At 76.9% G+C, this 57061-nt stretch carries 50 protein-coding genes and 1 riboswitch (2 of these 51 running past the window's edge); of the genes, 21 read left to right on the forward strand and 29 right to left on the reverse strand.

The window, feature by feature from the left end; translation table 11 throughout:
* Nucleotides 1-1066, forward strand: the 3' portion of a protein-coding gene (locus ACI8AA_RS12930; protein ID WP_457044814.1) for a 4-hydroxybenzoate 3-monooxygenase. The gene continues 68 nt to the left of window position 1, outside the view; only the last 1066 of its 1134 coding nucleotides appear in the window; its start codon lies beyond the left edge, outside the window; it ends in the stop codon at nt 1064-1066.
* An 85-nt stretch (nt 1067-1151) separates the two neighbouring features.
* Here the strand turns inward: ACI8AA_RS12930 and ACI8AA_RS12935 are convergent, their stop codons facing one another.
* Genes ACI8AA_RS12935 through ACI8AA_RS12950 form a run of 4 tightly spaced genes read right to left on the reverse strand, consistent with a single transcriptional unit; the run spans nt 1152 to nt 4885 of the window.
* Entirely contained in the window at nt 1152-2036 is an 885-nt protein-coding gene (locus tag ACI8AA_RS12935; protein WP_457044815.1) for a hypothetical protein, read from the reverse strand.
* A gap of 9 nt (nt 2037-2045) precedes the next feature.
* Nucleotides 2046-3527 (reverse strand): mannitol dehydrogenase family protein, encoded by a 1482-nt coding sequence (locus tag ACI8AA_RS12940; protein WP_457044816.1) that lies wholly within the window; start codon nt 3525-3527, stop codon nt 2046-2048.
* Nucleotides 3528-3561: 34 nt separating this feature from the next.
* The gene (locus tag ACI8AA_RS12945) at nt 3562-4479 is read right to left on the reverse strand and encodes a ribonuclease Z (protein ID WP_457044817.1); all 918 of its coding nucleotides are present in this window, start codon (nt 4477-4479) and stop codon (nt 3562-3564) included.
* Nucleotides 4480-4501: 22 nt separating this feature from the next.
* Nucleotides 4502-4885: a TFIIB-type zinc ribbon-containing protein gene (locus ACI8AA_RS12950; RefSeq protein ID WP_456934882.1), complete on the reverse strand. Its 384-nt coding sequence runs from the start codon at nt 4883-4885 to the stop codon at nt 4502-4504.
* A 63-nt stretch (nt 4886-4948) separates the two neighbouring features.
* Between ACI8AA_RS12950 and ACI8AA_RS12955 the strand changes: the two genes are divergently transcribed.
* Entirely contained in the window at nt 4949-6019 is a 1071-nt protein-coding gene (locus ACI8AA_RS12955) for a DUF3616 domain-containing protein (RefSeq protein WP_457044818.1), read from the forward strand.
* Nucleotides 6020-6023: 4 nt separating this feature from the next.
* Here the strand turns inward: ACI8AA_RS12955 and ACI8AA_RS12960 are convergent, their stop codons facing one another.
* A complete protein-coding gene (locus tag ACI8AA_RS12960) occupies nt 6024-7199 on the reverse strand; it encodes an MFS transporter (protein WP_457044819.1) in 1176 nt (391 codons plus the stop codon).
* A 137-nt stretch (nt 7200-7336) separates the two neighbouring features.
* Between ACI8AA_RS12960 and ACI8AA_RS12965 the strand changes: the two genes are divergently transcribed.
* The 4 genes from ACI8AA_RS12965 (at nt 7337) to ACI8AA_RS12980 (ending at nt 12863) form a co-directional block, all read left to right on the forward strand.
* Entirely contained in the window at nt 7337-8989 is a 1653-nt protein-coding gene (locus ACI8AA_RS12965; RefSeq protein WP_457044820.1) for a carboxylesterase/lipase family protein, read from the forward strand.
* A 198-nt stretch (nt 8990-9187) separates the two neighbouring features.
* Nucleotides 9188-10363, forward strand: a complete 1176-nt coding sequence (locus ACI8AA_RS12970; RefSeq protein ID WP_457044821.1) for an acyl-CoA dehydrogenase family protein — start codon at nt 9188-9190, stop codon at nt 10361-10363.
* Between the two features lie 7 nt (nt 10364-10370).
* Nucleotides 10371-11525: an acyl-CoA dehydrogenase family protein gene (locus tag ACI8AA_RS12975; protein WP_457044822.1), complete on the forward strand. Its 1155-nt coding sequence runs from the start codon at nt 10371-10373 to the stop codon at nt 11523-11525.
* Between the two features lie 90 nt (nt 11526-11615).
* The gene (locus ACI8AA_RS12980; protein WP_457044823.1) at nt 11616-12863 is read left to right on the forward strand and encodes a serine hydrolase domain-containing protein; all 1248 of its coding nucleotides are present in this window, start codon (nt 11616-11618) and stop codon (nt 12861-12863) included.
* On the opposite strand, the gene ACI8AA_RS12985 is transcribed toward ACI8AA_RS12980, so the two are convergent.
* Complete coding sequence (locus ACI8AA_RS12985; protein WP_457044886.1) at nt 12860-13672, reverse strand: HDOD domain-containing protein; 813 nt, start codon at nt 13670-13672, stop codon at nt 12860-12862. The two genes, ACI8AA_RS12980 and ACI8AA_RS12985, sit on opposite strands and share 4 nt — an antisense overlap.
* A 5-nt stretch (nt 13673-13677) precedes the next feature.
* Complete coding sequence (locus tag ACI8AA_RS12990) at nt 13678-15741, reverse strand: putative bifunctional diguanylate cyclase/phosphodiesterase (protein WP_457044824.1); 2064 nt, start codon at nt 15739-15741, stop codon at nt 13678-13680.
* Between the two features lie 299 nt (nt 15742-16040).
* Between ACI8AA_RS12990 and ACI8AA_RS12995 the strand changes: the two genes are divergently transcribed.
* From ACI8AA_RS12995 to ACI8AA_RS13010, 4 genes are read left to right on the forward strand one after another with little or no spacing between them, the layout of a single operon-like run.
* Nucleotides 16041-17570 (forward strand): Re/Si-specific NAD(P)(+) transhydrogenase subunit alpha, encoded by a 1530-nt coding sequence (locus tag ACI8AA_RS12995; protein WP_457044825.1) that lies wholly within the window; start codon nt 16041-16043, stop codon nt 17568-17570.
* Nucleotides 17571-17584: 14 nt separating this feature from the next.
* Complete coding sequence (gene pntB, locus ACI8AA_RS13000) at nt 17585-18994, forward strand: Re/Si-specific NAD(P)(+) transhydrogenase subunit beta (RefSeq protein WP_457044826.1); 1410 nt, start codon at nt 17585-17587, stop codon at nt 18992-18994.
* Entirely contained in the window at nt 18991-19389 is a 399-nt protein-coding gene (locus tag ACI8AA_RS13005; RefSeq protein ID WP_457044827.1) for a hypothetical protein, read from the forward strand. Before pntB ends, ACI8AA_RS13005 begins: the two co-directional genes overlap by 4 nt.
* A 38-nt stretch (nt 19390-19427) precedes the next feature.
* The gene (locus tag ACI8AA_RS13010; RefSeq protein WP_457044828.1) at nt 19428-19874 is read left to right on the forward strand and encodes a hypothetical protein; all 447 of its coding nucleotides are present in this window, start codon (nt 19428-19430) and stop codon (nt 19872-19874) included.
* Here ACI8AA_RS13010 and ACI8AA_RS13015 read toward each other — a convergent pair.
* A complete protein-coding gene (locus ACI8AA_RS13015) occupies nt 19807-20700 on the reverse strand; it encodes a pentapeptide repeat-containing protein (protein WP_457044829.1) in 894 nt (297 codons plus the stop codon). The genes ACI8AA_RS13010 and ACI8AA_RS13015 overlap by 68 nt on opposite strands.
* A gap of 22 nt (nt 20701-20722) precedes the next feature.
* Between ACI8AA_RS13015 and ACI8AA_RS13020 the strand changes: the two genes are divergently transcribed.
* Nucleotides 20723-21115 carry a VOC family protein gene (locus ACI8AA_RS13020; RefSeq protein ID WP_457044830.1) on the forward strand — a complete coding sequence of 131 codons (393 nt, stop codon included), beginning with the start codon at nt 20723-20725 and terminating at the stop codon, nt 21113-21115.
* A 76-nt stretch (nt 21116-21191) separates the two neighbouring features.
* Here ACI8AA_RS13020 and argG read toward each other — a convergent pair whose 3' ends face one another.
* Complete coding sequence (gene argG / locus ACI8AA_RS13025) at nt 21192-22640, reverse strand: argininosuccinate synthase (RefSeq protein ID WP_457044831.1); 1449 nt, start codon at nt 22638-22640, stop codon at nt 21192-21194.
* Nucleotides 22641-22721: 81 nt separating this feature from the next.
* Here argG and ACI8AA_RS13030 point away from each other — a divergent pair, with 81 nt between their 5' ends.
* The gene (locus tag ACI8AA_RS13030) at nt 22722-23993 is read left to right on the forward strand and encodes a M18 family aminopeptidase (protein ID WP_457044832.1); all 1272 of its coding nucleotides are present in this window, start codon (nt 22722-22724) and stop codon (nt 23991-23993) included.
* Here the strand turns inward: ACI8AA_RS13030 and ACI8AA_RS13035 are convergent.
* From ACI8AA_RS13035 to ACI8AA_RS13060, 6 genes are all read right to left on the reverse strand, one after another.
* Nucleotides 23981-24394 carry a hypothetical protein gene (locus ACI8AA_RS13035; RefSeq protein ID WP_457044833.1) on the reverse strand — a complete coding sequence of 138 codons (414 nt, stop codon included), beginning with the start codon at nt 24392-24394 and terminating at the stop codon, nt 23981-23983. The genes ACI8AA_RS13030 and ACI8AA_RS13035 overlap by 13 nt on opposite strands.
* Nucleotides 24395-24458: 64 nt before the next feature.
* Nucleotides 24459-25187 (reverse strand): DUF72 domain-containing protein, encoded by a 729-nt coding sequence (locus tag ACI8AA_RS13040; RefSeq protein ID WP_457044834.1) that lies wholly within the window; start codon nt 25185-25187, stop codon nt 24459-24461.
* Nucleotides 25188-25201: 14 nt separating this feature from the next.
* Nucleotides 25202-26041 (reverse strand): SDR family NAD(P)-dependent oxidoreductase, encoded by an 840-nt coding sequence (locus ACI8AA_RS13045; protein WP_457044835.1) that lies wholly within the window; start codon nt 26039-26041, stop codon nt 25202-25204.
* A gap of 23 nt (nt 26042-26064) precedes the next feature.
* A complete protein-coding gene (locus ACI8AA_RS13050) occupies nt 26065-26724 on the reverse strand; it encodes a class I SAM-dependent methyltransferase (RefSeq protein ID WP_457044836.1) in 660 nt (219 codons plus the stop codon).
* Nucleotides 26725-26731: 7 nt separating this feature from the next.
* Nucleotides 26732-27619, reverse strand: coding sequence for an aggregation-promoting factor C-terminal-like domain-containing protein (locus tag ACI8AA_RS13055; protein WP_457044837.1), 888 nt, complete (start codon nt 27617-27619; stop codon nt 26732-26734).
* 279 nt (nt 27620-27898) lie between these two features.
* Nucleotides 27899-28059, reverse strand: a riboswitch (cyclic di-AMP (ydaO/yuaA leader).
* Nucleotides 28060-28210: 151 nt separating this feature from the next.
* Complete coding sequence (locus tag ACI8AA_RS13060) at nt 28211-29107, reverse strand: hypothetical protein (protein ID WP_457044838.1); 897 nt, start codon at nt 29105-29107, stop codon at nt 28211-28213.
* Nucleotides 29108-29377: 270 nt separating this feature from the next.
* On the opposite strand from ACI8AA_RS13060, the gene ACI8AA_RS13065 reads away from it, so the two are divergent.
* Together ACI8AA_RS13065 and ACI8AA_RS13070 are read left to right on the forward strand one after the other, a co-directional pair.
* Entirely contained in the window at nt 29378-30538 is a 1161-nt protein-coding gene (locus ACI8AA_RS13065) for an LLM class flavin-dependent oxidoreductase (protein WP_457044839.1), read from the forward strand.
* Nucleotides 30535-31158: an FMN reductase gene (locus tag ACI8AA_RS13070; protein WP_457044840.1), complete on the forward strand. Its 624-nt coding sequence runs from the start codon at nt 30535-30537 to the stop codon at nt 31156-31158. The genes ACI8AA_RS13065 and ACI8AA_RS13070 overlap by 4 nt, the downstream gene beginning before the upstream one ends.
* Here ACI8AA_RS13070 and ACI8AA_RS13075 read toward each other — a convergent pair.
* The gene (locus ACI8AA_RS13075) at nt 31155-31910 is read right to left on the reverse strand and encodes an AmiS/UreI family transporter (RefSeq protein ID WP_457044841.1); all 756 of its coding nucleotides are present in this window, start codon (nt 31908-31910) and stop codon (nt 31155-31157) included. The two genes, ACI8AA_RS13070 and ACI8AA_RS13075, sit on opposite strands and share 4 nt — an antisense overlap.
* Nucleotides 31911-31974: 64 nt before the next feature.
* A complete protein-coding gene (locus ACI8AA_RS13080; RefSeq protein ID WP_457044842.1) occupies nt 31975-32238 on the reverse strand; it encodes a hypothetical protein in 264 nt (87 codons plus the stop codon).
* A 134-nt stretch (nt 32239-32372) separates the two neighbouring features.
* On the opposite strand from ACI8AA_RS13080, the gene ACI8AA_RS13085 reads away from it, so the two are divergent.
* Nucleotides 32373-32555: a hypothetical protein gene (locus tag ACI8AA_RS13085; protein WP_457044843.1), complete on the forward strand. Its 183-nt coding sequence runs from the start codon at nt 32373-32375 to the stop codon at nt 32553-32555.
* Nucleotides 32556-32612: 57 nt separating this feature from the next.
* On the opposite strand, the gene fmdA is transcribed toward ACI8AA_RS13085, so the two are convergent.
* From fmdA to ACI8AA_RS13120, 7 genes are all read right to left on the reverse strand, one after another.
* Nucleotides 32613-33866 carry a formamidase gene (gene fmdA, locus ACI8AA_RS13090; protein ID WP_457044844.1) on the reverse strand — a complete coding sequence of 418 codons (1254 nt, stop codon included), beginning with the start codon at nt 33864-33866 and terminating at the stop codon, nt 32613-32615.
* A gap of 125 nt (nt 33867-33991) precedes the next feature.
* Nucleotides 33992-34270, reverse strand: coding sequence for an FmdB family zinc ribbon protein (locus ACI8AA_RS13095; protein WP_457044845.1), 279 nt, complete (start codon nt 34268-34270; stop codon nt 33992-33994).
* 137 nt (nt 34271-34407) lie between these two features.
* The gene (locus ACI8AA_RS13100; RefSeq protein WP_457044846.1) at nt 34408-35982 is read right to left on the reverse strand and encodes an FMN-binding glutamate synthase family protein; all 1575 of its coding nucleotides are present in this window, start codon (nt 35980-35982) and stop codon (nt 34408-34410) included.
* 77 nt (nt 35983-36059) lie between these two features.
* The gene (locus ACI8AA_RS13105) at nt 36060-37526 is read right to left on the reverse strand and encodes a GntP family permease (protein WP_457044847.1); all 1467 of its coding nucleotides are present in this window, start codon (nt 37524-37526) and stop codon (nt 36060-36062) included.
* A 16-nt stretch (nt 37527-37542) separates the two neighbouring features.
* A complete protein-coding gene (locus ACI8AA_RS13110; protein WP_457044848.1) occupies nt 37543-39072 on the reverse strand; it encodes a gluconokinase in 1530 nt (509 codons plus the stop codon).
* A gap of 38 nt (nt 39073-39110) precedes the next feature.
* The gene (locus ACI8AA_RS13115) at nt 39111-39620 is read right to left on the reverse strand and encodes a hypothetical protein (RefSeq protein ID WP_457044849.1); all 510 of its coding nucleotides are present in this window, start codon (nt 39618-39620) and stop codon (nt 39111-39113) included.
* A gap of 52 nt (nt 39621-39672) precedes the next feature.
* Entirely contained in the window at nt 39673-41004 is a 1332-nt protein-coding gene (locus ACI8AA_RS13120) for an MFS transporter (RefSeq protein ID WP_457044850.1), read from the reverse strand.
* Between the two features lie 113 nt (nt 41005-41117).
* Here ACI8AA_RS13120 and ACI8AA_RS13125 point away from each other — a divergent pair, with 113 nt between their 5' ends.
* The 3 genes from ACI8AA_RS13125 (at nt 41118) to ACI8AA_RS13135 (ending at nt 44877) form a co-directional block, all read left to right on the forward strand.
* Nucleotides 41118-41747, forward strand: a complete 630-nt coding sequence (locus tag ACI8AA_RS13125) for a TetR/AcrR family transcriptional regulator (protein ID WP_457044851.1) — start codon at nt 41118-41120, stop codon at nt 41745-41747.
* A gap of 92 nt (nt 41748-41839) precedes the next feature.
* Nucleotides 41840-43699 carry a hypothetical protein gene (locus ACI8AA_RS13130; RefSeq protein ID WP_457044852.1) on the forward strand — a complete coding sequence of 620 codons (1860 nt, stop codon included), beginning with the start codon at nt 41840-41842 and terminating at the stop codon, nt 43697-43699.
* Between the two features lie 5 nt (nt 43700-43704).
* Entirely contained in the window at nt 43705-44877 is a 1173-nt protein-coding gene (locus tag ACI8AA_RS13135) for an acyltransferase family protein (protein WP_457044853.1), read from the forward strand.
* Nucleotides 44878-44884: 7 nt separating this feature from the next.
* Here the strand turns inward: ACI8AA_RS13135 and ACI8AA_RS13140 are convergent, their stop codons facing one another.
* The 3 genes from ACI8AA_RS13140 to ACI8AA_RS13150 form a co-directional block, all read right to left on the reverse strand.
* Nucleotides 44885-49111, reverse strand: a complete 4227-nt coding sequence (locus ACI8AA_RS13140) for an alpha-(1->3)-arabinofuranosyltransferase domain-containing protein (RefSeq protein WP_457044854.1) — start codon at nt 49109-49111, stop codon at nt 44885-44887.
* Between the two features lie 34 nt (nt 49112-49145).
* Entirely contained in the window at nt 49146-50108 is a 963-nt protein-coding gene (locus ACI8AA_RS13145) for a porin PorA family protein (protein WP_457044855.1), read from the reverse strand.
* A 165-nt stretch (nt 50109-50273) separates the two neighbouring features.
* On the reverse strand, nt 50274-51005 hold the full coding sequence (locus tag ACI8AA_RS13150; protein ID WP_457044856.1) for a methyltransferase domain-containing protein: 732 nt from the start codon (nt 51003-51005) through the stop codon (nt 50274-50276).
* Nucleotides 51006-51087: 82 nt separating this feature from the next.
* On the opposite strand from ACI8AA_RS13150, the gene ACI8AA_RS13155 reads away from it, so the two are divergent.
* The gene (locus ACI8AA_RS13155) at nt 51088-52506 is read left to right on the forward strand and encodes a glycosyltransferase family 4 protein (RefSeq protein ID WP_457044857.1); all 1419 of its coding nucleotides are present in this window, start codon (nt 51088-51090) and stop codon (nt 52504-52506) included.
* Here ACI8AA_RS13155 and ACI8AA_RS13160 read toward each other — a convergent pair.
* A complete protein-coding gene (locus ACI8AA_RS13160) occupies nt 52398-54155 on the reverse strand; it encodes a hypothetical protein (protein WP_457044858.1) in 1758 nt (585 codons plus the stop codon). The genes ACI8AA_RS13155 and ACI8AA_RS13160 overlap by 109 nt on opposite strands.
* A 59-nt stretch (nt 54156-54214) precedes the next feature.
* On the opposite strand from ACI8AA_RS13160, the gene ACI8AA_RS13165 reads away from it, so the two are divergent.
* Nucleotides 54215-55516, forward strand: coding sequence for a hypothetical protein (locus tag ACI8AA_RS13165; protein WP_457044859.1), 1302 nt, complete (start codon nt 54215-54217; stop codon nt 55514-55516).
* Here ACI8AA_RS13165 and ACI8AA_RS13170 read toward each other — a convergent pair.
* Nucleotides 55464-56876 (reverse strand): MFS transporter, encoded by a 1413-nt coding sequence (locus tag ACI8AA_RS13170; RefSeq protein WP_457044860.1) that lies wholly within the window; start codon nt 56874-56876, stop codon nt 55464-55466. The two genes, ACI8AA_RS13165 and ACI8AA_RS13170, sit on opposite strands and share 53 nt — an antisense overlap.
* A 177-nt stretch (nt 56877-57053) precedes the next feature.
* Between ACI8AA_RS13170 and ACI8AA_RS13175 the strand changes: the two genes are divergently transcribed.
* On the forward strand, nt 57054-57061 hold the 5' portion of the coding sequence (locus ACI8AA_RS13175; protein ID WP_457044861.1) for a cupin domain-containing protein. The gene runs 397 nt beyond the window's last position; 8 of the gene's 405 nt are visible here — the first part of the coding sequence; the start codon lies at nt 57054-57056; its stop codon lies off the right edge, out of view.

A 57061-nucleotide genomic window follows, 5' to 3' on the forward strand; every position in this document is an offset into this window, starting at 1 on the left:
GCAGGGCATCGACTCGGTGGTGCTGGAGAACCGCTCGCGCGAGTACGTCGAGGCGCGCATCCGCGCCGGCATCCTCGAGCAGAACACCGTCGACGTCCTCACCGAGGCCGGCATGGGTGACCGGCTGCACCGCGAGGGCCTCGAGCACCGCGGCATCCACCTGCAGTACCCGGGGACGCGGCACACGCTGGACTTCCCCGAGCTGTGCGGGCGGCGGGTGTGGGTCTACGGCCAGACCGAGGTGGTCAAGGACCTGGTCGCCGCCCAGCTCGCCGGCGGCCCGCCGCTGCACTTCGAGGTCTCCGACGTCGCGGTCGAGGACGTCGACACCGACAGCCCGCGCGTCCGGTTCACCGACGCGGACGGCACGGCGCAGGTGCTCGAGTGCGACGTCGTCGCCGGCACCGACGGCTTCCACGGCCCGTCGCGCGCCGTCGTCGCCGAGGGCACGCAGCAGCGGCTGTGGGAGCGCACCTACCCCTACGCGTGGCTGGGCATCCTGGCCGACGCCGCCCCGGCCACCGACGAGCTGATCTACGCCTGGCACCCCGAGGGGTTCGCGCTGTACTCGATGCGCTCGCCGTCGGTGTCGCGGCTGTACCTGCAGGTCGACCCGTCCGAGGAGATCGAGGACTGGTCCGACGACCGGATCTGGGAGGGGCTGGCCACCCGGTTCGCGCACGAGGGCTGGGAGATCAGCACCGGCCCGGTGCTGGAGAAGTCGATCCTGCCGATGCGCAGCTTCGTCAGCGCGCCGATGCGCCGCGGCCGGCTGTTCCTCGCCGGCGACGCCGCGCACATCGTGCCGCCCACCGGCGCCAAGGGCCTCAACCTCGCCGTCGCCGACGTCGTCCTGCTGTCCCGCGCGCTGGTGCGGCTGCTGCAGGAGAAGGAGACCGACCTCGCCGACGCCTACTCCGACACCGCGCTGCGGCGGGTCTGGCGGGCCACCCACTTCTCCTGGTGGATGACCTCGATGCTGCACACCACCGGCGACCCGTTCGACGCCGAGCTGCAGCTGTCGCAGCTGCGCCGCGTGTGGTCGTCGGAGGCCGCCGCCCGCTAGATGGCCGATAACTACACCGGCCTCCCCACCGCGCGGCCCGACGCTCCTCGACCGCCGCCCGCGCGCGGGAGGCGGACGAGGAGCGTCACCCGTCGGCGTGGAGGAGAGCCGCGACGGCGTCGGCGGTGCCGGGCGCCAGCGGCAGGTGCGGCAGCACGCCGGTCACCTCCTCGGGCTCCAGTCCCTGCTCGGCCAGGGCGGCCACCAGCCGGCCGGCGTCGGCCGGGGGCACCGGGGCGGGCAGGCCCGCCTCCCGGACGGCGGCCAGCGCGAGGAACAGCGCGCCCGAGAGCCCCTCGTCCGGCTCGGGCTCCCGACCGCCGCCCGTCCGGCCCGGCGCGGCCGCGGCGCGGGTGGCGGCCTCGGCGGCGCGGACCAGCGACAGCGGCAGCCCCTCCGACTCGACCTCCAGCAGCGGCGTGCGGCCCAGCGCGGCGAGCACGAGGTGCTCGGCCTCGGTGCGCAGCGGCTCCTCCCACTCCATCGCGCGCACGACCTCGCCCAGGTCGGCGCCGTCCTCGCCGAGCTCGTCGAGCAGCTCGGCCCACTGCGCCGGCCGGGTGCGGCGGGCGCGGTCGGCGGCGAGCACGCAGGTCTCGCGCACGAACGGCTCGACCACCTCGCGGTCGAACCGGTCGGCGAACACCGTGCCGTCGGCGTCGACGGCGTTGAGCGCGTCCTGGAAGCTGCCCGGGCGGGCGTCGCCGAGCTCGATCCGGCCGTCCTCCTCACCGGACAGCGGCTGCCCGGTGGCGGCGCGGTCGCCGATGGTGGAGCCGGTGGCCACCAGCCGGCCGCGCCGCCGCAGGTGGTGCGGCCGGTCGGACAGGCCCACCGCCCAGGCGCAGGCCTCCGCGATCAGCGCCGCGCGGCGCTCCCGGAGCACCTCGCGGCCGAGCAGGCCGAACCAGCCGACGTCGAAGGAGGAGCCGTCGGAGAAGCCGTCGAAGGAGGTGACGCTGTCGAACACCCCTCCTTACTACCCCTCCGGGAGCGGTCCGCGGAGCAGCGCCTGCACGGTGGCCGCGGCCCCGCGGGTGCGCAGCGCGCCCAGCGCCGCCCGGTAGGCGGCGGTGAAGCGGGACCGGTCGCCGAGGTCGCCGAACAGCTCGCGGTCAGCCAGCGGGGCGAGCGGGTCCTCGCGGGACCGGCGCGCGGCGGCGACCAGGCGGTCGCGGCGGGCGTCGACCAGGCCGGCGGGGTCCCCGCGCCGCTCGAGCGCGTGCACCCACGCCGCGACCACCGCCGCCGAGCGCCGCACCTCGCCGCCCCGGTCCAGGTTCGCGCGCAGCACCGGGAAGAGGAACTGCGGCAGCCGGTCGGAGGCGTGCTCGACGATCCGGGCGAGGGTGTCGCCCACGTGCGGGTTGCCGAAGCGGGTGAGCAGCTCGGCGCGGTAGCCGCGCAGGTCGGTGCCCGGGACCGGTGGCAGCGTCGGCGTCCCCTCCTCCTCCAGGTAGCCGACGAGCAGCTCGCGCAGCAGCGGGTCGCGGACCGCCTCGTGCACGTACCGGTGGCCGAGCAGCGGGCCGAGGTGGCCGAGCACCTGGTGGCCGGCGTTGAGCAGCCGCAGCTTCATCAGCTCGTACGGCGCGACGTCGCCGACCACCTGCACGCCGACGTCCTCCAGCGGCGGCCGCCCGGCCGGGAACGCGTCCTCGAGCACCCACTGCGTCCACGGCTCGCACACCACCGGCCAGAGGTCCTCGACGCCGGAGGTCGCGGCGAGCCGGGCGCGGTCGTCGTCGGTGGTGACCGGGGTGATCCGGTCGACCATCGACGACGGGAACGGCACCTCCCGGGCCACCCACTCGCCGAGGGCCTCGTCGCGCAGCCCCGCGAACGCGGCGAAGCTCCGCCGGGCCAGGTCCCCGTTGCCGGGCACGTTGTCGCAGGAGGCGACGGCGAACGGCGGGAGCCCGCGGGCGCGGCGGCGCACCAGCGCCTCGGTGACCAGGCCGAAGACCGTCGCCGGCGCCGTGCCCGGCCGCAGGTCGGCGACCACGGCGGGCGCCGTCGCGTCGAACTCGCCGGTGGCCGCGGAGGCGTTGTAGCCGCCCTCGGTCACGGTCAGCGTGACGATCCGCGTGGCCGGCGCCGCCATCGCCTCGACCACCGCGCCGGGGTCGTCCGGCGCGAGCCGGTAGCCCACCAGCGAGCCGACCACCCGGGCGGTGAGGTGCCCGTCCGGGTGCTTCTCGACCAGCGTGTACAGACGGTCCTGCGCGGCCATGACCTCGGCCATCCGGCGGTCCGCGGGCAGCACGCCGACCCCGCAGACCCCCCAGTCCTGCCCCGCGCCGGCCTCCAGCAGCCGGTCCAGGTACACCGCCTGGTGCGCACGGTGGAACCCGCCGACGCCGAGGTGGACCACCCCCGCCCGCACCGCGGCGCGGTCGTAGCGCGGCGTCGACACCGACGCGGACAGCTCGGCCAGCGTCGCGGCGCTCAGCCGGGTCATCGGCGCTCCTCGGGGTCCGGGACGGGACCTCCTCCTACCCCGCCCGGGCGGGCACCGGCACGCGCTGCAGGTCCGCGGCGACGACGAGGTCGCCGTCGAACTCCTCCCGCGCCTCGTCGGCGAAGGCGCGCGGGTCGGCGTAGCGCTGGGAGAAGTGGGTGAGCACCAGCGTGCGGACCCCCGCCTGCGCGGCGACCCGGGCGGCCTGGCGGGCGGTGAGGTGGCCGTACCGCTCGGCCAGCGCCGCGTCGGCCGCGAGGAAGGTCGCCTCGACGACGAGCAGGTCCGCGCGGTCGGCGAGGGCGGGGACGGCGTCGCACATGCGGGTGTCCATGACGAAGGCGAACCGCTGCCCGGGCCGCGGCACGCTGACGTCGGACAGCCGCACCGTCCGCTCCCCCACCCGGAGGACGCCCTCGCGCTGCAGCCGTCCGACGTCGGGACCGGTGACGCCCGCCGCGGCCAGCCGGTCCGGCAGCATCCGGACGCCGTCGGGCTCGGTCAGCCGGTAGCCGAAGGACTCGACCGGGTGGCTGAGCCGGCAGGCCTCCAGGACGCCGGCGGGGTCCTCGGCCAGCCGCCCGTCCCCCGACACCGGCTCCTCCCGGATCTCGGCGACGTCGGCGAACGGGGTGGCGTGCCGCAGCCGGTCGAAGAAGACCTGCCCCGACGCCGGGTAGTGCGCGACCACCGGGTGCGCGACGCCGTCCAGCGACATCCGCTGCACGACGCCGGGCAGGCCCAGGCAGTGGTCGCCGTGGAAGTGGCTGAGCAGGATCCGGTGCACCGCGCTGCTCGGCACCCCGGCCAGCAGCATCTGCCGCTGGGTGCCCTCACCGGGGTCGAACAGGAAGCCGCGGCCGTCCCAGCGCAGCAGGTAGCCGTTGTGGTGGCGGGTGCGGGTGGGCGCCTGGCTGGCGGTGCCGAGCACGACCAGCTCCCGCGCCGCCACCCCAGCGACGCTACCGCCGGCCTCAGCCGAACAAGTCGCTGAGGAAGGACTCCTTGCGCTTCTTGCCGTGCGAGCCGTAGGAGCCGTGCGACGACGAGTGCGAGGAGCCGCGCACCGCGCCGAGCACCTCGTTCACGACGGCACCGAGCCCCGCGCCGCCGGCGGCCGGGTACTGGCCCCCGTGCTGCTGCGGTGCGCCGTGCTGCTGTGGCGGCTGCTGGGCACCGTGGCCGCCGGAGTGCGCGGCGGCCGGCGCGGCGTGCCAGGAGTTCTCGGCGTCGATCAGCCGCTCGAGCTCCCCGCGGTCGAGGAAGATGCCCCGGCACTCGGTGCACTGGTCGACGTGGACGCCGTTGCGCTCGTAGGTGCGCATCGTGCCGTGGCACTTGGGACAGACGAGATCCATGCCGCACGGTACGACGCACGCGGGACCCCCGGAGACCGGGACCGCGTGCCAGGGTGCGCGCCCGTGAGCACAGAGCGCACGGTGACCCTCCGGTTCGGCACGGCCTCCCGGCGGAGCGCCACCCACACCAACCTCTCCGCCGTCCGCAGCGACGGGCCGGTCCTCTGGGTGGCCGGCGACGAGACCGCCACGATCGAGCGGCTGGTCGCCGACGACCCCGCCGAGCCCACCTCCTACGGGGACCAGACCACCTTCTCCCTCGCCGATCTCGTGCCGCTGCCCGGCGGCACCGGCCCCGGCGTCGAGGAGGAGGCCGACGTCGAGGGCCTCGCGCGCACCGGCGACGCGCTGTGGGCGGTCGGCTCGCACAGCCTGCGCCGCCGCCGCATCCGCGACGAGCACGACGGCGAACAGGCGCTGCGCCGCCTGGCGCGGGTCACCGGCCAGCCGCGCCGGCAGGTGCTGGTGCGCATCCCGGTGGTCGACGTCGACGGGCTGCCCACCCTGGTCAAGGACGACGGCACCCGCAGCGCCGCCGTCTTCGGCACCCGCGGGAAGGACCTGCGCGACCTGCTCGCCGACGACGAGCACCTCGCGCCGTTCCTCCCCATCCCGGGCAAGGACAACGGTCTCGACGTCGAGGGCGTCGCGGTCTCCGGCGAGCGGGTCTACCTCGGCCTGCGCGGCCCGGTGCTGCGCGGCTGGGCGGTGGTGCTCGAGCTGCGGCCCGAGGTCGACCGGCGCGACCCCGCCCGGCTGCGCCTGCGCCGGTTCCCCGACGGCCGCCGCTACCGCAAGCACGTGCTGCGGCTGGCCGGCCTGGGCGTGCGCGACCTGTGCCCGCAGGGCGAGGACCTGCTGGTGCTCGCCGGCCCGACCATGGACCTCGACGGCCCGGTGTACGTCTACCGCTGGCACGGCGCCCTCGCGGCGGAGGAGCCGACCGTCGTCCGCGGCGACCTGCTCACCCGCGAGCTGGCGCTGCCCTTCGGCGACGGCGACGACCACGCCGAGGGCATCGGCCTGCTCGGCCCGGCCGGGGACGGCCGGCTGCTGGTCGTCTACGACAGCCCGGCGCCCGCGCGGCTCACCGCCGACGGCGGCGTGCTGGCCGACGTCGTCCGGCTGCCCTGACCGCTCACCCCACCCGCACCGGCCGGGCGGCGACCAGACCGGCCGCCGCCAGGCCGAGGCCGACGGCGAGCAGGAGCAGCAGCGGCACGGTCCACCCGCCGGTCGCCTCCGACAGCGCGCCGACGACGACCGGCCCGAGCGCGCCGACGCCGTAGCCGACCAGCTGGCTCATCCCCGACAGGCGGGCCGCGGCGTCGGCGTCGGCCGCGCGCAGCACCCCGAGGGTGACCGCCAGCGCGATGCCCGCGCCCTGCGCCAGCCCGCCGACCGCCGCCCACGCGGGCCACGCCCCGGGTGCGGCGAGCAGCCCGGCCACCGGCACCACCCACAGCGCGGCGACCCCGAGCGCGAGCCCCGCCTGCCCGGACGTGCGGGCGAGCACGGCCGGCACCAGCAGGCTGCCCGCGATGCCGAGCACCTGGTAGACCGACGCGGCCACCGAGCCGGTGGCGGGGTCGGTGCCGGCGCGGTCGGCCAGCAGCGTCGGCAGCCACGCGGTGAGCGAGAAGTACAGCGTGGAGTGCAGTGCCTGCACCGCGGCCACCGCCCACGCGACCGGCGAGCGCCACAGCGGCCGCGTGCCGGCGTCCCTCCGGGCGGCCGGGGCGGGGCCGGCGGTGTCGGCGTGCCGCGCGGCCACCGCCCACACGACCGCCGCGACGACGGCGAGCACCCCCTCCGCGGCGAGCGCGCCCCGCCAGCCGAGCACCGCCGCCAGCGGCGCGGTGAACGCGGCACCCGCGGCGGCGCCGGCCACCAGGGCCGCGGTGTACAGGCCGGTCACCGTGCCCGCGCGCCGGCCGAACCCCGCCTTGACCACGGCCGGGAGCAGCACGTTGCCCACCGTCATCGCCGCGCCCGTGAGGAACGTGCCGGCCAGCAGGACCGGGGCGCCGTCGAGGACCCGCAGCCCCTGCGCGACCGCCAGCAGCACCAGCGAGCCGAGGACCGCCGCGCCCGCGCCGACCCGGCGGCCGACGGCGGCCGCGGCCGGCGCCAGCAGCGCGAAGCACAGCACCGGCAGCGTGGTCAGCAGACCGGCGGCGGCCGCGGAGAGGCCGAGGTCGGCGCGGACGTCGTCGAGGACGGGGCCGACGGCGGCGATCGCGCCCCGCAGGTTGAGCGCCGTCAGCAGGACGGCGGCCAGCAGCAGCCGGCCGCCGGGCGACGCGGCCGGCACCGGCCCATCCTGCGCCGCCGCCCGCGGACCCGCCGGTTCCGGGCCCCGTGCGGATCGTGAAACACGAGTCGCTAGTGTCCCAGCAGCCCGTGGTCCAGCTCACACAGCGGTGAGCTCGCGGGCGACCAGGAGGTCCCGTGCGCATCCCCGTCCCACGATCCTCTCGCAGGTCCGTCCTCGCCCTCGCCACCGGCACCGCGCTCGTCACCGGCGCCGTCGTCACCGCCGGCCCGGCTGCCGCGGTGCCCGGCAACGGCAACGGCGGCGGGGTCGGCAACGCCGCCCCGACGCTGGTCCAGACCGACGAGGGCAAGCTCCGCGGCACCCGGCTCGACGGGTACCGCACCTTCGAGGGCATCCGGTACGCCGAGTCGCCGGTCGGCGACCTCCGGTTCCGCCCGCCGGTGCCGGTCGCGCCGTTCCGCGGGATCGCCGACGCCACCGCCCCGCACGAGCCGTGCGCGCAGCTGGCCAACGGCACGACCAACGCGTTCCAGACCTCCAACGAGGACTGCCTGTTCCTCAACGTCACCACCCCGGCGGGCCTGGACGCGGCCCGCTCGGACCTGCCGGTCATGGTGTGGATCCACGGCGGCTCCTGGGTCTACGGCAACGGCGCCAACTACGACGCCGCGGAGCTGGCCGTCGAGGGCGACGCCGTCGTGGTGACGATCAACTACCGCCTCGGCCCGATGGGCTTCATGGCCCAGCGCGACCTGTCCGCCGCCAACGGCACGGTGGGCTCCGGCAGCGCCGGCCTGCTCGACCAGCAGGAGGCGCTGCGCTGGGTACAGCGCAACATCGACGCCTTCGGCGGCGACCCGGACAACGTGACGGTCTTCGGCGAGTCGGCCGGCGCCTCGTCGGTCTGCGCGCAGCTGGCCTCCCCCACCGCCGCCGGCCTGTTCCACAAGGCGATCGCGCAGAGCTACAGCTGCACCGCCACCTACGACACGCTGGCCACCGAGGAGGCGACCGGTCAGACCGTCGCCACCACGGTCGGCTGCGCCGGCGCCGCCGACGTCGCCGCCTGCCTGCGCGCGGTGCCCGCCGAGGCGCTGCTGCGCGCCTGGCCCGGCGGCTCGTTCGTCGTCGGCGGGTCGTCGCTGCCCGAGCAGCCGGGGACGGCGATCGCGGCCGGCCGGTGGAACCGGGTGCCGGTGGTGCACGGCAACCTGCAGGACGAGAACACGCTGTTCACCCCGCTGTCGCTGGCCGAGCCCCAGCGTCAGGCGCTGCTGTCGGCCGACCCGGCCGTCCACACCGCCACCCTGCAGCAGCGGTTCGGCACCCGGGCCGCGGCGGTCGCCGAGCGCTACCCGCTGGCGGAGTACGGCTCGACGCTGCGGGTGCTGGCGGCCGTGGCCAGCGACGTCGGCAGCGCGCTGTCCACGTGCACCCACGTGGGCGCCTACGACCTGCTCCGCGCGCAGCAGCCGGCCGTCTTCGCCTACTCGTTCCGCGACCAGGACGCGCCGGCGCTGCTGGACTTCCCGTACGACCCGGCGCGGTACGACGAGGGCGCCCAGCACGCGGGCGAGCTGCCCTACCTGTTCCCGGGCCTGTTCGGCGGCCCGCTGACCGCCGAGCAGCAGGCGCTGTCGACGACGATGGTCCGCTACTGGACCAACTTCGCGGCCACCGGGGACCCGAACGGCCGCGGCGTCCCGGCGTGGCACGCCTACCGCACCCCCGCCGACGTCCAGGGCCTGGACGTGGCCGCGCAGGGCGGCGTCGGGCCGGTCGACGTCGCCGCGGACGCGCACTGCGCGTTCTGGTCCGGCCGCTGAGCACCTGAACAGCAGACACCCGAGCACCACCCCGGGCCCCGGGGGCGGCACGTCCGGTGACCGCCACCCGGGGCCCGGGGCACGTCCCGCCCCACCCGTCCCACGCCCCGAGAGCCGGATCTACTGATCGGTAACAGATGTGGGATCGTCGGGGAACACGTCGAGACGGCGTCACACCGCCGTCAGGAGAGAGGTCCCATGCGGTTGCAGCTTTCCCCGGAGATGGAGGCCTTCCGGGATGAGATGCGCACCTTCTTCACCACCCAGGTGCCGCAGGAGATCCGCGACACCGTCGCGGCCCACCGCCACCTGACCCGCGACCAGTACGTCGAGGCCCAGCGCGTCCTCAACGCGGCCGGCCTGGCCGTGCCGCACTGGCCGGTCGAGTGGGGCGGCCGGGACTGGACGCCGCTGCAGCGCCACATCTGGCGCGAGGAGATGCAGCTCGCCAACGTCCCCGAGCCGCTCGCGTTCAACGCCAGCATGATCGGCCCGGTCATCGCGGCCTTCGGCAACCAGGAGCAGAAGGAGCGCTTCCTGGCCAGGACCGCGAACCTCGACATCTGGTGGTGCCAGGGCTTCTCGGAGCCCGACGCCGGCTCCGACCTCGCCTCGCTGCGCACCACCGCCGTCCGCGACGGCGACGACTGGGTGGTCAACGGCCAGAAGACCTGGACCACCCTCGGCCAGTACGCCGACTGGATCTTCTGCCTGGTCCGCACCGACCCGACCGCCGAGAAGAAGCAGCGCGGGATCTCGATGCTGGTCTTCCCGATGGACACCCCGGGCGTCACGCTGCGCCCGATCCAGCTGATCGACGGCGGCCACGAGGTCAACGAGGTCTTCTTCGAGGACGTCCGCGTGCCCGCCGAGAACCTGATCGGCGAGGAGAACCGCGGCTGGGACTACGCCAAGTTCCTCCTCGGCAACGAGCGCGTGGGCATCGCCCGCGTCGGCGCCACCAAGAAGCTGATCGCGCAGGCCAAGGAGCACGCCCGCGAGGTCGTCGTCGCCGGCCGGCCGCTGTCGCAGGACCCGCGGCTGACCGCGCGGATCGCCGAGCTCGAGAACGAGCTGCTGGCCCTGGAGCTGACCGCGCTGCGCGTGGTCGCCAACTCCGCCGACGGCAAGCCGCACCCGGCCTCCTCGGTGCTCAAGCTGCGCGGCTCGGAGCTGCAGCAGGCCGCCACCGAGCTGCTGGTCGACATCGCTGGCCCGCTGTCGGTCGCGTCCTTCGCCGACGGCGGCTCGCAGGTGCCCCAGTGGGCCCGGGTGGCCACGCCGGAGTACCTGAACTACCGCAAGGTCTCCATCTACGGGGGCTCCAACGAGGTCCAGCGGACCATCATCGCCGGCACGATCCTGGGGCTGTGAGCTAGCAGTGGACTTCCAGTACGACAGCGAGCAGAACGACCTCCGCGAGGCCGTCGCGGGCCTGCTGGGCCGCGCCTACGGCGACAACGAGCGGCGCCGCCAGGTGGTCGCCACCGACCCCGGCTTCGACGAGAAGACCTGGGCGCAGCTGGCCGAGATGGGCGTCCTCGGGCTGCCCTTCGCCGAGGAGGACGGCGGCATGGGCGCCGGCCCGATCGAGGTGGCCCTCGTCGCCGAGGAGATCGGCCGGGTGCTCGCGCCCGAGCCGTTCGTCGAGGCCGTGGTCCTGGCCGGTGGCCTCGTCGCCGCCGTGGGCACCGCGCAGCAGCGGGCGGCGGTCCTCGGGCCGCTGTCCGAGGGCGCCGGCGTGCTCGCGTTCGCGCACGCCGAGCCCGGCACCCGGTGGAGCCCCGCGGCGGCGGCCGTCACCGCCACGCAGGACGGCGGCACCTGGCGGCTGACCGGCGTCAAGGAGCCGGTGCCGAACGGCGCCCGCGCCGACGTCCTCGTGGTCAGCGCGGTGACCGAGGGCGGCACCGCCCTCTTCCTCGTCCAGGGCGACGCCGAGGGCCTGACCCGCACCGGCTACCGCACCCACGACGGCACCCGCGCGGCCAACGTCACCCTCGACGGCACCCCCGCCGAGCTGCTCGGCGAGGGCACCGCGGACCGCACCGCCGACGTCGAGCGCGCGCAGGCCCTGGCCCGGATCGCCTACAGCGCCGAGGCCGTCGGGGCGATGGACACCGCGCTGAAGACGACCGCGGAGTACCTGAGGACCCGCAAGCAGTTCGGCGTCACGCTCAACCGCTTCCAGGCGCTGACCTTCCGCGCGGCGGACATGTACGTGTCCCTGGAGCTGGCCCGCAGCACCGCGCTGTGGGCGAGCATGGTGGCCGACACCGGCGGCGACGTCGTCACCGCCGCCGACCGCGCCCGGCTGCAGACCAGCCGCGCCGGCCGGCACGTCGGCAAGGAGGCCATCCAGCTGCACGGCGGCATCGGCGTCACCGCGGAGTACTCGGTCGGCCACTACACCAGCCGGCTGACCGCGATCGACCACCTGCTCGGCGACGGCGACTGGGCCGCCGACCGGCTGGCCGCGGCGGTCGACTCGTACCCGACCGTCGACCCGCTCGGCGCGCCCTACACCGGCGCCTGAGCGACCGCACCACGGCGACGGCCGGCGTCCCCTCTGCCGGGGGCGCCGGCCGTCGCCGTTCCCGGCGGCCGACCACCTAGGGTCCGGCGGGTGCTCGCCTGGCTCCTGCTCCCCGCCGTGCTCGCCACGGTCCTCGCCTGGGCCGCGGCGCGGCTGGTCCGCCGGCGCACCCGGGGTCGCCGCGCCGGCCGGGTCGCCGCCGTCCTGGTCGCCGTCCTCGTCTGGCTGGCCGTCGCCGCGGGCGGGCTGCAGGTGTGGGCGCGGGCGTCCCTGGGCTCCTCCGGCATCGCCCGCGCGCTCGTGTGGATGGACGCCGACGTCGACGACCGGCTCCGCTTCCCCGAGCTGCCGGTCCCGGCCGGGGACACCCCGCTGCCGCTGACCGCCGGCTCCCTGCCCGGCGGCGTGCTCGACGAGGTGACCGTCCCCGGCGGCGGCACCGAGGACCTCGCCGCGCTGCTGGACCGCACGCGGACGACGGGCTTCGTCGTGCTGCGCGGCGACGAGGTGCTGCTCGAGCGGTACGGCGCCGGCGGCTCCCGGGAGACGCCGATGACGTCGTTCTCGGTGGCCAAGTCGGTGCTGTCCACGCTGGTCGGCCTGGCGATCGACCGCGGCGCGATCGGCGGCCTGGACGACCCGGTCACCGACTACGTCCCCGAGCTGCTCGACCGCGACCCGCGCTTCGGCGCCATCACGCTGCGGCACCTGGTGACCATGTCGTCGGGCCTGTCCTACGAGGAGCAGGGCCTGCCCTGGAGCGACGACGCGCTCACCTACTACGACGTCGACCTGCGGCGGCTGGCCCTGTCGGCCGAGGTCGCGCAGGAGCCGGGGCGGGAGTGGCTGTACTGCAACTACAACCCGCTGCTGGTGGGCCTGGTGCTGGAGCGGGCCGTCGGCCGGCCGGTCGAGGAGTTCGCCGCGGAGGCGCTGTGGGGCCCGATGGGCGCCGAGGCCGACGCGAGCTGGAGCGCCGACAGCGCGGCCAGCGGGTTCCCGAAACTGGAGAGCGGGTTCAACGCCCTCGCGCGGGACTGGGCCCGGTTCGGCCTGCTGTTCGCCCGGGAGGGCCGCGCCGGCGACCGGCAGGTGGTCCCCGCCGCGTGGGTCGCCGAGGCCACCGCCCGGGACACCTCCGCCGACCCGGCCGAGCACTACCAGTACTGGTGGTGGGTCGACACCGAGCGCGAGGGACGGTTCTACGCCCGCGGCAACAAGGGCCAGTACGTCTACGTCGACCCGGCCACCGACGTCGTCGTGGTCCGGCTCGGCCGCGAGGAGGGCGTCGAGGACTGGCCGGCGGTGCTCCGCGACGTCGCGGACCGGGTGGGTTAGTCGCCGACGACGGCGCGGCGCAGGTCGTCGGCGTCGACGCGCACCTGGTCGAGCACCGCGGCGACGCCGTCCTCGCGCAGCAGCCCGCCGCTGAGCCGCTCGACCGGCACCGGCACGTGCTCCGGGTCGGCGTAGCGGGCGCCGAGCTCGAACGCGATCCGCAGCAGGGTGCCCTCGGCGGAGGCGGGGTCGTCGACGGCGGCCAGCGGGGCGGCCATCGCCGGCGGGAAGCCCCACTGCTCCAGCGCCACCGCGGACAGCCGGAGCGCGGAGATGCCGTACCGGCACACCTCCGCGGTCCGCCGGGCGGCGAACGGGCGCTGCGCGGCGGCCAGCTCCCGGTAGCCCTCGGGGTCGTCGGCGTGCAGCAGCGCCACGCCGACCTGGGCGAGCAGCCCGAGGCACAGCGCGTCCTGCGGCCGGCTCCCGAAGCGCGGCGCCAGCGCGGAGGCGGCCAGCGCGATGCCGGTGCTGGTCTCCCAGAACCGCTCGGGCAGCTGCGACTCGTCGTCCAGGCAGGTCAGCGCGACCGTCGCCATGGTGCGCACCGCGGTGAAGCCGACGACGGTGACGGCGAACTGCAGCGTCGTCGCCCGCCCGCTCATGCCGAAGTAGGCCGAGTTGGCCAGCTTCATCACCCGGCCGGCCAGGGCGACGTCGGCGGCGAGGACGTCGGCGAGGGTGCGGGCGCTGGCGTCCTCGGTGTTGGCGACGGCCACCACCTGCGCGGCGACCGGGCGCTGCGCGGCCATGGTGTCGATGCCGGCGAGCAGCCGGTCCAGGTCCACCGCCGAGCGGGACAGGGGCATCGCGGTCACCGGGCACCCACCCAGGCGGCGACCGCCGCGCCGTCCATCGGCTCGGCCAGGGAGAAGCCCTGCAGGTAGGTGGCCCCGAGCTGGCGCAGCGCCACGGCCTGGGCGGGGGTGGCCACGCCCTCGGCGACGGTGGACAGCCCCAGGCTGCGGGCCAGCGCGATGACCGCGCTGGCGATCTCCACGTGCCCGTCGGCGAGCTCGGCGACGAAGGACCGGTCCACCTTGAGGCAGTCGACCGGCAGGTGGCGCAGGTAGGCCAGCGACGAGTAGCCGGTGCCGAAGTCGTCGATCGCCAGCGCCACCCCGAGGTCGCGCAGCTGCTGCAGCAGCGCGCGGGCGGCGACGGGGTCGGTCATGAGCGCGGACTCGGTGATCTCGATCGACAGCCGGGCCGGGGCGACGCCGTGCCGGTCCAGGGCGGCGACCACCTCGCCGGGCAGGCCGGCGTCGAGCTGCAGCGCCGAGACGTTGACGTTGACCTGGGGCGGCGCGGCCGCGCCGAGCGCGCGGTCCCACTCGGCCACCTGGCGGCAGGCCTCGTCGAGCACCAGCAGCCCGAGCGCGCCCACCAGCCCGCTCTCCTCAGCCAGCGGCACGAACGTCGCCGGGCTGATCGGGCCGCGCTCGGGGTGCACCCAGCGGGCCAGCGCCTCGACGGCCTCCAGCGCGCCGTCGGTGGCGGAGACGATGGGCTGGTAGTGCAGGCCGATCCGCCGCCGCTCGATCGCGTCGCGCAGGTCGGCGACCAGCCGCAGCTTGTCGCGCGCCTCGGCGCGGCCGGCGCGGTCCAGCACCCGCACCCGGCCCTTGCCGCCGGCCTTCGCCTGGTACATGGCGATGTCGCAGTCGCGGACCAGGTCCGCGGCGTCCGCGTGCTCGGGGGCCTGAACGGTGACGCCGACGCTGCAGTGCGGCCGGAACCGCACGCCGGCCAGGTGCACCGGCACCGCGAGCGCGGCGACGATGCGCTCGGCCAGCGCGGCGGCGTCGGCCTCGTCGACGTCCTCGCAGACGACGACGAACTCGTCCCCGCCGAAGCGGGCGACCAGGTCGCCGGGGCGGACCGTGGCGCGCAGCCGCCCGGCCACCTCCACCAGCAGCTCGTCGCCGGCCTCGTGGCCGAGGGAGTCGTTGACCACCTTGAAGTCGTCGAGGTCCAGGAACAGGCAGGCCAGCCCGCGGCCCCCGGCGGTGAACCGGCCGGCCAGGTGCTGGTCGAGCAGCGTGCGGTTGGGCAGGCCGGTCAGCGGGTCGTGCTGGGCCTGGTGGGCCAGCCGCGCCTCGAAGGCCATCCGGTCGGTGACGTCCTCGACGGTGCCGAGGAAGCCCGCGCCCGCGCCCGGGGTGAAGACGTGGCCGAAGCGCAGCACGGTGGCCCGCTCGGTGCCGTCCGGGCGCACCACGCGCGCCCGCACCTCGCCGTCGCCGCCCTCGAGGACGCCGGCGACGACCTCGACGACGGCGCCCAGGTCGTCCCCGTGCACGCAGCCGGTCCAGCCGGTGCCCAGCAGGTCCTCCGCGGGCCGCCCGGTCAGCCGGCAGAACGCGTCGTTGACGTGCGCCAGGCGCATCCCCTGCTCGGACAGCAGGGTGGGGACCGGCGACCGCTCGCTCAGGGTGGCGAAGCGGCGCTCGGCGGCGTCGGCGGTGGCCCGCGACACCCGGTCGGCGTCCCCGGCGCCGGGCGTGATCGCCAGCGTCCAGGCGTCCCCGGCCGGCGCGGGGGTCGCGCGCACGACGGCGTCGGTCAGGCCGCCGTCCGCGGTGCGGACCTGCAGGGCCAGCCGGGAGGTGTGCTCGCGGCGCAGCAGCAGCGGGAGCTCGCCGGCGGCGAGCGTGGGGACCAGGTCCGCGACCGGCCGCCCGGCCAGGTCCTCCGGGGCGGGGCCGAGCAGCCGGACGGCGCCCTCGCTCGCCCAGGTGACCCGCGGCGTCCCGCCGACGGTCTCGGCCACGAGCAGGGCGGTCCCCTGGCCGCCGGCCGCGGCGGAGAAGACCGCGGCCACCACCTCGGGGGTCACGGCACCGGCCGGACCCGTCACGGGCGGGCTGGCGGGCACGGGCGTCCTCCTGGCTGCGGCGGCCTGCGTGGTCGGCGTCCCCGCACGGGGACGCCCCCGCTGCCTCGGCACCCGCGGGGCCGGACTCCAGCCGGGGCCGCCGTCCCCTCACCCGGAGGGGTGGGGCCGGGGCGCCTGCGATCCGCGTCACGATCGGGTCCCGGGGGGTTAGGGATGCCGGGTGTGCCTGTCACGATGCAGCCCCGGGGTGGCAGAGCCCGCCTCCCCCGCAGCACCACCCAGGCCCGCCGGCAACGACGCCGGCCCGAGCTGTCGTTGGAGTGCGCGTGCTCATCGGTGTGCCCGCAGAGACCCGGCGGAACGAGACGCGGGTGGCCGCGACGCCCGTGAGCGTCGGCCGGCTGTGCGCCCTCGGCCACGAGGTCCTCGTCCAGGCCGGCGCCGGGGAGGCCGCGAGCTCCCCCGACGAGGCCTACGTCGCCGCCGGCGCGCGGATCGGGTCGGCGGCCGAGGCGTGGGGTGCCGACGTCGTCCTGCACGTCAACGCCCCGACGCTCGACGAGGTCGCCCGGCTGCGCCCGGACGCGGTGCTGGTCAGCCTGCTGTCCCCCGCGCTGGCGCCCGAGCTGCTCGCCGCGCTCACCGCCCGCGGGGTCACCGCCCTGGCCGTGGACGCCGTCCCCCGCATCTCCCGCGCGCAGTCGCTGGACGTGCTGTCCTCGATGGCCAACATCGCCGGCTACCGGGCCGTCGTCGAGGCCGCGCACGCCTTCGGCCGGTTCTTCACCGGGCAGGTCACCGCGGCGGGCAAGGTGCCGCCGGCGAAGGTCTTCGTGGCCGGTGCCGGCGTCGCGGGACTGGCCGCCGTCGGCGCGGCGAGCAGCCTGGGCGCGATCGTGCGGGCCACCGACGTCCGGCCCGAGGTCGCCGAGCAGGTGCGCTCGCTGGGCGGCGAGTACGTCGGCGTCCCGGCCGACGAGACCGAGGCCCAGGCCAGCGGCACCGGCTACGCCACGGTCACGTCCGAGGACTTCGACGCCCGCGCCGCGGTCATGTACGCCGAGCAGGCCCGCGACGTCGACGTCGTCATCACCACCGCGCTCATCCCCGGCCGCCCGGCCCCCCGGCTGCTCACCGAGGACATGGTGGCGAGCATGAAGCCGGGCTCGGTGGTCGTGGACATGGCCGCCGCGCAGGGCGGCAACGTCGCCGGCTCGGTGCCCGACGAGGTCGTGGTGACGCCGAACGGCGTCACGATCATCGGCTACACCGACCTGCCGGCCCGGCTGCCGGCGCAGTCCTCCCAGCTGTTCGCCACCAACCTGGTCAACCTGCTCACGCTGCTCACCCCCGGCAAGGACGGGCGGCTGGTCCTCGACACGGACGACGTCGTCCAGCGGGCGATGACCGTGACCCGCGACGGCGAGCTGCTGTGGCCCCCGCCGCCGGTGCAGGTCTCCGCCGCCCCGGCCGCCGCCGCACCGCCACCGGCGCCGCTGCCGCCACCGGGGAAGGAGGCGCCCCCGCCCCAGCGGCGGGCCGCGCTGGTGGGCCTGGCCGCCGCGCTGCTGTTCCTGCTGGCCGCCTTCTCCCCCGACCAGCTGATCGGCAACCTGACGGTGTTCGCCCTCGCCGTCGTCGTCGGCTTCTACGTCATCGGGCACGTGCACCACGCGCTGCACACCCCGCTGATGAGCGTCACCAACGCCATCTCCGGGATCATCGTGGTCGGCGCCCTGCTGCAACTGGGCCACGTCAGCACCGTGGTCACCGTGCTCGCGTTCCTCGCCGTCCTGCTGGCCAGCATCAACGTGTTCGGCGGCTTCGCGGTGACCCGCCGCATGCTCGGCATGTTCCGGAGGGCCTGACCGCCATGACCGCCATGACCGCCACCAGCGCCGCGTCCGCGGCCTACATCGTCGCCGGCCTGCTGTTCGTCCTGAGCCTGGCCGGCCTGTCGAAGCACGAGACCGCCAAGGCCGGCAACGCCTACGGCATCGCCGGCATGGCCATCGCCCTGGTCGCCACCGTCGGGCTGGCCTGGCACGACGGCGACGCGCTCGCCGTCGGGCTGATCGCCGTCGCCATGGCCCTCGGCGCGGCCATCGGCCTGTGGCGGGCGCGCATCGTCGAGATGACCGGCATGCCCGAGCTCATCGCGCTGCTGCACAGCTTCGTCGGCCTGGCCGCGGTGCTCGTCGGCTGGAACGGCTACCTCTCGGTCGAGGGGGCGCCGGCCGGGGAGGCCGAGGAGCTGGGCCTGCCGGTGGGCATCCACTCCGCCGAGGTGGCGATCGGCGTCTTCATCGGCGCGGTCACCTTCACCGGCTCGATCGTCGCGTTCCTCAAGCTGTCGGCCCGGATCAGGAGCAACCCGCTGGTGCTACCGGGCAAGAACGCGCTGAACCTCGGCGCGCTCGCGGCGTTCGCCGTCCTCACCGTCGTCTTCGTCGTCTCGCCGAGCCTGGGTGTGCTCGCCGCGGTCACCGTGCTGGCGCTGGCGCTGGGCTGGCACCTGGTCGCCTCGATCGGCGGCGGCGACATGCCGGTCGTCGTGTCGATGCTCAACAGCTACTCCGGCTGGGCGGCCGCGGCGTCGGGCTTCCTGCTCGACAACGACCTGCTGATCATCACCGGCGCGCTGGTCGGCTCCTCGGGTGCCTACCTCTCCTACATCATGTGCCAGGCGATGAACCGCTCCTTCATCTCCGTCATCGCCGGCGGCTTCGGCAACGAGGGCAGCACCACCGGGTCCGGCGCGGTCGAGGGCGAGCACACCGAGACCACCGCCGAGGAGGTCGCACAGTTGCTGCGCGACGCCGACAGCGTCGTCATCACCCCCGGCTACGGCATGGCGGTCGCGCACGCGCAGAACGCCGTCGCCGACCTCACCCGCACTCTGACGGACAAGGGCGTGCCGGTGCGCTTCGGCATCCACCCGGTCGCCGGGCGGCTGCCCGGGCACATGAACGTGCTGCTGGCCGAGGCGAAGGTGCCCTACGACGTCGTCCTGGAGATGGACGAGATCAACGACGACTTCCCGAAGACGTCGGTCGTGCTGGTCATCGGCGCCAACGACACGGTGAACCCGGCCGCGGCCGAGGACCCGGGCAGCCCGATCGCCGGCATGCCGGTGCTGCACGTGTGGGAGGCCGAGCACGTCGTCGTGTTCAAGCGGTCGATGAGCACCGGCTACGCCGGCGTGCAGAACCCGCTGTTCTTCCGCGAGAACACCCGGATGCTGTTCGGCGACGCGCGCGAGCGGGTCGAGGACATCCTGCGGGCGCTGTGAGCGTGCTCGTCAGCCCGGCGTGGCTGATCGGCGGGCTGCGCAACGTGCCGGGCTTCCTGGCCACCGACGGGCGGGGGCTGGCGTTCGTCAGCGACACCCCGGTGTTCGACGTGCCGCTGGGCGCGGTCACCGACGTGTCCTGGCCGTGGTGGTGGTTCGGCGGCGGGCTGCAGCTGACCGCGGCCGGGCAGCGGTGGAAGGTCACGTTCGTCCGGCCCAACGGCATGCCGCCGCCGCAGCCGTCGATGCTGGCGTCGTCGGTGGGCACCGTCGGGGTCCTCACCGGGACGCTGCCTCCGCACGTGCTGGCCGACCTCGACGCGCTGCGCGGGCTGGCCGACGTCCGCGACGGCCGCGCGGCCGGGCGGCGCTGGCGCGAGGTGCTGCCGGGCTGAGTTGCGGCGCGGTCGGCACGGGAGCGACGGTGGACCACGTGGACCCCTTCCGCCTCGGCATGCCGAAGATCCCCGGCCTCACGGAGCTGCTCGGGCTCCTGCAGACGCAGACCGAGGCGCTGGCCCAGCTGCCGCGCACGCTGACCGACCTGAACGCCGCCGTCCGGGAGCTCATCGCCGCGACCTCGACGGCGACGTCGGCCATCGCGTCGGCGCAGCGCACGGCCGAGCGGCTGGAGGGGCTGGTCGGCGAGCTGGAGGAGCCGGTGCGGGCGCTCAAGCCGGGGCTGGAGCGGGTCGGGCGGGTGCTCGACGACCCCGCCGTCGAGGCGGTGCCGGACATCATCCGCACCATCGACGAGGACCTGATGCCGATGATCGCGACGCTGCGTCAGGCGCAGTCGCGGGTCGCCGGGGTCACCGGCCTGCTGCGCCGCCGCGGCCGCCCCGACGACCGCCCCGACGACGCGGACGCGGCCGGCTGACGTCCGGTGCGCCCGCCGCCCAGTGCGGCGGGCGCTCGAGGACGGCGGGCAGCCGGGTGCCGCCGTCGCCGCGGGCGGCGGCCACCTGCGGGCGGGTGAGGAACAGCGCGCCGGTGAGGTCGGCGCCGCGCAGGTCGGCCGCGCGCAGGTCCGCGCCGAGCAGGTCGGTGCCGGTGAGGTCGGCGCCGCGCAGGTCCGCGCCGATCAGGTAGGCGCCGCGCAGGCTCACCCGGCGCAGGTCGGTCCGCCGCAGGTCGGCGCCCACGAGGTCGGCGCCGCGCCGGTCCCTCCCGCCGGTGCGGACGGCGGCGCTGACCCGGCCCAGCAGCTCCCCCGCCTCGGCGCGGACCGCTCCGGCGTCGACCGCTGCCAGCTCGGCCGGTGAGCCTGCGGCCAGTCGCTCCGTGCGGTCGAAGGCGCTCGTGACCTCCTCGTGCAGGCCGGCCGGCAGCGGCAGCGCGGCCGCCTCGGTGAGGTACCAGAGCAGCTCGTGCAGCTGCCGCAGGACGGGGAACGCCGCCGCGACGTCGGGGTCGGCGGCCGGGTCCTCGACGGCCGCGGCCCGCACCAGCCGCTGGCCGGCGCCGAAGCAGTCGAAGACCGTGCAGCCGGGGAAGCCGCGCTGCCGCAGGTCGGCGTGGATGCCGCAGCGGGCGTCGGCGGTGAGGTGGACGCAGGCGCGGCCGGCCGGCTTGTCGATCGCGAAGTCGGCCGAGGCGGCGAACGCGGGGAGCACGCAGCACAGGCCGGCGCAGGACGAGCAGTCGGCGGCCAGGTCCCGCCGCCGGTCGGCGGGGGCCACCGCCGGCGGGGCGGGAGGGGTCACCGGCCGAGGGTATGTCGCGGGCATGGACGTGCTGAGCAGCCGCGTGCTCCTGCGGCCCACCGACACCGGGCGCTCGCAGGCCTTCTACCGCGACGTCCTCGGGCTGGCCGTGTACCGCGAGTTCGGCCCGCCGGGGCACCGCGGCGTCGTCTTCTTCCTCGGCAACGGCCTGCTCGAGGTGTCCGGGCGGGCCGACGGGCGCCCGCGCGGGCTGGCGCTGTGGGTGCAGGTGCGCGACCTGGCCGCCGAGGTCGCGCGGCTGGCCACGGCCGGCGTCCCCGTCGCCGCGGAGCCGGAGCGCAAGCCGTGGGGGCTGCTGGAGGCGACGGTCGAGGACCCCGACGGCGTCGCGCTCGTGCTCGTCGAGGTCCCCGCCGACCACCCGCTCCGGGTCGACGTCCGACCGCCCGGCTGACCGTCGGACCGGAACGGCCCTCCTGCAGGGGCCCGCGCCGTGCGCCAGCGAGGGGTGGGGGCAGGAGGGTCCTTCGTCAGTCGGTGCCGGACTCCATCGCGGCGCGGTCGAGCAGCTCGTCGTCGACCGGGGTGGTCCGGCCGGCGATCGCCCGCGCGCCGCCCTCGGTCATCCGGTCGATGAGCCCGGTGGCGGCCGCCTGCGCGGCGCCGATCACGGCCGGCTCCGCTCCGCCGCCGACCATGCCCAGCCGCGCGTACTGCTCGAGCTTGGCGCGGGAGTCGGCGATGTCGAGGTTGCGCATGGTCAGCTGGCCGATCCGGTCCGTGGGCCCGAACGCGGGGTCCTCGGTGCGCTCCATCGACAGCTTGTCCGGGTGGTAGCTGAACGCCGGGCCGGTGGTGTCGACGACCGACCAGTCCTCGCCGCGCCGCAGCCGCAACGTGACCTCCCCGGTGACGGCCATGCCGACCCAGCGCTGCAGCGACTCCCGCAGCATGAGCGCCTGGGGGTCCAGCCACCGGCCCTCGTACATGAGCCGGCCCAGCCGCCGGCCCTCGGTGTGGTAGGTGGCGAGGGTGTCCTCGTTGTGGATGGCGTTGACCAGCCGCTCGTAGGCGGCGTGCAGCAGCGCCATGCCCGGCGCCTCGTAGATGCCGCGGCTCTTGGCCTCGATGACCCGGTTCTCGATCTGGTCGGACATGCCCAGCCCGTGCCGGCCGCCGATCGCGTTCACCTCGAGCACCAGGTCGACGGCGGAGGCGTACTCCTTGCCGTTGACCGAGACCGGCCGCCCGTTGGCGAAGCCGATCGTCACGTCCTCGGTCTCGATCTCGACGGCGGGGTCCCAGAACCGGACGCCCATGATCGGCTCGACGATCTCGATGCTCGCGTCGAGGTGCTCCAGCCGCTTGGCCTCGTGGGTGGCGCCCCAGATGTTGGCGTCGGTGGAGTAGGCCTTCTCCGCGCTGTCCCGGTAGGGCAGGCCGTGCGCGGTCAGCCACTCCGACATCTCCTTGCGGCCGCCGAGCTCCTCGACGAACCGGGCGTCCAGCCACGGCTTGTAGATCCGCAGCGACGGGTTGGCCAGCAGGCCGTACCGGTAGAACCGCTCGATGTCGTTGCCCTTGAACGTCGAGCCGTCGCCCCAGATCTGGACGTCGTCCTCGAGCATGGCGCGCACCAGCAGGGTGCCGGTGACCGCGCGGCCCAGCGGGGTGGTGTTGAAGTAGCTGCGCCCGCCGGAGCGGATGTGGAACGCGCCGCAGGTCAGGGCCGCCAGGCCCTCCTCGACCAGCGCCTCCCGGCAGTCGACCAGCCGGGCGATCTCCGCGCCGTAGGCGGTGGCCCGGCCGGGCACCGAGGCGATGTCGGGCTCGTCGTACTGCCCGATGTTCGCGGTGTACGTGCAGGGGACCGCGCCCCGGTCGCGCATCCAGGCGACCGCCACGGAGGTGTCGAGACCACCGGAGAAGGCGATCCCGACGCGTTCGCCGACGGGCAGGGACGTGAGCACCTTGGACACGAGAGAGATTATGCACGACCACGCATGACCATTCACGGGCGGGGGGTCGGGCGCCCGGGCCCGTGGGGCAGGATCGCAGGAGTGCCGGACCTCTCCCTGGGTGACGACCTGCGCGCTCTCGTCGACGCCTCCCCCTCCCGGTTCCACGCCGTGGCCGAGCTCACCCGCCGGCTGACCGCCGCCGGGTTCACCGAGCTGGCCGAGGCCGACGCGTGGCAGCTCGCCCCCGGCGCGGCGCACGTCGTGGTGCGGCACGGCAGCCTCGTCGCGTTCCGGCTGGGCAGCGCCCCGCTCGCCGACGCCGGGATGCGGCTGGTCGGCGCGCACACCGACTCCCCCACGTTCACGGTCCGCCCGCGGTCCGACGTCCGGCAGGCCGGGTACCGGCTGGTCGGCGTCGAGCCGTACGGCGGCGGGCTGTGGCACACCTGGCTGGACCGGGAGCTCACCGTGGCCGGGCGGGTGGCGCTGCGCGGTGGCCGCACCGCGCTGGTCCGGCTCGACGGCGCCCCGCTGCGGCTGCCGTCGCTGGCCATCCACCTCGACCGGAGCGTTCGCGAGGGGCTGACGCTGGACCCGCAGCGCCACCTGGTCCCGGTCTGGTCGCGGGACCTGGACACCGAGCCGGGGCTCACCGCGGCGCTCGCCGCGGCCGCCGGCGCCACCCCCGGCGACGTCGTCGGGCACGACCTGGTGCTGGCCGACACCCAGCCCGCGGCCCCCGCCGGTGCCGACGGCACGTGGGTCGCCGCGCCGCGGCTGGACAACCTGGCCAGCTGCCACGCCGGCGTCACCGCGCTGGTCGGCGCGGCGCCCGGCGCGCGCACCCAGGTGCTGGTCGCCAACGACCACGAGGAGGTGGGCAGCGGCTCGATGTCGGGGGCGCGGGGCAGCTTCCTGGAGGACGTCGTCCGCCGGCTGGTCGCCGTCACCGACCCCGGGGACCCGCAGGCGCTGCCCCGGGCGCTCGCGCGGTCCCGGCTGGTCTCGGCGGACATGGCGCACGCCGTCCACCCGACCCGCTACGACCGGCACGAGCCCGCGCACGCCCCGCAGCTCGGCGGCGGCCCGGTGCTGAAGGTCAACGCCAACCAGGCCTACGCCACCGACGCGGCCGGCGGCGGCTGGTTCGCCGAGCGGTGCGCCGAGGCCGGGGTGCCGGTGCAGTACTTCGTGTCCCGCGCCGACCTGCCCTGCGGCTCGACGATCGGCCCGCTGACCGCCACCCGGCTGGGCGTGGCGACCGTCGACGTCGGCGCGCCGATGCTGGCCATGCACTCCTGCCGCGAGCTCGCCTCGGCGCTGGACGTCCCGTCGACGGTGGCCGCGCTGACCGCCTGCTACGAGGACTGAGCGGGCGGCGGTTCCTGTCCGCCGGGAGGGCGGTCGGCCGGGGAGCGGCGGAGGACGTCGGCGAGGGACTCCTCCAGCCGCGCCCACGTGCCGCTCCACTCGACGAGCGGCTCGAGGATCCGCTCGAAGACCGCGAGCTGCTCGTCGAAGGCCTGCAGCTGCCCCATCAGGCCCTCGACGAGCTGCCGCTGCGCCCGCACCGACGCCGCGATCGACCGCACCTGCGCCGCCGACATCGCCCCGGGCGGCGAGGGCAGCCGCGGCAGGGAGAACCCCGACGGGACGGCGCCGGCGGCCAGCCGGGTGGCCCGGTCGGTGAAGCCGCGCAGCTGCGCCACGAACTCCTCGACCGACCGCGCCACCAGCCCGCCGTCGCGGGGCCTGTCCTCGGACTCGCTCACGCGCACCTCCCCGGCCCACCCGCCCCCGTGGGCGGGAACCGCCCCAGTCTCGCGGCTGCGGACCTCAGCCGCCGGTCAGCGCGCGCAGCGTCTCGGCGTTGCGGACGGCGTGGCCGTACCCGTCGTTGTTGAAGTACGCGTAGACGTCGCGGCCCTGCCCGGCCCACTCGCCGATCCGGTCGGCCCACCAGCGCAGGTCGGCGTCGGGGTAGGAGCCGGCGTACAGGTGCGCGGCGTCGGGCCCGTGCAGCCGGACGTAGACGAACGGCGCCGTCGCGCGCAGCACGCACGGCAGGCCGGCGCCGCTCATCACGCAGTAGGCGGCGCCGTGCCGCTCGAGCAGCGCGAACACCCCGTCGTCGTGCCAGCTGGGGTGGCGGAACTCCACGGCCACCCGCATCCAGTCCGGCAGCAGGCCGAGGAAGTGGTCGAGCCGGGCGTCGTCGCGGGCGGCGGCCGGGTGCAGCTGGACGAGCAGCACCGCCCGCCGGGGACCCAGCTCGTGCCAGGCCGCGGTCATCCGCTCGACCCACGCCTCGGGGGCGTAGAGCCGCTTGGCGTGGGTCAGCCCGCGGGGGGCCTTGACCGACAGGGCGAACCCCTCGGGCAGCCGCTGCCGCCACCCGGCGAAGGTCGCGGTGCGCGGCCAGCGGTAGAAGCTGGCGTTGAGCTCGACGGTGCCGAACCGGCGGACGTAGTGGGCCAGCCGGTCCCGGGACGGCGTCCCCGGTGGGTAGAGGACGCCCTCCCAGTGGTCGTAGCTCCAGCCCGACGTGCCGACGTGGACGGCCACCGGCGCCCCTGCGGTCAGGCCCGGCGCAGGCCGGCCAGCCGGGTCGCGGCGGCGAGCACCCGCCCGTACGAGCCGGGCGCCAGGCGCACCAGGACGTCGGGGACGACGGCGCTGGCGCCGATGAGCAGCCGCGGCCGGCGCCGCTCCACCGCCGCCACGATCCGCTCCGCGGCGCGGTCGGCCGGGTAGCGCAGCAGCCGCGCGAACTCCCGCTTGCCCCGCTCGGCCTCGGCGGGGTCCGCCCCGCTGGCCACCCGGGCGGTCTCGGCGATCCGGGTGGCGATGCCGCCGGGGTGCACGCTGGTCACGCCGACGCCGTCCCCGGCCAGCTCGTGCCGCAGCGCCTCGGTGAACCCGCGGACGGCGAACTTGCTCGACGCGTACGCCGCCTGCCCGGCCGGCGCCATGAGCCCGAACAGGCTGGAGACGTTCACCAGGTGCGCCCCGGGGTTCGCCTTCAGCGTGGGCAGCAGCGCGTGGGTGAGCCGGACGGCGGCGCGGAAGTTGACGTCCACGACCCACTCGAACTCCTCGAGGGTCACCTGGTCGAACCGCCCGCCCAGCGCGACGCCGGCGTTGTTGACCAGCAGCGTCGTCGCCGGGTGGTCCGCGACGATGCGGTCGGCGGCCTCGCGCAGCTGCCCGGCGTCGGCGAGGTCGGCGACGACGGTGGTCACCGACCGGCCCGGGCAGGACGCGCGCACCGCCGCCGCGACGCCCTCGAGCCGCCCGGCGTCGCGGTCGAGCAGCACGAGGTCCGTGCCGCGGGCGGCCAGCCGCGGGGCGAGCGCGGCGCCGATGCCGCTGGCCGCCCCGGTGACGACGGCGGTACCGGTGAAGGCGTAGGGGCGCACGCGGCGACCGTATCCGGCGCCCCTCAGGGCAGCCGCCACACCGTCGTCCGGCGCAGCCCGGGCCCCTCGGTCTCGGGGACCTCGTACACGGCGGCGGGCTCCAGCCGCTCGTGCGGCAGGTAGGGGCGGCCGGGGTCGCCGACCAGCACCTCGCAGCCGCGCGCCCGCGCCCGGTCGAGGAAGGGCAGCACCCGCTCGGTCATCGCCCGGTCGTAGCAGACGTCCCCGGCGACGACGACGTCGACGGCCGGCGGCTCGCGGTCCAGGACGTCGCCGGTGACGCCGATCCCCGCGACGCCGTTGAGGCCGGCGTTGACGCCGACCGCCGTCCGGGAGAACGGGTCGACGTCGCTGGCCAGCACCCACCGGGCGCCGGCGAGGACGGCGGCGACGGCCACCAGGCCGCTGCCCGACCCGAGGTCGAGCACCGTGCGGCCGGCGACGGTGGCGGGCGCGTCGAGCAGGTGGCGGGCCAGTGCCTGCCCGCCGGGCCATGCGGCCGCCCAGAACGGCGGCTCCTCCCCCGCCCCGCCGGCCGCGGTCTCCATCGCCTCCCACAGGGCGACGACGTCGTCGGCGACGTGCAACCGCACCTCGGGGACGAGCGAGGGCCGGCGCACCTGGGTGTGCGCGCGGACGAAGCCCGCGGGCACCACCCGGGTGGCCGGCCCTCGCTGGTTCACCTGGGGATCAGTACCAGCCGGTCGCCTGCGAGTGCGCCCAGGCGTCGCACGGCGTGCCGTAGCGCTGCTCGATGTAGATCAGGCCGGCGTCGATCTGGCGGTAGCCGTCGGAGGTCTTGGCGATCCCGGTGCTGGCCCAGGTGGAGTCCAGGAACTGCGGGATGCCGTAGGCGGTGCTGGTGGGGTTCTGGGCGTTGGGGTTCCAGCCGCTCTCCTTGCCCCACAGCTTCTCCAGGCAGGAGAACTGCTCGCCGCTGCCGACCTTGCTCATCGCGTAGTCCTTGAAGGAACCGGACGGCGCGGCCGGCGCGGCCTCCTCGGCGGCCTGCTCCTCGGCGGCCTGCTGCGCGGCGGCGGCCTCGGCGGCGGCCTGCGCCTCGGCGGCCTGGCGGGCGGCCTCCTGCTCGGCGGCGACGCGGGCGGCCTCCTGCTCGGCGGCGACGCGGGCGGCCTCGGCCTCGGCGGCCAGGCGGTCACGCTCGGCCTGCTCGGCGGCGAGCTGCGCGTGGGCGGCGCCGGCCTCCTGCGCGCTGCGCTCGGCGCGCGAGGCGGCGACGTCGGCCAGCGACGTCAGGTCGGGGGTGGCCGGGGCCTGCTCGGCGGCCTGCTGCTGCGGGATGCCGAGCTCGTCGGCGACGCTGACCGCGGGGCCGGCGGTGCCGGCGGTGTCGGTGCCGGCGGAGGCGGCCGGGCCGCTGGTGGAGACGACGCCCACGATCAGCGCGCCGGCGGCCGCGGCGCCGAGCAGGAGGGCCGGGCGGCGCGGGCCCAGCGGCGGGCTGCCGCGGCGGAACAGGCGCCGGCGGGCGGGGGCCTCGGCGGCCGGCTCGGCGGCGTCCGCGAGCGCGGGCAGCTCGCGGGTGGCGGTGTCGGGAGTGGCGAGCTCGACGGTCACGGGGGCGTCGGCAGGCGTGTTCGGGACGTGGCGGGACATGAGGGGGTGAGGGCTCCGAGGGAGAGTGCGCGCGGCAGCGGCCCGGAGGCGGACTCCGGGCATGCGGGTGCGGCGCGGGTCTACGGGTGTCGCGGACTACGGGGTCCCCGGCGACGTCGTCGCAGGGAGCGGCAGGGCAGGGGCAGCAGGCGTCAGGCGGACGCGGGAGCGCGGTGTGCGCGCGGGCAGCTGCACCTGCGGGCCGCTTCGGCCCGGAGGCGGGGCATGCGGGGACTCTCCGTTTCTTCCGTGAGCCGCCTACCGAGTTAGCTGACGGGTTCGGGCGGGAAGGAGCCCTACGCGCGCCGGGCCGGAGCTCGGCGGGCGCGATTCACCCCAGTACTGCGGTGGGTCCCCGGCTCGCGTCCACGGGTGCGGACACGACTCGGCGGCGTCCGGCCGGGCTCCCCGGGACGGGGACCTGACGACCTGCCGGACGCGAGCCACCGTACGGTCGTTATCGGTTCGTGACAACCGCCGTGGCCGGTGGTGCGGCCGTGACGCGTGGGGCGGACCCCGCCGTACCGGATCCCGCTCCCGCGTCGCCGCTGGTCAGGAGGCCGCCGCGACCTCGGCCCGGCCGGGCCCGTGCAGCGGTGTCACGTCGGACACGTCCGTCCCGGACGGCGCCGGACGCGACCCCGCGCGGGGGTCACCGGCGGGCTCCCCGAGGCGGGCCAGCCCCCGCTTGTCGCCGAGGGCGGGGACGTCGTCGGGCACGACCCCGGCGACGACGGCGAGCGCCTCGTCTAGCTGCCCGGTCAGCAGGCGCAGCCAGTCGCGCGCCCGGTCGCGCTCGTCGCGCAGGGGCCCGAGCTCCGCCTCGACGGCGGACCGGCGCGCGAGCGCCTCGGCGTCGGCCCGCGCCCGCGCCTCGGCCGCCTCGCGGTCCCGCCGCGCGCGCTCGGCGGCGGCCCCCTCCTCCAGCCGGGCCGCCTCGCGGCGCGCGGCCTCCAGGATCGCGGCGGCCTCGCTGCGGGTCTGCTCGCGGGCGGCGAGGACCGCCTCGCGCATCTCGGCCACCCCGGACAGCCGGGCCTGCGCCTCGGTGGCCGCCTCGGCGCGGATGCGCTGCGCCTCCTCCTCGGCGGCGGCGGTCAGCGCGGCGGCCGCCTCCTCGGCCCGGCGCATCATCGCCGCGGCGTCCTCGGGGCCGGGCAGGCTCTGCCGCTCGCGGACCAGCTGCGCGAGCCGGCGGCGGGCGTTCTGCAGCTCGGCCGAGGCGGCGGCGTAGCGGCTGAGCAGGTGCTCGTTCTCCCGGCGCAGGACCAGGAGCTCGGTCTCCGCCCAGGCGACGTAGTCGTCGACCTGCAGGCGGTCGTAGCCGCGCACCGCCCCGGTGAACACCGGCCCGGTGCCCAGCAGGCCGTCGAGCCCGCGTCCCGGGGGCGGTTCCGCGGTGCCGTCCGCGGCCCCGTCCGGAGCAGCTCCCTGTCCCCGCAGCGACATCCCGGTTCCCCCTCGGTGCGCCGTCCGATCCGGTCCCCCGCCGGCGCGCCGGTGGGGGTGATCACAGACTCGCACCCGCCGGGTGCGGCCGAGCGGGCCGACACGGACCCGCGGAAGGCCTCCGGACCGGTCGCGCCCGGACGTGCCGGGCCGGTCACCGTGTGCGGTCGATTGGTCTCAGTACGGTCACGGGCCGGGCGGGAATGTCCGGCGGGGACCGGTCGTTGGGCCCGGTACAGTAGTTGCACTCTCAACCACTTGGAGCGCGAGATGCAGTTCGGGGTCTTCACGGTCAGCGACGTCACGACCGACCCGACGACGGGGCGGACGCCGAGCGAGGCGGAGCGGATCAAGGCCGTCGTCACCATCGCGAAGAAGGCCGAGGAGGTGGGCCTCGACGTGTTCGCGCTCGGCGAGCACCACAACCCTCCGTTCTTCTCGTCCTCCCCCACGACCACGCTGGCCTACGTCGCGGCGCAGACCTCCCGGCTGCAGCTGTCGACGTCGACCACGCTGATCACCACCAACGACCCGGTGAAGATCGCCGAGGACTACGCGATGCTGCAGCACCTGGCCGACGGCCGCGTCGACCTGATGATGGGCCGCGGCAACACCGGCCCGGTCTACCCGTGGTTCGGCCAGGACATCCGCAACGGCATCCCGCTGGCGGTGGAGAACTACGCGCTGCTGCGCCGGCTGTGGGACGAGGAGGTCGTGGACTGGCAGGGCCGGTTCCGCACCCCGCTGCAGGGCTTCACCTCCACCCCGCGGCCGCTGGACGGCGTCCCGCCGTTCGTGTGGCACGGCTCGATCCGCTCCCCGCAGATCGCCGAGCAGGCCGCCTACTACGGCGACGGCTTCTTCCACAACCACATCTTCTGGCCGAAGGAGCACACCCAGCGGATGGTGGCGTTCTACCGGTCCCGGTTCGAGCACCACGGCCACGGTGCCGCCGACCAGGCGATCGTCGGCCTCGGCGGGCAGGTGTTCATGCGCCGGAACAGCCAGGACGCCGTCGCCGAGTTCCGGCCCTACTTCGACAACGCGCCGGTCTACGGGCACGGGCCCTCGCTCGAGGACTTCTCCCGGGAGACGCCGCTGACCGTGGGCAGCCCGCAGCAGGTGATCGAGCGGACGCTCGGCTTCCGCGACTACGTCGGCGACTACCAGCGGCAGCTGTTCCTCATCGACCACGCGGGGCTGCCGCTCAAGACGGTGCTCGAGCAGCTGGACCTGCTCGGCGAGGAGGTCGTGCCGGTGCTGCGCCGCGAGTTCGCCGCGCTCAAGCCGGCGCACGTGCCCGACGCCCCCACCCACGCCGCCCGGGTGGCGGCGCGCGGCGGCGCCCAGGACTCCACGGTGCACGCCGCGGGCGACGACGTCACGGGCCGTGCCACCGACGAGGCCCGCGAGGAGGTGTCCGTCCGATGACCACCCGCACCCTGGCCGTCGTCAGCGCGGGGCTCGGTGTCCCGTCGTCGACCCGGCTGCTGGCCGACCGGCTCGCCGCGGCGACCGTCGCCGCGCTGCGCCGGCGCGGCGAGGACGCCACCGTCGAGGTCGTCGAGCTGCGCGAGCACGCCCGCGACGTCGCGGACGCGCTGGTCACCGGGTTCCCGAACGCGGCGCTGCGCGCGGCGGTCGGGACGGTGACCGGCGCGGACGCGGTCATCGCGGTCACGCCGGTGTTCACCGCCTCCTACAGCGGCCTGTTCAAGTCCTTCGTCGACGTGCTGGACAAGGACGCGCTCACCGGCACGCCGGTGCTGCTCGCGGCGACCGCCGGCACCGCCCGGCACTCGCTGGTGCTCGAGCACGCCATGCGGCCGCTGTTCGCCTACCTGCGCGCGGTGACCGTGCCGACGGCCGTCTTCGCGGCGAGCGAGGACTGGGCCGGCGGCGACGGCGCCGGCCAGGAGCTGGCCGCGCGGATCACCCGCGCGGCCGGCGAGCTGGCCGACGTCGTCACGGGCCGGCCGGCGTCGGCCCGCCCGGCCGACCCGTTCGCCGACGTGCCCTCCTTCGAGGACCTGCTGCGGGGCACCGCCTAGGAGCGGTCCTGCACCGGCGCCTGGGAGGACCCGCCGCCCCGCGGGTCCGCGTGCCGCGCCGTGTCGTGCTCGGGGGCCCGCCGGGCGACCGGCACGCCCTCCGGCGCCGCCGGCGGCCCGGCCGGCACCGGCGCGGCGGGCGGCACGGCCGGCTCCGGCCGTCCCCGCAGCCGCGGGTAGGCCAGCACGAGGCTGGCCGCCAGGGCGATGGCCAGGATCACCGCCCACGTGCCGGTGTAGTCGGCCCACGAGCCGGTGAGCAGCAGGAACGCCGGGAGGGCGGCGGTGAGCAGCCCGGCCACGACGGCGATCGCGCCCGTGTACCGGGTGAACTCCTCCCGCTTCAGCCCCAGGACGACGAAGAACAGCGCCCAGAGCACCGCCCAGTACAGCCAGATCACGCCGAAGCCCGGGTCCCTCGGGACGACGTAGAAGAAGCTGAGCCCGGCGTACACCAGCGCGCACGCCGCCACGAACGCCGAGAACCAGCCGAGCCCCGTGCCGTCGAGGCCGCCGAGCAGGTTGATCCCGACGTACAGGTACGTGAAGCCGAACAGGTAGAGGCCCGACGCGGCCAGGATCGTGGCCGGGTCCCCGTCGGCAGTGATGATCAGGACGGTCGGTGTCACCACCTGAAGCGCCCCGACGAACAGGTTGAGCGGGGCGGCGGCGCGGGCGTCCACCAACCCCAGCAGCATCAGGCCGTTGACGACCAGGACGGCTCCCACGTACAGCAGTCCCACGGCTCCCATGTGCGGTCATCTCCTCGGGTCCCGCGACGGTGCGTTCGTCCCCCGTGGCCGGTGCCGGCGACGGTCACGCCGACGGTCGGGAGCCGGGCTCCCCGGGCTCCCGTTCGTCCTCCTCGAGTGCCTCGTTCTCCTGCAGGGCGCTGTCGATGAGGTCGGCGAGGCCGCCGACCGAGCGGTGCGGACCGCCTCGGCGGACGACGACCGGCTCGGGCACGTCGTCCTCGTCGGCGGACAGGCCCTCGGTGAGGTCGTGCGCCGCCCGCAGGGCGGCCTTGCCGGCGCGGTCGGCCGCCTCGTGGCGCTCGATCCGCGGCACCTCCTCGCTCACCGCTCGCCTCCTCCCCGTCCTCCTCGGCACGGTCGGTGACCCCCGGCCCCGGTTGGGCGGACGGCGCGCCGGGTATCCCACCTCCGGGCCTCGAACAGCCGGGAGCCGCGCAGTGCTCGTGTGAGGAGCGATCCGTGCAACTCCGGGTCGAGGTGGTGTGGACGTGCGCGCCGTGCGAGGTCGGCGGGCAGGACGTGGCGGAGGACGGTGACGACGACCCGACCTGCTGGAACTGCGGCGGGCCGGTCGTGGTGACCGCCCGGCCCTCCGTCCGCCGGCCGTTCCCCGAGCCGTTCCCGGAGCCGGACGCCGCCTGAGGGCGGCGCCCGGCCCGGGCGGACGGGTCCCGGCGTGCGCCGGGACCCGCCGGGCGGTCAGGACGTGACGGCGCACTGCCCGCGGTCGGCACGGACCGGCCCCGACGCCGACGGCTTGACGTCGAAGTCGAAGATCGCCGTCGGCAGGTACAGCGAGCAGCAGGCGTTCGGGATGTCGACGACCCCGCTGACGCGGCCCTCGATCGGCGCCGAGCCGAGCAGCAGGTAGGCCTGCTCGCCGGAGTACCCGAACTTCTGCAGGTACCGGACGGCGTTGAGGCAGGCGTTGCGGTAGGCCTGCGTCGCGTCCAGGTAGAGGTTGCGGTCGTTCTCGTGGTCGACCGAGACCCCGATGAAGGTCAGGAACTCCGAGTAGCGGGGCTCGACGTTGCCCGGGATGAACACCGGGTTGGTGGTCACCCCGTAGGTCTCCATGCCGCCCTTGATCAGGTCGATGTGGAAGTCGATGAAGCCGCCCATCTCGATGGCGCCGCAGAACGTGATCTCGCCGTCGCCCTGGCTGAAGTGCAGGTCGCCACCGGAGAGCTTCGCACCCTCGACGTGCACCGGGTAGAAGACGCGGGAACCGCGGGAGAAGTTCTTGATGTCGTGGTTCCCGCCGTTCTCCCGCGCCGGCACGGTGCGGGCACCGTCCCGCGCGATGGCGTCCAGCACGTCGCCGGACGCCGTCCCGCCGAGGGTCTGGTCCTCGTGCGGGAGCAGCGCCAGGGCGGGCACGCGGTCGGGGTCCGTGTCGGCCAGGGCCTTCTCCCGCCGGTTCCAGCGGGCGAGCAGGTCGGCCGACGGCGCGGTGCCGAACAGCCCCGGGTGGGTCAGGCCGGTGTAGCGGACGCCCGGGATGTGCCGGGAGGTCGCGACCTGGCCGTGGAAGTCCCAGATCGCCTTGTAGGCGTCGGGGAAGTAGTCGGTCAGGAAGCCGCCGCCGTTGGCCTTGGCGAAGACGCCGGTGTAGCCCCAGCCCTGGCCGGGGGCGTCGCCGTGCTCCTGCGGCGCCTGGACCGGGCCGAGGTCGAGGATGTCCACCACCAGCAGGTCACCGGGCTCGGCCCCCTCGACGCCGATCGGGCCGCTGAGCATGTGCGCCCGGGTCAGGTCGACGTCGCGGACGTCGTTGGCGGAGTCGTTGTTGCCGATCTGGCCGTCGGTCCACTCCCGGCACTCCACCCGGATGTCCTGCCCGGGCCGGACCATCGTGGCGACGGGTACGTCCGGGTGCCAGCGGTTGTGCCCCGGGACGGCCTGGTCACGCATGGACTTGGCCTGGTCGACGGTGAAGACGACGTCTGGCATGTCCCCCACACTCCGATCTGCGTTGACGGGAGGGCCGGCCCGCGTCCACGGGCCGTTCGTGGCGGCTCCGCGCGGGAGCCGGGGAGGCGACGGCGGCCCGGCCCGGGGGCCGCCGCGCGGGCTGGTCAGGGACGGGGCAGGGCGCTCCACCGGGGGTCGCGCGGCACCGGGCGGCGGGCGGCGGGCGGCACGGCCGTCGTCACGGCGGGCGCGTCGGCGCTGGCCTCCTCGCGCGACCGGGCCGCGGCCAGCGGCGCCGGGGTGCGCGCCAGCAGCGGGGCGGTGTAGACGCGCCACCCGGTGTCGCCGCACGAGGGGCACCGCTCCGAGGCCTGCGCGGTCCCGATCGGCCGCCGCACCTCCCACGGGCCGCACGCCGGGCACCGGTACAGGTAGGCCGCCATCTTGGCCTCCGCGGGGAAGTCGGGACCGGTCGGGAGCGGGCGACGCTAGTGACGGGCCCGGACGGACCGGAGGGACCTTCGACCCCGGCGGTGGCGCGCCGCCACGGGCGGCCCCCGGACGGTGACCGCGGGTGGGGTCAGCGGACGGCGTCCTCCGACGGCGCCGCGGAGCCGCCCTGCGGGGCCTCCGCCGTCATGATCCGGACGACCTCCGCCCGGTCCGCGGCCGAGGGCAGGCCCCAGCCGGGCTCGTAGCCGTAGACCTCGGACAGCGGCCGCGACGCCGTCCGGCCGGTGAGCACCTCCACCGAGCCGGTGTCGATCAGCCCCGGGTGCTCGACGCCGCACGCCTCGGCCACCTTGAGCAGGTCCCGGCGCAGGGTGGCCACGTAGTTGGCCAGCCGCACCGACTTCAGCGCCGGGTCCAGGCCGTGCGCCAGCCACGCGTTCTGGGTGGCGACGCCGGTCGGGCAGGTGTCGGTGTGGCACTTCTGCGCCTGGATGCAGCCGATGGCGAGCATCGCCTCGCGGGCCACGTTGACCGTGTCGCAGCCGAGCGCGAAGGCCACCACCGCGTTGTCGGGCAGGCCCAGCTTGCCGGCGCCGACGAAGGTGACCTGCTCGGCCAGCCCCCGGCGGGCGAAGGTCGAGTAGACGCGGGCGAAGCCGAGCTGGAAGGGCAGCGACACCGAGTCGGTGAAGATCAGCGGCGCGGCGCCGGTGCCGCCCTCACCGCCGTCGATGGTCACGAAGTCCACGCCGCGGCCGGTGTCGGCCATGAGCCGGGTCAGCTCGTCCCAGAAGACCAGGTCGCCGACGGCGGACTTGATCCCCACCGGCAGTCCGGTCTCGGTCGCGAGCAGCTCCACCCAGTCGAGCAGGCTGTCGGTGTCGGTGAACTCCGCGTGCCGGGACGGGCTGACGCAGTCCACGCCCTCGGGCACCCCGCGCGCGGCGGCGATCTCGGCGGTCACCTTGGCCGCCGGCAGCACGCCGCCCAGGCCCGGCTTGGCGCCCTGGCTGAGCTTGACCTCCAGCGCCCGGACGGGAGCGGACGCCACGAGGTCCTTCAGCCGCTGCAGGTCGAACCGCCCGGCCTCGTCGCGGCAGCCGAAGTAGGCGGTGCCGATCTGGAACACCAGCTCGCCGCCGTGCCGGTGGTGCACCGACAGCCCGCCCTCGCCGGTGTTGTGCAGGCAGCCGGCCAGCGCCGCGCCGCGGTTGAGCGCCTCGACCGCGGCCCCGGACAGCGAGCCGAAGCTCATCGCCGACACGTTGACCACCGACGACGGCCGGAACGCGTGGGCCCGCCCGCGCGGGCCGCCGAGCACCTTCGCCGAGGGGATCGCGACGTCGGCCGCCGAGTGCGGGTGCGACGGCGGGACGGCGCGGCCGAACGTGCGGTGGTTGATGACCGGGTAGCCGGCCGTGTACTCGAGGTCGTTGTCGGTGCCGAACCCGAAGTAGTTGTTCTCGCCCTTGGCCGAGGCGTACACCCAGCGCCGCTGGTCGCGGGTGAACGGCCGCTCCTCGTTGTTGCCGGCGACCAGGTACTGCCGCAGCTCCGGGCCGATCGACTCCAGCAGGTAGCGGGCGTGGCCGATCACCGGGAAGTTGCGCAGCAGGGTGTGCTCCCGCTGCGCCAGGTCCCGCGCGGCCACCGCCGCCAGTGCCCCGAGTCCGGCCACCGCGGCCCGTGCCGCACTCCTCATGACCCCGCTCCTCCCGCGCCGTTGCGCACCCCGGGCCGACCCCGGACAGCCATGGTGGGCCGCCCGGGGTCCGGGGTCTACAGGAAGAGGCTGAGCACGAGCGCGAAGACGAACCCGAGCGTCCCGAGCAGCGTCTCCATGACCGTCCAGGTCTTCAGCGTCGTCTTCTCGTCCATCTGGAAGAACCGGCTGACCAGCCAGAACCCGGAGTCGTTGACGTGGGAGAGGACGGTGGCCCCGCCGGCGATCGCGAGGACGATCAGCGCCAGGTCGATGGAGGACAGCCCGCTGCTGGCCTCGACCACCGGCGCCATGAGGCCGGCGGTCGTGGTGAGGGCGACCGTCGCCGAGCCCTGCGCCACCCGCAGCAGCACGGAGACCACGAACGCGGCCACGATCACCGGCAGGCCGATGTCGCCGAGGACGTCGGCCAGCGCGGTGCCGATGCCGCTGGCCCGCAGGACGCCGCCGAACATGCCGCCGGCGCCGGTGATGAGGATGATCGCGCAGACCGGGCCCAGGGCGCTGTTGACGATCGACTCGACCTGCGCGCCGCTCTCCCCGCGGCGCCGGCCGAGCACCACGATCGCGACCAGCACGGTGATCAGCAGCGCCACCGGGGTGGCGCCGAGCAGCTGTCCCGCGCGCACGACGAACGACGTCTCCTCGAGCGCACCCGCGGTGGCCAGGGTGGTCAGCCCGGTGTTGAGGAAGATCAGCACGAGCGGGAGCAGCAGGATGCCGACCACGGTGGCGAAGCGCGGCGGCGCCGGGCGGGTGACCGTCCCGGTCCGGAGTCCGCCGGAGGCACCCGCGGTGCCCGGTGCGGTCCCGGCCACGGTGGGCTCGGGGGCCTCCGGGGCGGCGCCGGCGTCCGGCTCGTCCTCGGACGGCGGCACCGCGACGTCGAAGCGCCGCCCGGCCCACAGGCCGAACAGGTAGCCGCCCAGGTACCAGGTGGGCAGGCCGACGAGCAGCCCGAACACCAGGACCAGCCCGATGTCGGCCCCGATCAGCTCGGCCGCCGCGACCGGCCCCGGGTGCGGCGGGACGAACGCGTGCATCACGGCGAAGGCGCCGGCGACCGGCAGGCCGTAGGTGAGGAGCGAGCCGCCCAGCCGGCGGGCGACGGTGAAGACGATGGGCAGGAAGACGACGAGCCCGGCGTCGAAGAAGATCGGGAAGCCGAACAGCAGCGCGGCCACGCCCAGGGCCAGGGGTGCCCGTCTCTCCCCGAACCGCCCGATGAGGCTGTCGGCCAGCACCTGCGCCCCGCCGCTGTGCTCGAGCAGCCGCCCGAGCATCGCCCCGAGGCCGACCAGCAGCGCGACGTTGGCCAGGGTCCCGCCGAACCCCTCGGTGAGCGTGGTGACGACGTCCTCGAGCGGGATCCGCGTGACCAGCGCGACCAGCAGGCTGACCAGGATCAGCGCCAGGAACGCGTGCAGCTTCAGCTTCATGATCAGGAACAGCAGGACGCCGACGGCTGCCGCCGCGATGAGCAGCAGCCACCCGGCTCCCAGAGCCGGTTCGACCTCGGGCATGGGGTCCTCCTGGGGTTCAGCCCTCGTCGTCGAGGGCGTCGAGGGTGCGCAGGACGTCTTCGAGCGCGCGGGTGGACCGCTCGACCAGCGGGCGGGTGTGCCGGTAGAGGTCCGCGGCGGCCGGGTCGGGCTCCACCGGGTCGGAGACGCCGACCAGCGCGGTGGCGGCGTCGAGGTCGGGCAGCGCGCCCAGCGCGTGCAGGCCGAGCAGGCAGGCGCCCAGCCCCGTGCCCTCCGGGGAGTCGGCGACCCGCACCGGCAGGTCCAGCGCGGCGGCGAGGGTGGACACCCACAGCGGCGAGGCCACCGCCCCGCCGGTGGCGCGGACCTCGGTGACGGGCAGGCCGGTGGCCGAGAACGCGTCGCGGACCAGCGCCAGCTGCTGGCACACGCCCTCGACGGCGGCGCGCACCAGGTGCCCCCGGCGGTGCTCGCGGCGCAGCCCGACGTACGCCCCGCGCAGCCCGGACCGCCACCACGGCGCCCGCTCCCCGAGCAGGTAGGGCAGGCACAGCAGCCCGGCGCTGCCGGCGGGCACCGCGGCGGCCTCCTCGAGCAGCCGGGCGTCGAGGGCGTCGGCGTCCTCCCCCGCGACCCCCTCCCCCTCGGCGAACGCCTGGGCGGCCCAGCGCACCGCCGAGCCGCCGTTGTTGACCGCGCCGCCGACCACCCACTGGTCGTCGGTGAGCGCGTAGCAGAACAGCCGGTGCGCGGGGTCCACGGTCGGCGCCGGGACGACGACGCGCATCGCGCCGCTGGTCCCCAGCGACACGGCGGCCACCTCGGGACGGACCGCGCCGATGCCGAGGTTGGCCAGCACGCCGTCGGAGGCGCCGAGGACCAGCGGGGTGTCCGCGGGCAGGCCGGTGGCCGCGGCGACCTCCGGGCGCAGACCCTCGAGCACCGTCGTCGTCGGCAGCACCTCGCCGAGCTGCCCGGGGCGGACCCCGGCCAGCTGCAGCGCCTCGGCGTCCCAGGTGCCGGTGCGGATGCCGTAGAGGCCGGTCGCCGAGGCGCAGGCGCGGTCGAGGACCTGCGGCCCGCCGCGCAGCGCGGAGACGACGAGCTCCTTGACCCCGCCCCAGCGCGGCACCGCGGCCAGCCGGCCGGGCTCCTCCCCGCGCATCCAGGCGAGCTTGAGCAGCGGGGACATCGGGTGCACCGGCGTCCCGGTGCGGGTGTGCAGCCCGCCGGCGCGGCCGTCGGCGCGCAGGGCCTCGGCGAAGCCCGCGGCGCGGTCGTCGGCCCAGGTGACGACGGGGCCCAGCGGCCGGCCGTCGTCGTCCATGGGGACCAGGCCGTGCATGGCCGCGGACAGGCAGATCCCGATCACCCGGTCGCCGCGCTCGCGGGCGGCCCGGCTGACGGCGGCCAGCGCCCCGACGGCGGCGTCGGCGAGCCGGTGCGCGTCGAGCTCGGCGCGGCCGGGGGCGGGCACCGACAGCGGGTAGCCGACGCTCACCAGGTCGCGCACCCGCCCGTCGGTGCCGGCGGTGACCGCCTTGGTCGCCGTCGTCCCGCTGTCCAGCCCGACCACGACCTCCATGCGGGCGATCCTGCCGACAGCCGCGGGGGGCCGCGAACTCAGCGCTGGATCTCCACCAGCAGCACCCAGGCGTTCAGGCAGGACGCCGCGATCCCGCCGACCAGCGTCCCCACCAGCCAGTAGAGCCCGCCGCCGGCGCCGAGGGCCAGCGACGACGCCGCGGCCAGCAGTGCGCCGGCGGGCAGCAGCACCGGGACCGCCGCGCGGACCCGCCGGCCTCGCGCGGCCTCGGCCCCCGCCGGGACCCGTACCAGCTCGGCCGCGCCGCCGGCAGCGAGCAGGACACCGGTGCCGGCGAGCTCGGCGGCGAGGGCGGCCACCGGCTGGCCGGGGACGAGGACGAAGACGCCCGCGGCGAGCAGCCCCACCAGCAGCACCAGCGTGGCCGCGGCCCGGCGGGGCAGCTCCGGGAACGCGAGGACCCGGTCGAGGTTGATGGAGACCGCGACGAACAGCAGCCCGGTCAGCGCCGCGGTCGCGCCGACCGCCGCGACCGCCAGGTCGTGCCAGCTCTCGGGGCTGTAGGCGTCGGGACCGGGAGCCTCCACGCCGCCCGATCCTGGCGCACGGGGCGCCGGGGCGGCGTCCCCCGCGCAGCGGTCAGCGGTAGGCGGACCCACCGCGCAGCCGGGCGCCGACCGCCGTCACCAGCGGGGCGAGGACGACGCCGTCGCCGGCCAGCCGCGCCCGCAGCGCCCGGCGGTGGCGCAGCACGCCCACCAGGCCGATCGCCCAGAACAGGTACTGGACGGCGAACGCGGCGCGGAAGGCGCCGAGGTCGTAGGCGGTGGAGGCGCCGGGCGTGAGGACGTCGAGCACCGCGCCGATCGCCAGGATGGTCAGCAGCGAGGCGACGAAGCCGCCGACGTTGACCACGCCGCTGGCGCTGCCCTGCCGCTCGGCGGGGTTCCAGGTGCGGGCGTAGTCGAAGCCGATCATCGAGCCGGGGCCGTTGGTGCCGAGCACGACGACCAGCAGCACGAGCAGCCACAGCGGCGCGCGGCCGGGCCAGAGCAGGACGACGGTCCAGGTGGTCGCGGTGACGGCGAGGATGCCGAGGACCAGCACCGAGCGGCGCAGCGGCCAGCGCCCGCACAGCCGGCCGAGCAGCGGCCCGACCCCCATGCCGACGACGACCAGCAGCGTGAGCAGCCCGGCCGCCGTCGCCGGGGACAGCCCCTGGCCGACGACGAGGAAGGGATAGCCCCACAGCAGCGCGAACACCGTGCCGGAGAACTGGGTGACCAGGTGGGTGTAGAGACCGATCCGGGTGCCGGACTCCCGCCAGGTCAGCGCCAGGTTGCGGCGCACCTCGGCCAGCCCCGCGGGGGTGGCGGGCGCGACGCCGGGCGGGGCGTCGCGCAGCGTGGCGAGCACCAGGACGACGACCAGCACGCCGGCCGCCGCGGCGCCGAGGAAGGTGCTGCGCCAGCCGGCGGTGTGCAGCAGCGCGACCAGCGGGTAGGCGGCCACGACCTGCCCGAGCTGGCCGAGGATGCCGGTGAGCTGGGTGACCAGCGGGACGGTGCGGCCGGGGAACCAGAAGCCGATCACCCGCAGCACGCTGATGAACGTCATGGCGTCGCCGGCGCCGACCAGCACGCGGGCGGCGACGGCGGTCGGGACGTCGGTGGCCAGCGCCAGCACCAGCTGGCCCACGGCCATCGTGGCGCCGCCGGCCACGATCAGCCGGCGCGAGCCGAAGCGGTCCAGCGCCACCCCGACCGGCACCTGCAGCCCGGCGTAGACCGCCAGCTGCAGCACCAGGAACAGCGAGACCGCCGACGCCCCGGCGGAGAACCGCTCCTGCGCCTCCACCCCGGCCACCCCGAGCGAGGCGCGGTGGAACACGGCGACCACGTAGGCGGCGAGCGCGGTGAGCCAGACGGCGTAGGCGCGCAGGGGGGTGCGGGCGGCGGTCGGCGGCGTCACCTGGTGGACGACGCCAACCATCGGCCGGGTGTTCCCGCGGCCGCGGTGAGCCGCCTCACGGCGCGCGCCCGAGCGCGGCCCGGACGGGGGGTGCCCGGCCCTACGATCGGGAGGTGGTCGCAGCACTGGTCTCCCCCGAGGACCTGACCGAGGACGACGCCCACCGCCGGGTGCGCATCCTCCTCGCGCTGGCCACCTGCATGGCCGAGAAGGGCTACCGCGCGACGACGATCTCCGACATCGCCCGCGAGGGCCGGGTGTCCAAGACCGTCGTCTACGCGCACTTCCGCGACAAGGAGCACTGCCTCCTCGAGCTCTACACCCGCGCCACCGACAAGATGCTCGCCACCGTGCACGCCGCGCAGGACCGGGCGGCCGCCGAGGGGTTGGCCTGGCGGGACCGGCTGCGGTCGGCCGTGCGGGCCTACCTGGAGGTGCTCGCCGCCAACCCGGAGGTGGCCTGGGCGGCGCTGGTGGAGGTGCAGGCCGCCGGCCGGCACGCGCTCACCCTGCGGCGGCAGGTCATCGACCGCTACGTGGAGCTGATCTGCGGGGTCGCCGCCGAGATGGCCGAGCGGTACCCCGACGAGGTGCGGGCGGTGGACCGCGCGCTCGTCGTCGCCGCGGTCGGCGGGCTCAACGAGCTGATGCTGGCCCGGGTCGAGCGCGGCGAGGCCGGCTCGCTGGCCGAGGACACCGACGTCGCCACCGAGGTGCTCGTCGGTCTCGTCGCCCGCCGCTGAGCCGCCCAGCGGGTCACCCGCCACCGGGATACCGCGCGGTACCGGCGGGATCTACGCTGCCCCGGGACCTGGCTCACGGGGATCGGAGGCCCATGACCACAGCGGCGGACGTCGGGACCGACTCCGCCGGGGACGCGTCGCCCGCGGCCGACCGGCGCCCGGTCCTGTCGCTGCGCGTCGAGCGCGAGGCGCTCGTCCCCGCGCTGGCCGCGCTGCTGGTGACCCTGTCCCTGGCCGCCCGCGCCTGGACGGCGGCCGGCGGCTGGCTGACCCGGCAGGACCTCCTCCCCGCCGCGCAGCTCCTCGGCCTCATCCCCGAGGTGCCCGGCCCCCCGGGCGCCGCGGCGCTGGCCGGCGGCGTGGCGTCGGTGGCGCCGTACGCGTGGGCGGGGCTGGTCACGCTGATGCTGGCCGGGCAGCTCGCCGTCGACGTGCTGCTCTACCGGCTTCTGGTCGACCTGTTCGGCCGCCGCCCGGCCGTGCTGCTGCCGCTGACGGTGTACCTCGCCAGCTCGCTGACCCTGGTCGGCGGGCTGTGGTGGAGCGCCGCATTGGTGCAGCTGCCGGTGCAGCTGTGCATGCTCGCCGCGCTGACCGGGCACGTCCGCGCGCTGCGCACCGGCCGGCCCGGGCCGGCGGTGGCCGGCGGGCTCGCCCTCGCGGCCGGGCTGCTGTTCACCGGCTGGGTGCTGCTGGTCCCGCTGCTGCTGCTCGCCGCCACCCTCCTGTGGGGCACGACCGGCCTGGTCCGCGACCGGCTGCGCGCCCTCGGCGCTCGGCCCGCCGCCTGGGCGGCGCAGGTCGCCGGCGTGGCCGGAGGGCTGGTCGCCCGCCTGCTGACCGGCGCCGGGCCGCTCGTCGACGGCGCCGCGCTGCGCGGGGCCGCCCCGGGGCTCGGCGGCGAGGTGACCCGGACGGTGCTGCCCGGCCTGGTCGGCGGCCCCTGGGTCTGGCGGCCCGTCGCCCTGCCGTTCGCCGTCCCCGCGCCGCCGCAGGCGCTGGTGGTGGGCGCGGCGGCCGTCGTCGCCGCGGTGGTGCTGGGCAGCGTCGCGCTGCGGCGCGGCGCGCTCCGCGCGTGGGCGCTCACCGCCGTCGCCGGGGCGGTCGTCCTCCTCGCCGAGGCCGCCGCGCCCGACGGCCCGGCCGTCACCGGCGGGCTGCCCGCGGACACCGTCCCGCCGGCCACGGTCGCGCTGCTCGCCGCCCTGGGCCTGGCGCTGGCGACGCTGCCGGTCCGCGGCGCGCCGCCGGTCCTGCGCCCGCGGACCGCGCGGCTGCCGGCCCGCCGGCTCGCCCGCCCGGCGCTGGGCACCGCGATGGCCGCTGCGCTCGCCGTCGGCTGCGTGCTGTCCACAGCCGGGTTCGCGCAGCACTGGTCGGTCAACGCCACCCGCGACTACGTCGACGGCGCCCGCGGCTCGGTCATCGGCCGGCCGGACCTGGTGCTCGCCGACACGACGGTGCCTGAGGACGTCGTCCCGGCCGCACTGGCGCCGGCGAACCGGGCGTCGGTGGTGCTGTCCGGCCTGCCCGCCCAGCCGCACTTCCAGTCGGTCGGGGAGATCGCCTACCAGCTCGCCGCGCTCGACGACCGGGGCCGCGGCCAGCTCGCCGCCGTCAACCCCGTGAGCACGTCGGAGGCCGGCCCGGTGCCCGACTGCGGCTGGCGGGTGGCCGAGGGCCCGGTGACCGTCCCGCTGGAGGAGCCGGTGCCCGACGGGCGGTGGGTGGTGCAGGTCGCCTACATCGCCGGGGCGGGCAACGCGGTCGCCGTGCAGGCCGGCGGCACGGCCGGCGGCGCGCTGGTCGGCGCCGGGCTGCACGACCTGTTCCTGCAGGCCGAGGGGCCGGTCGGTGAGGTCGTCGTCACCGTCGACGACCCGTCGGTGCCGGTCTGCGTGGGCGCGGTGACGGTGGGGACGCCCCGCCCGCTGACCCCGGGCGGGGGCTGAGCGCGGTGCGCTACCCGGGTCTCAACGGCCTGCGCGCGTTGGCCGCGCTCGCCGTGGTCACCACCCACGCCGCGTTCTGGAGCGGGTCCTACACCCCCGACCTCGGCGGGTTCGCCCTGGCCCGGCTCGACGTCGGCGTCGCGGTGTTCTTCACGCTGTCGGGCTTCCTGCTGTCCCAGCCGCTGTTCCGCGCCGCGGCCGAGGGCCGCCCGGCCCCGCGGACCGCGGCCTTCCTGTGGCGGCGGGCGCTGCGCATCCTCCCGGCCTACTGGCTGTGCGTGACGCTGGCGCTGCTGTTCCTTCCGGGCAACCAGGACGCCACCCCCCACGACTGGCTGCGGTTCCTGACCCTCACCCAGATCTACTCCCGCGACTGGCACGCCGAGGGCCTCGACCACGCGTGGAGCCTGTGCACCGAGGTCGCCTTCTACCTGCTGCTGCCGCTGCTGGTCCGCGGCCTGCTGGCGGTGTGCGGCGGGTGGCGCCCGGCCCGGCTGGTCGCCGCCCTCGGGGTGCTCTCGCTGCTCGGATCCGTCTGGAGCCTGTGGGCGGCGAGCGACCCGCTGGTCCTCGCCTCGCTCACCCTGTGGCTGCCGGCCTACCTGTCCTGGTTCGCCGCCGGCATGGCCACCGCGATCCTGACCGTCTCGCCGCCCGGCTGGGGGCCGGTGCGCCTGGTGCACGTGCTGGCGTCGAGCCCGTGGACCTGCTGGGCCGGTGCCGCGGCGCTGTTCTGGGTCGCCGCGAGCCCGCTCACCGGCTCGGTGGAGATCGACCAGCCGCTGACCGGGGCGCAGGTCGTGGTCAAGCACGCGCTCTACACCGGCGTCGCCGGCCTGGCCCTGGTGCCACTGGTGTTCGGCGACCAGACCACCGGCCGGGCGCGGCGGTTCCTGGCGAGCCGGCCGATGCACTGGGCCGGCGAGACCTCCTACGGCGTCTTCCTGTTCCACCTGCTGCTGCTGGTCACCTCCTGGGACCTGTTCGCGCACCCGCTGCCGGTGGTCCTCGGCGGGACGCTGGTCGTCTCGGTCGCCGCGGCGGCCGTCTCCTACCGGTTCCTCGAACGGCCGCTGGTGGAGCGGCTGCGCCCCGTGGTCCCGGACCGGCCGCCGACCCGCCCCGCCGACCGGGCGGTCGCCCGGGATGAGGACGAGGCGAAGACGCTCGCCCCGTGACGCCGGGTCAGTCCGCGGCGCGCGGCCGCGGCCACCGGACCCGGGCCGCGGGCAGCACCACGGCGACCACCGCCGCGAGCGCGGCCAGCGCCAGCACCTGCCGGGCGGTGCCGGTCCCGTCGGGCACCGCGAGCAGCAGGACGCCGGCGACCGCCACCGCCCCGGCGGCCGCGCCCCCGAGCACCGCCGCCCGCCAGGTGCGCGCCGCTCCCCCGGCCAGCACCGCGACCGCGAGCAGCCCGAGGCCGACGACCCCGCCGGCCAGCGCGGTGCCGGCGACGGCGGCGAACACCACGAGCGCCTGCGCGCCGCGGCCGCGGCGCCCGGGGGCCGGCACGGGCCGCGGCCGGCGCACGGGCAGGACGGCGAGCAGCACCAGCAGCAGCACCGCCGCGGCGCCGGCGATGAGCGCGGCCCGGTAGGCCGTGCCGGGGGTGAACTCCAGCGTCACCGTCCCGGCTGCGCCCGGCGGGAGCACGTAGCCCTGTTGCCACCCGTCCACGGCGACGGCCTCCAGCACCGCGCCGTCGAGGGTCGCCCGCCAGCCGGGGTTGGTGTTCTCCGGGACGACGAGCAGCGTCGGCTCGTCCCGGTCGGCCACCCGCACGGCGCGGTGCTCGGCGTCCCAGCGCGTCACGGCGGCCGCCGCCCGGCCGGGCGCGGTGCCGGGGCCCGCCGCGGCGAGCGTCGCCGAGCGGACGGCGAGCAGGTCGGTGCCGGTGGCTCCCAGCCGGTGCTCGCCCGCCGCCAGCGCGACGCCGGGGTCGTCGCAGAGCTCGAGGTCCAGCTCGTCGAGGGCGCGCAGCGCGCCGACCGTGGTCCGCACGGTGGTCTCCCGGCGCTCCCCGTCGACGGTCACCACCGGGCCGTCGCCGCACGGGACGGTGACCTCTGCGCCGGGGTCGAGGGGCTGCGCCGGGCCGCCGGCCTCGAGCTCGCTCACCCCGACGCCGAGCGGCGTGACGAAACGGGTGACCGGGTCGAAGGTCTGCAGCTCCAGCGGGAGCTCGAAGCGCACCTCGAGCCGGTCGGTGGTGACCGGGGCGAACCGCGCGGTGCCGTCGTCGTCGAGGGCGATGGTGCGCGGCAGCCCGCCGGTGAGGAGGGTGACCGCCGTCGGGAAGGAGGCGGCCAGGCCCGGGGTGGTGACCACCCGCAGCGAGTCGACCGTGCGCGGCGCGGGCCAGGTGAGCGTGAGCGTCGGGGCGTCGTCGCCGGCCGCGGCCCGCCAGGCGGTCGCCGGGTCGCCGTCGACGGCCGCCAGCGCGCTCGCCCGCGGGTCGGCGACGGCGGTGCTGCTGGCGGTGGCGCGGACGCCTGCCCCGCCGGCGTCGGCGAGCAGCGCGTCCAGCGCCGGGCCGGGGCGCGGCCGGGCGGTGAGCGCCAGGTCGGCGTCGGTGGGCGCGGGCGCGGTGAACACCCGGTCCAGGCCCGCGGGCTCCTCGGCGGCCGCGGCGAGGACGGCGGCGCAGCGCGGGTCCCCGCCGGCGTCGACGACGCAGCCGGAGGCGGTGCCGTCCGGGCCGAGCGCGTCGAACGCCCAGGCCGCCACCGCGCCGTCGGGTGCGGGGGTCACGAGGGAACGGGTGACGGTCACGCCCGGCAGGTCCACCTCGGCCAGCGCGAGCCCGTCGCCGGGGTCGCCGTCGGCGGGGTCGGCACCGATGGTGAGCGTCCGGGTGGTGCCCGCGGGCAGCGGTAGGTCCTGCGGCTCGGCGGTCGCGCGCAGCGGCCGGGTGACGGTGCCGGTGTCGGTGGTGAGCCGGACGACGGCCGGCGGGTCGTCGGCGGTGTCGGCGGCGAGGGTGATCGTCACGCCGGCGGCGCGGAACGGGGCGTCGGCGGTGACCCGCCACCATGAGGCGCCCTGCCCGCCGTAGGCGAGGGCCGGCCGCCAGGTGGTGGCCGGGTCGCCGTCCAGGGCGGCCCACGGCGCGGCGGCCGGGTCGGAGCCGCCGAGGGCGCCGGCGTCGGACGCCGAGCTCGACGCGCTCGGGGTGCCGCCCGCGTAGCGCGCGACCGTCTCGGCCTGCGCGGGGTGCTCGACCCGGTAGTCGCGGGCGGGGCCGGTCAGGCGCCGCGGGTCGTCCGGAGACAGCGCGGCCGACGCCGCGCCGTCGATGCGGCCGAAGGTGCGCTCGCGGCGCACGAGGGCGTCGCTGACCATCGCCGGCCCGGCGCCGTCGGGGGCCGCGCCGGCCTGCACGGTGGGCCGGCCGGTGACCAGGCCGCGGTCCTCGAGGGCGAGCAGCGCGTCGGGCCCACCGGCGACCACCGCGGCGTCGGCCAGCGGCGCGGTCCACGCCCGAGGCGCGGGGTCCTCGACGGCGTAGACCTCGACCGCGGGCGCGGGCTCGACCAGCCCGGCGTCCAGGGTGATCCCGTCGAGGTAGGGCACCTCCGGGACCGCCGGCCCGAAGGCGGCGACCGGGGTGATGCCCGGCGAGTCCCGCAGCGCCTGGCGCACCACCACCGACCGCGCCGACCCCGCGACCCCGGTGTCCAGGTCGTTGCGCAGCACGAGGTGGGAGAAGCCGGCGCGGGCGAGGAAGCGGGTGAGCCCCGCCGAGCCCTCGCCGCGCTCGAGCCGCCGCTGCACGGCGTCGAGGACGCGGATGTGCCCCTCGGGTGTCAGCGGGATCGCGTTGCGGACGTCCCACGGCGAGTCCGCCAGCGGCTGCAGCGGCTCGTCCTGGGGGCTCCCCCACGCGTAGGTGCCGAACGACGACGCCGGCACCAGCAGCGCGCGGCCGGCGGGTTGCTCGGCGGCCAGGTACCGCGCCGCGTCCGCCCAGTACCCGGGGACCTCCTCGAAACCGGTCGGCGGCGCGAGCCGAGCCGCGAGCGCGGGCGAGACCGTGGCGGCCAGCGCAACCACCACGACCGCGAGGACGGCGCGGGCCAGCAGCGTCGCCGGGTGCGGCCAGCGGTCGGGCCACGCGGGCACCCACTCGGTCACCCACGCCGGCCGGCGGCCGGGGCGCTGCCGGGACCGCCGGGCGAGGACGCCGACCAGGTGCGCCAGGGCCAGCGCCAGCGGCAGCCGCAGGACGAGGTCGAACTTGTGCACGTTGCGCAGCGGCGCCAGCGGGCCGTCGAGGGCGGCGTTGAGCGGGGCGGCGAGCAGCCCGTCGACGGTCGCCAGGTGGCCCAGCGTCACCAGCGCGACCCCGCTGAGCAGGCCGAGCACCAGCCAGGTGTGCGCGGGCAGGTCGCGGCGGGCCAGCGCCCACAGGCCGGCCGCGGCGAGGACGAGCGTCCCGGCCGCCGGGAGGGCCTCGGCCACCAGCGTCCAGCCGGCCGGCCACAGCGGCCCGGTCGCCGAGCCGAGGTACGCCAGCCAGTGGTCGGTGCCGCGCAGGACCGACAGCACGTCGGTCGGCGCGGTGGTGACGTCGGCGTTCTCGATGTAGTCCAGGAACGGCGGGCTGTACCGGCCGAGCAGCAGCAGCGGACCGGCCCACCAGGCGGTGGCCAGCAGCACCGCGCCGGCCCACCAGGCGGCCAGCCGGCGGCGCAGCGGCCCGCCGGGCCGGGTGAGCAGCCAGAGCACCGGCAGCGGGAGGACGGCGGCGGCCGCCACCGCGTTGACGCCGCCGGCGCAGAGCACCGCGAGGCCGGACAGGGTGGCCGCCCGCCGCGGCGAGCGGGCCGCGGCGACGCCGACCAGCGGCACCAGCACCCACGGCGCCACCGCCATGGGCACCACCTCGACCGAGGTGGCGCCGAGGGCGGTGACCATGCGTGGGGCGAGCGCGTACGCCAGCCCGCCGGCGATCCCCGCGGCCGGCGTCCCGATGCCCAGCCGCCGGGCCAGGACGACGACCCCGAGGAAGGCGGTGCTCATCAGGAGCGCCCACCACAGCCGCTGCACGACCCAGGCCGGCAGGCCTGCCGCGTCGCCGAGGGCGAAGACCGGGCCCATCGGGAACAGGTAGCCGTAGGCCTGGTTCTGCACCTGCCCGGCGAAGCCCTCGGGCTCCCACAGCTGCAGGACGCGGCCGAGGAACCCGGCGGGGTCGACGGCGAGGTCGAGCTTGGTGTCCGGCACGACCCGGCCCGGCGCCTGGGTGAGCGCCAGCCCGAGGAAGGCGGTGCAGACGATCGCCAGCCGCAGCCGCCGCAGCAGCGCCGTCGAGCCGGGGCCCCGCGGCGGACGGTCCGGCTCCCGCGACGCGACCGAGCCCGCCGGGGCGGTCTCGGCGGGCTCGGTCGTCGGCGGAGCGGCGGTCACGACCCCGGGTGGGGGTCACGCCGGCGGTCGGGCGTCACTTGGCGAAGGACACCGGGGCGGTCGGCGGGGCGGCGGCCGTGGTGGGGGCCCGGTGCGCGCCCCGGTCCCCGCGCAGCAGCACGGCGCCGGCGACCAGCAGCAGCACGCCGAGCCCGGCGACGGCGAGCGGCAGGGTCCGCTGCACGAGGGTGATCTGGTCGCGGGTGTCGGCGGCGTCCGCGGCCGCATCGCGCAGCCCGTCCTCGGTGGGGCCGAGCTCGGCCGCGAGCACCGTGACGCCGGTGTCGCCGCTGGGGCCGCGCAGCACCGTCACCGGGCTCTCGACCGAGCTGACGATCTTGCCGCTCACCGGCTCGACCAGGATCTCCCGCTCGCTGCTGAAGACGACGTCAGCGGTTACGGTCGCATCGCTCGACTCGCCGGCCAGGCTGCCGGGGACCTCGATCTGGCGGATCACGGTCTCGGGGACCGACTGCAGGAACCGGTAGACCTCGACGCCCTCGACCTCGTCCTCGCCGTCGTAGCGGGCGGTGACCGCCTCGCCGACGTTGCCGTTCCACACCTCGTAGTCCTGCTGCCGGGTGTCGAACGGGAAGGTCAGCGTCAGGCCGTCGATGTCCTCGCTGGCCGCGCCGCAGTCGACCGCCTCGGCCGTCTTGCGGTCGAGGCAGTTGACGACCTCGGTGGGCTCGGTGACCAGCGTGCCGTCGGCGGTGGTGATCGTGGTGCCGGAGGCCCAGACGGCGACGTCGTCGGAGGCGTCGGGTGAGTCGGCGTCGCCCTGGACGGTCAGCCGCGCGGTGACCTCGCCCTGCGCCTCCTCCAGCTGCTCCATGTCCAGGTAGGTCGCCTCCTCGTCGACGACGGCCCGCGACGCCTCTTGGTCCAGGGGCAGGGTCACGAGGGTGGGCGCCAGCACCAGGCGGATCGCGAGCGCCGCACCGAGGCACAGCGCGCCCAGGGCCAGCAGCACGAACCCGAGGACACGACGACGCATGCGGGGACCTCCTCGACCGAGCGACGGCTCCACAGGCGTCGCAGCGCGGTCACATTACTGTCGGCTACACCACACGCCAACACCGGTCGGTTCCGGACGGTACCGGTCCCCCGATCGAGGGGGGTACGGGCGCGTACCGGCGTCGATAACGCCCGTTACCGGCCGTCACGCACACGTCCGGCGGAGCACCAGGACGACGTTCCAGCTGGCGAGCTCCCGCAGTCCCGGCACGCGCGCGACCCACGCCGCCCACCACGGGTGGTAGCGCGGGTACACGGCGACGAGCTCGGCGTCCGGGCAGCGCCGGGCCCAGCGGACCGCCGCCCCCGCGGAGACGGCGAACAGCGACTCCCCGAACCGGTTCTTCGGCTCGTGGCCGGTGCGCCGCCGGTAGCGCCGGCGGGCCCGCGCCCCGCCGAGGTAGTGCCAGGGCGCGGTCTCGTGGCCGCCCCACGGCGACAGCCACGGGGTGAACGACAGCAGCACGGTGCCCCCGGGGCTGGTCACCCGCACCATCTCGTCGGCCATCACCCACGGGTGCCGCACGTGCTCGAGCACGTTGGAGGAGTAGCAGACGTCGACGGCGCCGGTGCGCACCGGCAGCGCCTCGCCGCTGCCGCGCACCGTGCCGGGCTCCGGCTCGCCCCGCGCGGCCATCTCGCCGGCGTCGGGCTCCAGGCCGACGTAGCGGGCGCCGGCCGCGCGGAAGGCGGCCGAGAAGTACCCCGGCCCGCCGCCGACGTCGAGGACGGTGGCCCTGGCGAGGTCCGCGTGCCGGGCGAGCTGGCGCACCGAGTCCTCGGCCAGGACGCCGTAGAAGGAATCGGGATCGGTCTGCTCGCGCAGGAAGGCGCGGAACAACCGCACCGACCGCCGCAGCGTGGCCGTCCGGTCCATTTCCCGTGTCTCTCCTCAGCGCCGGAAGGACCGCCCGTTCGGGCGGGTGGAATGGCTGGTACCCGTCTGTATCGTGCCGCGGGTGATCCGCGTCTCCCCCCGGCGTCCGCCCGTCGACGTCCTGTTCGTCAACTGGCGCGACCTCGGCCACCCGGAGGGCGGCGGGTCCGAACGGTACGTGCACCGGGTCGCCGAGGGGCTCGCGGCCGCGGGGCTGCGGGTCGAGATGTTCTGCGCCGCCCACGACCGCGCCCCCGCCGAGGAGGACGTCGACGGCGTGCACGTGGTGCGCCGCGGCGGCCGGCTCGGCGTCTACCCGCGGGCGCTGCTGCACGTCCTGCGCTCGCGCGCCCGGCTCGTCGTCGACGTCCAGAACGGGCTGCCTTTCTGCAGCCCGCTGGTGACCCGCGCGCCGGTGACGGTGCTGGTCCACCACGTGCACCGCGAGCAGTGGCCGATCGTCTTCGGCCGGGTCGGCGGCGCGGTGGGCTGGTGGCTGGAGTCGCGGGTCGCGCCGTGGGTCTACCGGCGGTCCCGGTACGTCACCGTCTCCGAGGCCACCCGCACGGAGCTGGCCGGGCTCGGCGTCGCGCCGGCGCGGGTCGCCGTCGTGCCCAACGGGGTGGAGCCCGCGCCGCCGGTGGCGGTGCGCCGCTCGGCGACGCCGCGGGTGGTGGTGCTCGGCCGGCTGGTCCCGCACAAGCGGGTCGAGCACGCCCTCGAGGTGCTGGCCCGGCTGCGGCGGCAGCGGCCGGACCTGGTGCTGTCGGTCGTCGGCGAGGGCTGGTGGGAGGACCGGCTGCGGGCCGAGGCGGAGCGGCTGGGCGTCGCCGACCGGGTCGAGTTCCACGGCTTCCTGGACGAGCCGGCCAAGCACGCGGAGCTCGCGCGGGCGTGGCTGCAGCTGTGCCCCTCGGTCAAGGAGGGGTGGGGCCTGGTGGTCACCGAGGCCGGCGCGCACCGGACACTGACGGTGGGCTACCGGTCCTCGGGCGGGCTCACCGAGTCGGTGCTCGACGGCCGCACCGGCGTGCTGGTCGACGACCTCGACGAGCTCACCGAGGCGGTGGACCGGCTGCTGGCCGACCCGCTCGCGCGGTCGGCGATGGGCGCCGCGGCGGCCCTGCACGCGGCCCGGTTCGACTGGCCGTCGGCGGTGCGGGGCTGGGCGCGGGTTCTGCGCGGGGTCCTGGCGGGCGTGCCGGCGCCCGCCGCTGCGGGCGCCGGCCGGGGGTCAGCCGCGGGTGCCGTAGTCCAGGACGTCGATCGACTGCTGGTCGCTCTGCTCGACCGCGGAGCTGTCCGGGTCCACGGCGGCCGAGACGCCGGCGACGGCGGCGGCGCCGATGCCGGCACCGGTGCCCAGGGACAGGAGCACGGCCAGGAGGGTCTTCACGCGGGCACTCGTTTCCTCGGGGGGCGACGTCGGAGCGGGACCATAGACGCCGCGAGCGTGATCCACAACGCAGCCCCGGCCACCGCGCCCAGCGCGGCGCCGTGAGCGACCCCCACCGCGACCGCCCGCGCGGCCGCCGGCCGGGGTCCCGGCAGCGCGCCGGGCACGCGGTACAGCCGCAGGTCGGCGCCGTCGACGACGAGCGGCAGGTCCCCCACGGCGGCGGGCACGGCCGGGCCGGGCGTGTCCCGCTCGACCAGCACCCAGCCGACGCCGAGCCGGGCCAGCGCCCGCGCGTCCCCGGCGGCGGCGAGGGCCTGCGCGGCGCGGGCGTCCTCGCCGTGGACCGGCCGGCCGTCGACGACCAGCGTGTCGTCGGCGAGGACCGGCCGGGGCAGCCAGCGGGCCGCGGGGTCCAGCTGCGGGCGGTTCCCGTTCCAGCCGAACGCGCGGTAGGCGCCGGCGGGCAGGACCAGCACGTCGCCGGGCGCGGGGTCCTCGGCGAGCACGGTGCGCACGGTCTGCCAGTCGGCGGGCCATGCCACCGGCTGCAGCCGGCCGCCGACGCCCCAGGCGAGGTCGGGGACGGCGACCAGCGGCAACAGCGCGGCCGCGACGGCGACCGCCCCGGCGGCCTGCCCCGGCAGGTGCGCGCGCACGGCCGCGACCGTGCGGCGGGTGCCGAGCCCGGCGCCGACCGCGAGCGGCAGCGCGAGCCAGGCCGCCCACTTCTGCGCGTCGCGCAGCAGGCCGGCCCCGGGCACGCCGGCGACCGCGGCCTCGAGCAGGTCCCGCGTGCCGGGCAGGACGCCTGCGACGGCGAGCAGCAGGCCCGCGGCCCCCAGTCCGAGCAGCCGGCCGCCGCCGTCCGCGCGGGCGGGCCGCGGCCCCCAGCCCGCGGCGGCGAGGGCGAGCAGCAACGCGGTGACCAGCGGGGCCAGCGCGGACGCGCGGCTGCCGGGGACGGCCGCGCCGTTCCAGATGCCGCCGGTGCCGAGGACGGCGACCACGGCGCCGGCCCAGTTCTCGCCGCGGGCGGCGAAGGCGGCCACCCCGGACGGGTCCGACGTGCCGGCGGCCGGGGCGAGGAGGCCGGCCACCACCCACGGCGCCGAGAGCAGCGCGACCGCCGCGAGCCCGCGGACGGCGCCGCGGCGGCCGGTGCCGGCGAGCACGGCGCCCGCCGCGAGCAGGCTGCCGGTGGGGGTGAGCGCGGCCGGCGCGACGGCGAGCACCAGCCGGGGCAGCGCCCGCGGCTCGCCGGCGCGCAGCCGCAGCGCGGCCCGCACCACCCAGGGCAGCGCGGCCCACGCCACCAGCAGCGTCCACTGGCCGATGAGCAGCCGCTCGGCGAGGTAGGGGCTCCAGCCGTAGACCAGCCCGGCGACCGCGCCGGCCGCGCCGCGGCGCCCGTCGTCGCCCGGAGGCACCAGCCGCGCGGCGCCGAGCACCGCGGCGTAGACGGCCAGCAGCAGCACGGCGGCCTGCACCAGCGAGCCGGGCAGCACCGCGGTCAGCAGGGCCGCCGCACCGTCGGCGGGGACCGCGCGGGGCAGCCCTCCGGACAGGCCGAGGGCGTCGAGGTCGAGGTCCTGGCGTGGCACGAACACCATGTCGGCGAGCAGCACGTAGCCCGGCGTGAGCACCGGCGCGGTCACCAGGAGCGCCACCGCGGCGGCCAGCGCGCGGGCCGGCCACGGGGAGCGGTCGGGCGCGGTGACGGGATCGACGGCGGGGTCGACGGCGGTCTCCACGCGCGCCCCTCTCCCCCGTCGTCCCCGGCTCCCGGGCGCCAGCAGCGTAGGTGCGCGGCGTGAGCGGGTCCCGCAGCCGGGCGGCCCGCGTGGCGCCGGCGGCGCTGGTGTCCGGCGCGCTGCTGTCGGTGAGCGCGCTGTCCTACGTGGTCACCGTGCTGGCCGCGCGGGTGCTCACCCCGGCGTCCTACGGCGAGCTGGCCGCACTGCTCGGCGTCCTGCTGGTCGGCACGGTGCCGGCCACCGGCCTGCAGACCGCCACCGCGCTGCGGCTGGGCGGCCGGTCGCCGGAGGCGGCTGCGGCCGAGGTGCCGCGCCTGCACGCGACCGCGCTGGCCACCGGCGCCGCCACCGCGCTGGCCGGCCTGCTCGCGCTGGCGCCGGTGGTCGCGCTGCTGCGACTGCCCGACGCGACCGCGGCCGCCTGGATGGTCGCCGTCCTCGTGCCGCACACCCTGGTCGGCACCTACGACGGCGTCCTGCAGGGCACCGGGCGGCACGGGCGGCTGGCGGTGGTCGTCGTCGCCTTCGGGTCGCTGAAGACGGCGGGCGCGCTGACCGGGCTGCTGGCCGGCGGCACGCCGGCCGCGGCGCTGGCCGGCATGGCCGCCGGGTGCACGGCCGGCGCGGCCGTCTCCTGGCTGTGCGCGGGCCGGCCCGGGGTGACCCGCGGGCTGCGCGCACCTGCCCGGGCGGCGGCGCGGGCCGCGGGGGCGCTGGCCGGGCTGGTGCTGCTGGTCAACGTCGACCTGCTGCTCGCCCGGCACCACCTGCCCGCCGCGCTGGCAGGCGAGTACGCCGTCGGCGCGGTGTTCGCCAAGGTCGCCTACTGGCTGCCGCAGGGCGTGGGCGTGGTCGTGCTGCCGCGGATGGCCGACGCCGCGGCCCGCCGGCGCGAGCTGCCGCGCGCGCTGGCGGTCGTCGGCGGACTGGGTGCGCTGCTGACCGCGGCCACCGCGGCGCTCGGGCAGGCCGCGCTGCCGCTGGTCGGCGGGGCCGCCTACGGCAGCGCCCTGGGCGGCTGGGCGTGGGTGTTCACCGCGTGCGGCGCGCTGCTGGCGCTGGCGCAGCTGCTCCTCTACTCCGGCATCGCCGCCGCGGACCGCGTCGCGGCCGCCGCGGTCTGGGGCGCCGTCGCGCTCGAGTGCGCGGTGGTGGAGGTCCTGGCCGCGGCCGGGCGGCTGTCGGTGCTCGCCGTCGTCGGGACCGCGGCCGGGACCGGCGTGCTGCTGGTGGTCGTCGGCCTGCTGCGGCTGCGCGCGGCGGCACCGGACCCGGACGGCGACGCCGCGGTGGCCGCGACCGCGGTCAGCGGCGCGCCGGTCGCAGTGCCAGCACCGCCAGCGCCCCGGCCGCGCTGACCCCGGCGCCGGCGAGCGCGGCCGCGTCCCACCCGGCCAGCAGCCCGGCCGCGGTGCCGGCGGGCGCGCCCGCGGTCACCAGCAGGACGACCAGCGTGACGCCGACGGCGGCGCCCAGGTAGCGGGCGGTGTTGTTGGCGCCGCTGCCCATGCCGGCCCGCTCGGGCGGCACGTGCGCCACCGCCTCGCGGCCGAGCGCCGCGTTGGCCGCGCCGTAGCCGACGCCGAGGACCAGCAGGCCCGGCAGCAGCGCGGCGGCCCGGTCGCCGGGGTCGAGGACGGCCAGCGCCGCCAGGCCCGCGGCCGAGACCGCGAGGCCGGCGGCCAGCAGCACCCGCCCGTCGACGCCGGGCAGCCAGCGCAGGCCCACCGACGTCGCCGTCGCGACCGCGGACCAGATCAGCACGAGCACCGTCGTCGCGAGCAGGCTCTCCCCCAGCGCCCGCTGCAGCACGGTGGCGAGGAAGGACATCAGCCCGACCGTGGCCGCGCCGGTGACCAGCGCGCCGACGCTCGCGGCCAGGAAGCCGCGGACGCGGAACAGGCCGAGGTCGACCATCGGCGCGCGCACCCGGGACTCGGCCAGCACGAACGCGGCGGTCAGCACCGCGCCGCCGGCGAGCAGCGCGACCACGGGAGCGGTCCCGGTGCCGGTGCGGGTGGCGACCAGCCCGACCAGCAGGCAGCACACCGCGGCGACGAGCAGCACGGGCCCGGCGACGTCCACCCGCGGCCGCCGGCCGGGCGCGGCCTCCGGCAGCAGCAGCCGGGCGGCGACCGCCAGCAGCAGCGTGACGACGGCGGTGGCGACGTGCGTGGCCCGCCAGCCGGTGTCGCCGTCGAGGACCACCGCGGCCAGCCCGCCCACGCCGGTGCCCGCGCCCACGCTGGCGCCCCACACCGCCGCCGCGCGCGCCCGCGCCGGGCCGAGCGGGAACACCTGGGCGATCAGCCCGAGCGAGCAGGCCAGCACGGCCGCGCCGCCGACGCCCTCGACCAGCCGGCCGGCGACGAAGACCCCGGTCGACCCCGCGGCGGCCGTCAGCGCGGCGCCGGCGGCCAGCAGCACGAGGCCCGCGGTGAACACCCGGCGGCGGCCGAGGTCGTCGGCGGCGGCGCCGGTGACCAGCAGCGCCGCGGCCAGCCCGACGCTCATCGCCGACAGCAGCCACGCCTGCCCGCCCGCGCCGGTACCGAGGTCCGCCGCGGTGGCCACGGCGGTGGCCAGCGGGGTGACGAAGGCGGCGAGGACGACGAGGGTGCTCACCGAGACGACGGCGAGCGTCCGCCGCTGCAGCACGGCGGCCCCGGCGCCGGCGGCGGCCGCGGGGACGGGACGGGACTCGACCGATCGGGACACGCGCGCCCCCAGCAGGCTTGTCGGTTGGACATTCCAACCGTGATGCCGGGACGCTAGCAGGGCCGGCCGCGGGTGCACCACCCCTGCGGATGAACAGGCATGGGCCGCAGCAGCGGGGGGCAAGGCTGGTCCGAGGAGCACCGTCCGGGTGCCGCGAGACAGGGAGGAGCGCCGTCCATGGCGTC

Source organism: Geodermatophilus sp. SYSU D01180 (assembly GCF_054050415.1).

Coding starts and splice junctions, on each gene's coding strand:
- ACI8AA_RS12940 (WP_457044816.1), bottom strand. CDS start 3,527: ATGACCCGGCTGAGCGCCGCGACGCTGGCCGAGCTGTCCGCGTCGGTG.
- ACI8AA_RS12950 (WP_456934882.1), bottom strand. CDS start 4,885: ATGGATCTCGTCTGTCCCAAGTGCCACGGCACGATGCGCACCTACGAG.
- ACI8AA_RS12970 (WP_457044821.1), top strand. CDS start 9,188: ATGCGGTTGCAGCTTTCCCCGGAGATGGAGGCCTTCCGGGATGAGATG.
- ACI8AA_RS12985 (WP_457044886.1), bottom strand. CDS start 13,672: ATGCCCCTGTCCCGCTCGGCGGTGGACCTGGACCGGCTGCTCGCCGGC.
- pntB (WP_457044826.1), top strand. CDS start 17,585: ATGACCGCCACCAGCGCCGCGTCCGCGGCCTACATCGTCGCCGGCCTG.
- ACI8AA_RS13020 (WP_457044830.1), top strand. CDS start 20,723: ATGGACGTGCTGAGCAGCCGCGTGCTCCTGCGGCCCACCGACACCGGG.
- ACI8AA_RS13060 (WP_457044838.1), bottom strand. CDS start 29,107: ATGTCGCTGCGGGGACAGGGAGCTGCTCCGGACGGGGCCGCGGACGGC.
- ACI8AA_RS13065 (WP_457044839.1), top strand. CDS start 29,378: ATGCAGTTCGGGGTCTTCACGGTCAGCGACGTCACGACCGACCCGACG.
- ACI8AA_RS13070 (WP_457044840.1), top strand. CDS start 30,535: ATGACCACCCGCACCCTGGCCGTCGTCAGCGCGGGGCTCGGTGTCCCG.
- ACI8AA_RS13075 (WP_457044841.1), bottom strand. CDS start 31,910: ATGGGAGCCGTGGGACTGCTGTACGTGGGAGCCGTCCTGGTCGTCAAC.
- fmdA (WP_457044844.1), bottom strand. CDS start 33,866: ATGCCAGACGTCGTCTTCACCGTCGACCAGGCCAAGTCCATGCGTGAC.
- ACI8AA_RS13095 (WP_457044845.1), bottom strand. CDS start 34,270: ATGGCGGCCTACCTGTACCGGTGCCCGGCGTGCGGCCCGTGGGAGGTG.
- ACI8AA_RS13100 (WP_457044846.1), bottom strand. CDS start 35,982: ATGAGGAGTGCGGCACGGGCCGCGGTGGCCGGACTCGGGGCACTGGCG.
- ACI8AA_RS13105 (WP_457044847.1), bottom strand. CDS start 37,526: ATGCCCGAGGTCGAACCGGCTCTGGGAGCCGGGTGGCTGCTGCTCATC.
- ACI8AA_RS13110 (WP_457044848.1), bottom strand. CDS start 39,072: ATGGAGGTCGTGGTCGGGCTGGACAGCGGGACGACGGCGACCAAGGCG.
- ACI8AA_RS13130 (WP_457044852.1), top strand. CDS start 41,840: ATGACCACAGCGGCGGACGTCGGGACCGACTCCGCCGGGGACGCGTCG.
- ACI8AA_RS13145 (WP_457044855.1), bottom strand. CDS start 50,108: ATGCGTCGTCGTGTCCTCGGGTTCGTGCTGCTGGCCCTGGGCGCGCTG.
- ACI8AA_RS13150 (WP_457044856.1), bottom strand. CDS start 51,005: ATGGACCGGACGGCCACGCTGCGGCGGTCGGTGCGGTTGTTCCGCGCC.